General features: G+C 71.6%; 51 protein-coding genes and 1 pseudogene (1 of these 52 only partly in view). 25 read left to right on the forward strand and 27 right to left on the reverse strand.

Translation table 11 applies throughout. The features are described 5' to 3' along the window. Nucleotides 1-260 precede the first annotated feature (260 nt). Nucleotides 261-394: pseudogene (locus ACFY3L_RS50710) on the reverse strand (IS6 family transposase); the annotation flags it as partial. A gap of 395 nt (nt 395-789) precedes the next feature. Here ACFY3L_RS50710 and ACFY3L_RS50715 point away from each other — a divergent pair. From ACFY3L_RS50715 to ACFY3L_RS50730, 4 genes are all read left to right on the forward strand, one after another. Then, the gene (locus tag ACFY3L_RS50715) at nt 790-3171 is read left to right on the forward strand and encodes a PQQ-dependent sugar dehydrogenase (RefSeq protein WP_389341819.1); all 2382 of its coding nucleotides are present in this window, start codon (nt 790-792) and stop codon (nt 3169-3171) included. 35 nt (nt 3172-3206) lie between these two features. Further along, nucleotides 3207-4580 (forward strand): carbohydrate-binding protein, encoded by a 1374-nt coding sequence (locus ACFY3L_RS50720; RefSeq protein WP_389341822.1) that lies wholly within the window; start codon nt 3207-3209, stop codon nt 4578-4580. A gap of 12 nt (nt 4581-4592) precedes the next feature. Then, entirely contained in the window at nt 4593-6239 is a 1647-nt protein-coding gene (locus ACFY3L_RS50725) for a glycosyl hydrolase family 8 (protein ID WP_389341825.1), read from the forward strand. A 279-nt stretch (nt 6240-6518) separates the two neighbouring features. Then, nucleotides 6519-7901: a diaminopimelate decarboxylase family protein gene (locus tag ACFY3L_RS50730; RefSeq protein ID WP_389341828.1), complete on the forward strand. Its 1383-nt coding sequence runs from the start codon at nt 6519-6521 to the stop codon at nt 7899-7901. Nucleotides 7902-7914: 13 nt separating this feature from the next. Here the strand turns inward: ACFY3L_RS50730 and ACFY3L_RS50735 are convergent, their stop codons facing one another. Both ACFY3L_RS50735 and ACFY3L_RS50740 read right to left on the reverse strand, forming a co-directional pair. Next, a complete protein-coding gene (locus tag ACFY3L_RS50735; RefSeq protein WP_389341831.1) occupies nt 7915-9672 on the reverse strand; it encodes an alpha/beta fold hydrolase in 1758 nt (585 codons plus the stop codon). Between the two features lie 50 nt (nt 9673-9722). Then, nucleotides 9723-11063, reverse strand: a complete 1341-nt coding sequence (locus ACFY3L_RS50740) for a M20/M25/M40 family metallo-hydrolase (RefSeq protein WP_389341834.1) — start codon at nt 11061-11063, stop codon at nt 9723-9725. Here ACFY3L_RS50740 and ACFY3L_RS50745 point away from each other — a divergent pair. After that, nucleotides 11043-11822 (forward strand): TetR/AcrR family transcriptional regulator, encoded by a 780-nt coding sequence (locus tag ACFY3L_RS50745; protein ID WP_389341838.1) that lies wholly within the window; start codon nt 11043-11045, stop codon nt 11820-11822. The two genes, ACFY3L_RS50740 and ACFY3L_RS50745, sit on opposite strands and share 21 nt — an antisense overlap. A 133-nt stretch (nt 11823-11955) precedes the next feature. On the opposite strand, the gene ACFY3L_RS50750 is transcribed toward ACFY3L_RS50745, so the two are convergent. From ACFY3L_RS50750 to ACFY3L_RS50785, 8 genes are all read right to left on the reverse strand, one after another. Next, the gene (locus ACFY3L_RS50750) at nt 11956-13461 is read right to left on the reverse strand and encodes a M1 family metallopeptidase (RefSeq protein WP_389341841.1); all 1506 of its coding nucleotides are present in this window, start codon (nt 13459-13461) and stop codon (nt 11956-11958) included. An 88-nt stretch (nt 13462-13549) separates the two neighbouring features. Next, on the reverse strand, nt 13550-13816 hold the full coding sequence (locus ACFY3L_RS50755) for a hypothetical protein (RefSeq protein ID WP_389341843.1): 267 nt from the start codon (nt 13814-13816) through the stop codon (nt 13550-13552). Nucleotides 13817-13915: 99 nt separating this feature from the next. Continuing rightward, complete coding sequence (locus ACFY3L_RS50760) at nt 13916-14692, reverse strand: SDR family oxidoreductase (protein ID WP_389341846.1); 777 nt, start codon at nt 14690-14692, stop codon at nt 13916-13918. Further along, nucleotides 14689-15693 (reverse strand): pyridoxal-phosphate dependent enzyme, encoded by a 1005-nt coding sequence (locus ACFY3L_RS50765; RefSeq protein WP_389341848.1) that lies wholly within the window; start codon nt 15691-15693, stop codon nt 14689-14691. The genes ACFY3L_RS50760 and ACFY3L_RS50765 overlap by 4 nt, the downstream gene beginning before the upstream one ends. Next, nucleotides 15693-17138, reverse strand: coding sequence for a M81 family metallopeptidase (locus ACFY3L_RS50770; protein ID WP_389341851.1), 1446 nt, complete (start codon nt 17136-17138; stop codon nt 15693-15695). The genes ACFY3L_RS50765 and ACFY3L_RS50770 overlap by 1 nt, the downstream gene beginning before the upstream one ends. After that, entirely contained in the window at nt 17135-18439 is a 1305-nt protein-coding gene (locus tag ACFY3L_RS50775) for an aspartate aminotransferase family protein (protein WP_389341854.1), read from the reverse strand. The genes ACFY3L_RS50770 and ACFY3L_RS50775 overlap by 4 nt, the downstream gene beginning before the upstream one ends. Next, on the reverse strand, nt 18436-18819 hold the full coding sequence (locus tag ACFY3L_RS50780; RefSeq protein ID WP_354758036.1) for a RidA family protein: 384 nt from the start codon (nt 18817-18819) through the stop codon (nt 18436-18438). The genes ACFY3L_RS50775 and ACFY3L_RS50780 overlap by 4 nt, the downstream gene beginning before the upstream one ends. A 137-nt stretch (nt 18820-18956) precedes the next feature. Beyond that, the gene (locus tag ACFY3L_RS50785) at nt 18957-19748 is read right to left on the reverse strand and encodes an IclR family transcriptional regulator (RefSeq protein WP_389341857.1); all 792 of its coding nucleotides are present in this window, start codon (nt 19746-19748) and stop codon (nt 18957-18959) included. A gap of 203 nt (nt 19749-19951) precedes the next feature. Here ACFY3L_RS50785 and ACFY3L_RS50790 point away from each other — a divergent pair, with 203 nt between their 5' ends. From ACFY3L_RS50790 to ACFY3L_RS50860, 15 genes are all read left to right on the forward strand, one after another. Further along, on the forward strand, nt 19952-20848 hold the full coding sequence (locus ACFY3L_RS50790) for a dihydrodipicolinate synthase family protein (protein WP_389341860.1): 897 nt from the start codon (nt 19952-19954) through the stop codon (nt 20846-20848). Next, a complete protein-coding gene (locus ACFY3L_RS50795; RefSeq protein ID WP_389341863.1) occupies nt 20845-21603 on the forward strand; it encodes an MBL fold metallo-hydrolase in 759 nt (252 codons plus the stop codon). The genes ACFY3L_RS50790 and ACFY3L_RS50795 overlap by 4 nt, the downstream gene beginning before the upstream one ends. Continuing rightward, nucleotides 21600-22352, forward strand: coding sequence for an SDR family NAD(P)-dependent oxidoreductase (locus ACFY3L_RS50800; protein ID WP_389341866.1), 753 nt, complete (start codon nt 21600-21602; stop codon nt 22350-22352). The genes ACFY3L_RS50795 and ACFY3L_RS50800 overlap by 4 nt, the downstream gene beginning before the upstream one ends. A 13-nt stretch (nt 22353-22365) precedes the next feature. Next, nucleotides 22366-23355 (forward strand): Gfo/Idh/MocA family protein, encoded by a 990-nt coding sequence (locus ACFY3L_RS50805; protein WP_389341869.1) that lies wholly within the window; start codon nt 22366-22368, stop codon nt 23353-23355. 127 nt (nt 23356-23482) lie between these two features. After that, nucleotides 23483-24646, forward strand: a complete 1164-nt coding sequence (locus ACFY3L_RS50810; protein ID WP_389341872.1) for a sialidase family protein — start codon at nt 23483-23485, stop codon at nt 24644-24646. A gap of 115 nt (nt 24647-24761) precedes the next feature. After that, nucleotides 24762-26360, forward strand: a complete 1599-nt coding sequence (locus ACFY3L_RS50815; RefSeq protein WP_389341875.1) for an ABC transporter substrate-binding protein — start codon at nt 24762-24764, stop codon at nt 26358-26360. 82 nt (nt 26361-26442) lie between these two features. Then, on the forward strand, nt 26443-27399 hold the full coding sequence (locus ACFY3L_RS50820; protein WP_389341878.1) for an ABC transporter permease: 957 nt from the start codon (nt 26443-26445) through the stop codon (nt 27397-27399). 13 nt (nt 27400-27412) lie between these two features. Further along, nucleotides 27413-28318, forward strand: a complete 906-nt coding sequence (locus tag ACFY3L_RS50825) for an ABC transporter permease (protein WP_389341881.1) — start codon at nt 27413-27415, stop codon at nt 28316-28318. Further along, the gene (locus ACFY3L_RS50830) at nt 28315-29322 is read left to right on the forward strand and encodes an ABC transporter ATP-binding protein (protein WP_389341884.1); all 1008 of its coding nucleotides are present in this window, start codon (nt 28315-28317) and stop codon (nt 29320-29322) included. The genes ACFY3L_RS50825 and ACFY3L_RS50830 overlap by 4 nt, the downstream gene beginning before the upstream one ends. Then, complete coding sequence (locus tag ACFY3L_RS50835) at nt 29319-30317, forward strand: ABC transporter ATP-binding protein (RefSeq protein WP_389341887.1); 999 nt, start codon at nt 29319-29321, stop codon at nt 30315-30317. The genes ACFY3L_RS50830 and ACFY3L_RS50835 overlap by 4 nt, the downstream gene beginning before the upstream one ends. Then, nucleotides 30314-31294: a succinylglutamate desuccinylase/aspartoacylase family protein gene (locus tag ACFY3L_RS50840; protein ID WP_389341890.1), complete on the forward strand. Its 981-nt coding sequence runs from the start codon at nt 30314-30316 to the stop codon at nt 31292-31294. Before ACFY3L_RS50835 ends, ACFY3L_RS50840 begins: the two co-directional genes overlap by 4 nt. Next, on the forward strand, nt 31291-32283 hold the full coding sequence (locus ACFY3L_RS50845; RefSeq protein WP_389341893.1) for a Gfo/Idh/MocA family protein: 993 nt from the start codon (nt 31291-31293) through the stop codon (nt 32281-32283). Before ACFY3L_RS50840 ends, ACFY3L_RS50845 begins: the two co-directional genes overlap by 4 nt. Then, nucleotides 32276-32884 carry a hypothetical protein gene (locus ACFY3L_RS50850; RefSeq protein WP_389341896.1) on the forward strand — a complete coding sequence of 203 codons (609 nt, stop codon included), beginning with the start codon at nt 32276-32278 and terminating at the stop codon, nt 32882-32884. The genes ACFY3L_RS50845 and ACFY3L_RS50850 overlap by 8 nt, the downstream gene beginning before the upstream one ends. Next, nucleotides 32847-33923 carry an alpha-hydroxy acid oxidase gene (locus tag ACFY3L_RS50855; RefSeq protein WP_389341899.1) on the forward strand — a complete coding sequence of 359 codons (1077 nt, stop codon included), beginning with the start codon at nt 32847-32849 and terminating at the stop codon, nt 33921-33923. Before ACFY3L_RS50850 ends, ACFY3L_RS50855 begins: the two co-directional genes overlap by 38 nt. Next, entirely contained in the window at nt 33920-34963 is a 1044-nt protein-coding gene (locus ACFY3L_RS50860) for a Gfo/Idh/MocA family protein (RefSeq protein WP_389341902.1), read from the forward strand. The genes ACFY3L_RS50855 and ACFY3L_RS50860 overlap by 4 nt, the downstream gene beginning before the upstream one ends. Here the strand turns inward: ACFY3L_RS50860 and ACFY3L_RS50865 are convergent. From ACFY3L_RS50865 to ACFY3L_RS50910, 10 genes are all read right to left on the reverse strand, one after another. Next, complete coding sequence (locus ACFY3L_RS50865; RefSeq protein WP_389341905.1) at nt 34912-35889, reverse strand: acetylxylan esterase; 978 nt, start codon at nt 35887-35889, stop codon at nt 34912-34914. The two genes, ACFY3L_RS50860 and ACFY3L_RS50865, sit on opposite strands and share 52 nt — an antisense overlap. A 419-nt stretch (nt 35890-36308) precedes the next feature. Beyond that, entirely contained in the window at nt 36309-36902 is a 594-nt protein-coding gene (locus ACFY3L_RS50870; protein ID WP_389341908.1) for an ATP/GTP-binding protein, read from the reverse strand. Continuing rightward, nucleotides 36883-37260 carry a DUF742 domain-containing protein gene (locus tag ACFY3L_RS50875; protein WP_389341911.1) on the reverse strand — a complete coding sequence of 126 codons (378 nt, stop codon included), beginning with the start codon at nt 37258-37260 and terminating at the stop codon, nt 36883-36885. Before ACFY3L_RS50875 ends, ACFY3L_RS50870 begins: the two co-directional genes overlap by 20 nt. 9 nt (nt 37261-37269) lie before the next feature. Further along, nucleotides 37270-37692 carry a roadblock/LC7 domain-containing protein gene (locus tag ACFY3L_RS50880; RefSeq protein WP_389341914.1) on the reverse strand — a complete coding sequence of 141 codons (423 nt, stop codon included), beginning with the start codon at nt 37690-37692 and terminating at the stop codon, nt 37270-37272. Nucleotides 37693-37747: 55 nt separating this feature from the next. Further along, nucleotides 37748-40162, reverse strand: a complete 2415-nt coding sequence (locus ACFY3L_RS50885; protein WP_389342018.1) for a nitrate- and nitrite sensing domain-containing protein — start codon at nt 40160-40162, stop codon at nt 37748-37750. Between the two features lie 169 nt (nt 40163-40331). Further along, nucleotides 40332-41963, reverse strand: a complete 1632-nt coding sequence (locus ACFY3L_RS50890) for a prenyltransferase/squalene oxidase repeat-containing protein (protein ID WP_389341917.1) — start codon at nt 41961-41963, stop codon at nt 40332-40334. Next, a complete protein-coding gene (locus tag ACFY3L_RS50895; RefSeq protein ID WP_389341920.1) occupies nt 41960-42856 on the reverse strand; it encodes a terpene synthase family protein in 897 nt (298 codons plus the stop codon). The genes ACFY3L_RS50890 and ACFY3L_RS50895 overlap by 4 nt, the downstream gene beginning before the upstream one ends. 9 nt (nt 42857-42865) lie before the next feature. Further along, the gene (locus ACFY3L_RS50900) at nt 42866-44206 is read right to left on the reverse strand and encodes a cytochrome P450 (protein ID WP_389341923.1); all 1341 of its coding nucleotides are present in this window, start codon (nt 44204-44206) and stop codon (nt 42866-42868) included. Nucleotides 44207-44870: 664 nt separating this feature from the next. Beyond that, nucleotides 44871-46481: a methyl-accepting chemotaxis protein gene (locus ACFY3L_RS50905; protein WP_389341926.1), complete on the reverse strand. Its 1611-nt coding sequence runs from the start codon at nt 46479-46481 to the stop codon at nt 44871-44873. Between the two features lie 141 nt (nt 46482-46622). Beyond that, complete coding sequence (locus tag ACFY3L_RS50910; RefSeq protein WP_389341929.1) at nt 46623-46853, reverse strand: hypothetical protein; 231 nt, start codon at nt 46851-46853, stop codon at nt 46623-46625. A 70-nt stretch (nt 46854-46923) separates the two neighbouring features. On the opposite strand from ACFY3L_RS50910, the gene ACFY3L_RS50915 reads away from it, so the two are divergent. Both ACFY3L_RS50915 and ACFY3L_RS50920 read left to right on the forward strand, forming a co-directional pair. Then, complete coding sequence (locus ACFY3L_RS50915) at nt 46924-47223, forward strand: hypothetical protein (protein ID WP_389341932.1); 300 nt, start codon at nt 46924-46926, stop codon at nt 47221-47223. Between the two features lie 449 nt (nt 47224-47672). Then, the gene (locus tag ACFY3L_RS50920) at nt 47673-48275 is read left to right on the forward strand and encodes a hypothetical protein (protein WP_389341935.1); all 603 of its coding nucleotides are present in this window, start codon (nt 47673-47675) and stop codon (nt 48273-48275) included. Here ACFY3L_RS50920 and ACFY3L_RS50925 read toward each other — a convergent pair. Both ACFY3L_RS50925 and ACFY3L_RS50930 read right to left on the reverse strand, forming a co-directional pair. Beyond that, a complete protein-coding gene (locus ACFY3L_RS50925; RefSeq protein WP_389341938.1) occupies nt 48254-48496 on the reverse strand; it encodes a hypothetical protein in 243 nt (80 codons plus the stop codon). The two genes, ACFY3L_RS50920 and ACFY3L_RS50925, sit on opposite strands and share 22 nt — an antisense overlap. A gap of 37 nt (nt 48497-48533) precedes the next feature. Further along, nucleotides 48534-48941, reverse strand: a complete 408-nt coding sequence (locus ACFY3L_RS50930; RefSeq protein ID WP_389341941.1) for a pyridoxamine 5'-phosphate oxidase family protein — start codon at nt 48939-48941, stop codon at nt 48534-48536. Between the two features lie 156 nt (nt 48942-49097). On the opposite strand from ACFY3L_RS50930, the gene ACFY3L_RS50935 reads away from it, so the two are divergent. The 3 genes from ACFY3L_RS50935 (at nt 49098) to ACFY3L_RS50945 (ending at nt 50997) form a co-directional block, all read left to right on the forward strand. After that, nucleotides 49098-50330: an acetyl-CoA hydrolase/transferase family protein gene (locus ACFY3L_RS50935; RefSeq protein WP_389341944.1), complete on the forward strand. Its 1233-nt coding sequence runs from the start codon at nt 49098-49100 to the stop codon at nt 50328-50330. 134 nt (nt 50331-50464) lie between these two features. Further along, nucleotides 50465-50752 carry a hypothetical protein gene (locus ACFY3L_RS50940; protein ID WP_389341947.1) on the forward strand — a complete coding sequence of 96 codons (288 nt, stop codon included), beginning with the start codon at nt 50465-50467 and terminating at the stop codon, nt 50750-50752. A 65-nt stretch (nt 50753-50817) separates the two neighbouring features. Continuing rightward, on the forward strand, nt 50818-50997 hold the full coding sequence (locus ACFY3L_RS50945; protein ID WP_389341950.1) for a hypothetical protein: 180 nt from the start codon (nt 50818-50820) through the stop codon (nt 50995-50997). 223 nt (nt 50998-51220) lie between these two features. On the opposite strand, the gene cydC is transcribed toward ACFY3L_RS50945, so the two are convergent. The 4 genes from cydC to ACFY3L_RS50965 all read right to left on the reverse strand — a co-directional run. Continuing rightward, nucleotides 51221-52918 (reverse strand): thiol reductant ABC exporter subunit CydC, encoded by a 1698-nt coding sequence (cydC, locus tag ACFY3L_RS50950; protein ID WP_389341953.1) that lies wholly within the window; start codon nt 52916-52918, stop codon nt 51221-51223. 395 nt (nt 52919-53313) lie between these two features. Then, nucleotides 53314-54894, reverse strand: a complete 1581-nt coding sequence (cydD, locus tag ACFY3L_RS50955; protein WP_389342021.1) for a thiol reductant ABC exporter subunit CydD — start codon at nt 54892-54894, stop codon at nt 53314-53316. A gap of 53 nt (nt 54895-54947) precedes the next feature. Then, nucleotides 54948-55952: a cytochrome d ubiquinol oxidase subunit II gene (cydB, locus tag ACFY3L_RS50960; RefSeq protein WP_389341956.1), complete on the reverse strand. Its 1005-nt coding sequence runs from the start codon at nt 55950-55952 to the stop codon at nt 54948-54950. Between the two features lie 10 nt (nt 55953-55962). After that, on the reverse strand, nt 55963-57222 hold the 3' portion of the coding sequence (locus tag ACFY3L_RS50965) for a cytochrome ubiquinol oxidase subunit I (protein ID WP_389341959.1). The gene runs 144 nt beyond the window's last position; 1260 of the gene's 1404 nt are visible here — the last part of the coding sequence; the start codon falls outside the window, past its right edge — the gene reads right to left on this strand; its stop codon occupies nt 55963-55965.

Here is a 57222-nt window from a genome sequence, read left to right on the forward strand (position 1 = left end):
CGTGCCAACAGCCGAGCCCGGAAAACAGGACCGGCGGGCGCCGCAGTCCAAGCCCACAGCGTACCGAGAACCCCGCCCCCCGTTCGCGCTCGGCCAACGCGCCCAGCTCGGTGTTGCCTCCCACCAACACCGCATGCCGTAACCCACCCGAAGACCGAGTTCGGTACCAAGGCCTGGTCGACCAAGAGCTCGGCTTCGAGCCCGAGCTGGCCCGCGGGCTGTTCGCGCTCTCCCGCGCAGTGGGGAATATCGCTCACGCCTGGCAGAAACCGATGAGCGCCGGCCGGGCGCAGCCCGTGGCACCGGCCGACCTCAACGCCGCGCTCGGCCGGCAACTCCTCAACGTCCCGATAGGACTGACTGAAGCGTAGATACCAGCGCATCCGACCACCATCACCTCCGGCGGGATCCGGAACCCGGCGAAGGCCCACGCCTGAGGCAGCCACGGGCCAGAGCGGGTCGATGGCTTCACTGTTCTCGTCTGCCTCGATCTTGCCAACGCTCAATGCAACTGCCATCAGCGGTGCTCCGGTACGCGGTGTGTTCCCCGACAAAGACCATCTCTTGAGGAGAATTGGCGCCCAGCGGCGTCGCCTCAGCGCGCCGGCCGAGCGCGAGATTGATGCTCGTGAACACTTGACACCTCCGTCGATGCGGTGGTCCCATCGGTATCAACTGTCAGGCAACTTGCCTAACAATTCAGAGCTCCTCAAGCTTGGAGGCTCGATGAGTTCCAGAGGACGACGAAAGGCGAGACGATGGATCACTCCTCTGCTGGCGGCAGCAGTGGTGGCCGCGATCCTTTCGCTGGCGGAACCGGCTCAGGCCGCCGCGACCCGGTATGAGGCAGAGAGCGCCACCATCTCCGGCGGCGCCGTGGAGTCCAACCACACCGGCTTCACCGGAACAGGATTCGTCAACTACGACAACGTGACCGGCAGCTACGTCGAGTGGACGGTCAACGCCGCCACGGCGGGCACCGCGACGATCGGGCTGCGCTTCGCCAACGGCACCACAACCGACCGGCCGATGGACGTCAGCGTCAACGGCACGACGGTCGCCACCTCGCTGTCGTTCCCGGGCACCGGCAACTGGGACACGTGGCAGACCAAGACCATCACCGCTGCGGTGAACGCCGGCACCAACAGGATCCGTGCCGTCGCGACGACCGTCAACGGCGGCCCCAACGTCGACCGGATCGACGTCGACGTCGCGCCGCCGACATCGGACTACCAGGCGGAGAACGCGACCGTCTCACAGGGCGCGGTCGAGTCCAACCACACCGGGTTCACCGGCACCGGCTTCGTGAACTACGACAACATCGCCGGAAGCTACGTCGAGTGGTCGATCCCGGCCGCCACCGCGGGCAACGTGAGCGTCGCCATCCGATACGCGAACGGTGTCGCGAACGGCGCGAGCGTCGACCGGCCGATGGACGTGACGGTCAACGGCACCCTCGTGCGCAGTGCCCTGTCGTTCCCGAGCACCGGCAACTGGGACACCTGGCAGACGGTGACGTTGACCGTCGGCCTCTCCGCCGGCACCAACCGGATCCGGGCCATCGCCACGACCGCCAACGGCGGGCCCAACGTCGACCGGCTCAGCACCGGCGTCCCCGGCGACACCGCGCCGCCGACCGCACCCGGACAGCCCGTCTGCGGCACCATCACCGAGAACAGCATCAACCTGTCGTGGGGCGCCTCGACCGACAACGTCGGCGTCGTCGCGTACGACATCTACCACGACGGCAACAAGATCGGTGAAGCCGCCGGGAACGCCACCGCGAAGTCCCTGACCGGCCTGCAGCCCAACTTCGAATACCGCCTGTCGGTCTTCGGCCGCGACGCGGCAGGCAACGTATCCACGAGCAGCCCGCAGGCGATCTGCCGGACCCTCGCCAGCTCCGACACACAGGCGCCGACCTCGCCGACCGGCTTCGCCACCGCCAACATCGCCGGCAATTCCGTCGACACGTCGTGGACCGCGTCGACCGACAACGTCGGCGTGACGGGGTACGACGTGCTGGGCGCCGGCGGCTCGGTGCTCAAGTCGGTCGGCAACGTGACCTCCACGACGGTCACCGGGCTGGCGTGCAACACCACGTACACGCTGACCGCGGTCGCGAAGGACGCCGCCGGCAACACCTCTTCGCCGAGCAACGCGAGAACCATCACCACCACCGCGTGCAGCGGGGGCGTGCCCTCGAGCATCACCACCGTCTCGACCGGCTGGACGATCCCGTGGGGACTCGCCTGGCTGCCGGACGGCCAGACGGCGATCGCGACCGAACGCGACTCGTTCAAGGTCTTCAAGGTCACCCTGAGTGGCGCGCGGACCCAGGTCGGCACCGTGCCGAACACGGTCACCACCAACGGCGAAGGCGGCCTGCTCGGCGTCGCGGTCGACCCGAACTGGAACAGCAACCACTACGTGTACTTCATGCACACCGCCGCCGAAGGCAACCGCATCGCCCGGATGACCTACAACGGCACGACGCTCTCGGCGTACACGTCGCTGGTCACCGGCATCATGAAGAACCGCTACCACAACGGCGGTCGCTTGGCGTTCGGCCCCGACGGCTACCTCTACGCGACCACCGGCGAGGCGCAGACGCCCAATCTCGCCCAGGACAAGAACTCGCTCAACGGCAAGATCCTGCGGATGAAGACCGACGGCACCCCGGCGCCCGGTAACCCGTTCGGCACCCTCGTGTACAGCTACGGCCACCGCAACCCGCAGGGCATCGCCTGGGACTCCCAGGGCCGGCTGTGGGAGGCCGAGTTCGGCAACAGCCAGTTCGACGAGCTCAACCTCATCAAAGCGGGCCGCAACTACGGCTGGCCGACGTGTGAGGGCACCTGCAGCGTCTCCGGGATGGAGAACCCGAAGCGGCAGTGGTCGGTGAGCACCGCCTCGCCGAGCGCGATCGCGATCGTCCGGGACGTCGTGTACATGGCGGCGCTGCGCGGCCAGCGGCTGTGGCGGATCCCGTTGCTCGACGGCGAGAACACCGGCACACCGACGGCGTACTACGTCGGCACGTACGGGCGGCTGCGCACCGTGGTCAAGGTGCCGGGCGCCGATCAACTGTGGCTGTCGACCACCAACTGCGACAACAACGGCGGTGCGGCCGCCGGCTCCGACCAGATCTTCCGGATCGCGATCAGCTAGTCGATTCCGAACCCCCTGGAGGAACGATGCGACTCATGAGCAGGCGCGCGGGCCTGACCGCGCTCGCGGTCGGCGTCGTGGCGGCGCTGACGCCACTCGCACTGCAGATCCCGTCCGCCGAGGCCGCCACGACGGTCTACCAGGCGGAGAACGCCACCATCTCGCAGGGCGTGGCGGAGTCCAACCACGCCGGCTACACGGGCACCGGATTCGTGAACTACGACAACGTCAGCGGCTCGTACGTGCAGTGGTCGGTGACCGCCGCGGCCGCCGGCAGCGCGACGCTCACCATCAGATTCGCCAACGGAACGACCACCAACCGGCCGATGAACATCAGCGTCAACGGCACGACCGTCGCGTCCGGCGTGGCGTTCAACGGCACCGGCAACTGGGACACCTGGCAGGACGTCAACGTCACCGCGACGCTGAACGCCGGCGCCAACACGGTCCGGGCCACCGCCACCACGGCCGGCGGCGGACCCAACGTCGACAAGCTCACGGTCGTCGACGGCAGTACCGGCGGGCCCAGCATGGCCGTCGCGCCGTACGAGTACTTCGGCTGGGGCAACCCGCAGAGCCCGACCTCGGTGATGTCGGCGACCGGCATCAAGTTCTTCACGCTCGCCTTCATGCTCTCCGACGGCGGATGCAACCCGCTGTGGGACGGCACGCGTCCGCTCACCGGCGGCGACGACCAGGCGAAGATCAACGCCATCCGCGGCGCCGGCGGGGACATCATCGTCTCCTTCGGCGGCTGGAGCGGCAACAAGCTCGGCGAGAAGTGCTCGTCGGCATCCGCGCTCGCCGGCGCGTACCAGAAGGTCATCAACGCATACCAGCTCAAGGCGATCGACATCGACATCGAGGCGACCGAGTTCTCCAACGCCACCGTCCGGCAGCGGGTCATCACCGCGTTGAAGACGATCAAGACCAACAACCCCGGCATCAAGACGTTCGTCACGTTCGGCACAACCCCGACCGGGCCGGACTCCGACGGCATCGATCTCATCAACAAGGGCGCCGCGGCCGGCCTGAACAACGACGGCTGGACCATCATGCCGTTCGACTTCGGCGGGCACAGCGGCACGATGGGCGCCGCGTCGGTCAGTGCCGCCGACGGCCTGAAGAACGCCGTCAAGAACGCCTACGGCTACAGCGATGCCGTGGCCTACACGAAGATTGGCATCTCGTCGATGAACGGCAAGACCGACGAGACCGACGAGACCGTCACGCTCGCCGACTTCCAGACGATTCTGGCGTACGCGCAACAGCACCAACTGGCCCGCCTGACGTTCTGGTCGATCAACCGCGACCGGGCCTGCGGCAGCGGCTCCGACGCCGATTCGTGCAGCGGCGTCTCGCAAGCGGCATACGCATACACCAAGGTGCTCGTCCAGTACACCGGCTGAGAAGGGAATCCCATGAAGCTCAGACAGTTCGGTGTGGCGCTGTCCGCGGTCGGGCTGGTCATGGCGCTGCCGCCATTGACCTCACCGGCGGCAGCGGCGGCGCCGTCCGTGGACTACCAGGCCGAGAACGCGACGATCTCGCAGGGCGTGGTCGAGTCCAACCACACCGGCTACACCGGTACCGGATTCGTCAACTACGACAATGTCAGCGGCTCCTACGTCCAGTGGTCGGTGACCGCGTCGGCGGCCGGCACGGCCACGATCGTCCTGCGGTACGCGAACGGCACCACGACGAACCGGCCGATGGACATCGCCGTCAACGGCACGGTGGTCTCCGGCGCACTGTCCTTCCCCGGTACCGGCAACTGGGACACCTGGCAGACCAAGACGGTCACGGCAGCGGTGAACGCCGGCACGAACACGATCCGCGCCACCGCGACCACCGCCAACGGCGGGCCCAACGTCGACAAGCTCAGCGTCGCCGTGGACACCGGACCGCCGCCGGGCGGTCCGGCCGTGCCCTTCGGCAGTCACCTCTTCCCCTATGTGAGCGGCACGCTCCGGCCGAGCGGCACGCAGTCCACTGTGGACCAGGCAGTCGTCACCTACTACAACAAGTGGAAGGCCGCGTTCGTCAAGCAGAACTGCGGCAACGGCTGGTACGAGATCATCTCGCCGGACGCCGATCACCCCTATGTCGCCGAGGCGCAGGGCTACGGCATGGTGATCGTGGCCACCATGGCCGGCGCCGACCCGAACGCGAAGACCGTCTTCGACGGGCTGGTCAAGTACATGTTGGCCCATCCGTCCGTACACAATCCCGATCTGCTCGCGGCTGAGCAGGACACGGCCTGCAAGAGCGTCAACGGTTCGGACTCGGCGACCGACGGGGATCTCGACGTCGCGTACGGCCTGCTGCTGGCGGACAAGCAGTGGGGCAGCACCGGAACCTACAACTACAAGCAGTTGGCCATCAGGCACATCAATGCGATCAAGGCCAACGAGGTCAACCCCACGACCCATCTGCTGCTCCTCGGCGACTGGAGCACCCCGGGCGACAGCCTCTACTGGACCACCCGGCCGTCCGACTTCATGATCGACCACTTCCGCGCCTTCAAGACGGCCACCGGTGACACGGCGTGGGACACCATCCGCACCGCGCACCAGAACCTCATCACCGACCTGCAGAGCCGGTACGCGTCGAGCACCGGACTGCTGCCCGACTTCGTCGTCGACACCAACACCACGGCGCGCCCGGCGCCCGGCCAGGTGCTCGAGGACCCGAACGACGGCAAGTACTTCTGGAACTCCTGCCGCACCCCGTGGCGTATCGGCACGGATGCGGTGACCAGTGGAAACGCCGCCTCGCTCGCCTCGGCCCGCAAGCTCAACACCTGGGTGAAGGGCAAGACCGGCGGCAACCCGAACAGCATCGCCGTCGGCTACTCACTGGGCGGCACGGCGATCTCCTCCGGTAGCGAGCCGGCGTTCTTCGCACCGTTCGCGGTGGCGGCGCTCACTGACTCCGGCAGCCAGGCATGGCTCGACGCGCTGTGGACCAAGATGGTCAACACGTCGTTCACCAGCACCGACTACTACTCGACGAGCATCCAGCTCCAGGTGATGATCGTCGTCAGCGGCAACTTCTGGGCTCCCTGATCGCAACTGTCGGGTCCGGTGTCCCCGGTGGGCACCGGACCCGACCACGTGTGCATCGGCGGGGATGGGACGGCAGCGACGTCGGTCGCCCGGCGCGGCAGGTCAAGCTGTTCCGAGTGCCGTGGGTTCCGCGGCCGGCGCCGCCGCCAGCCAGTGTGATCCGGCGCCGGCCGCCGAGATGGGCGTCCTCGACACTGATGGTGATCTCGGCCTCGGCGTCGTCGCGGCGTACACAAATTTGAAGTCGACTCTAAAATTCTACCTGGCTATCATCATGGAATGCCTCTGCATGAGCACCTTTCGTTCCGCGATGGTGAGCTGTTCCTCGACGAGGTGAGCGCCGGACAGATCGCACGGGAGTTCGGCACTCCGGTCTTCGCGGTGTCCGAGACGCAGCTGCGCCGTGACACCCGGCGGTGGACGAAGGCGCTGGAGGATGCGTGGCCCGACGGTCCGGCCGCGCTGCTGCCGGCCTTCAAGGCCAACACCTGCCTGGCGCTGCGCCATGTACTCAACGGGGAGGGCGTCGGGTGTGACACCTTCGGCGAGCATGAGCTGCGGGCCGCGCTCTCGACCGGCGTCGATCCCGCCCGCGTGTCGCTCAACGGCACGAACAAGTCCGAGGGGGCGATCCGCCTGGCGATCGAGCATGGTGTGCGGATCACGCTCGACAGTCCCCGCGAGGTCGAAACGGTCCTGGCACTGACCAGCAGCGGGGGCCGGCCGGCCCTCGTGCGGTTGCGGCTTCGTCCGGGCGGCGAAACGCTTGCCGGGCCGAGCGACTTCTCCGACCGTGGTGACTCTATCGCCGAGCTCGCCGCGGCGTACCGCCCAGGTTTCGCCCTGGCGGACGCCGAACGGGCGGCGCGTTCGATCGTGGACTCGGGCAGCGCGCGTCTTGTCGGGACCCATGTGCACCTCGGCCGGCACACCACGAGCCTGTCGACCTGGTCCGGCGTGGTCAGCGATCATGTTCGCCAGATCGCGCGGATCTCAGCCGTCTGCGGCGGTTGGCGTCCAGCGGAGATCGACCTCGGCGGTGGATACGCGGAGCGCGGCAGTCCTGTCGGACAGGCGATCGTGGGTCGCGGAGCCGCGCCGGAGCCGCCGTCGCCGGAGCGGTACACACAGGTCGTCGCGCAGGCCCTGCGTGCCGGCATGCGGCAACACGGCTTCGACAGCAAGGGCGTTGCGCTCCAGCTGGAGCCCGGACGGGCCGTCTACGGGCCGGCAGGCGTCCACCTGACGCGGGTGGTCAGCGTCCGGCGTTCACCTGAGCGTCCCGATCGGCAGTGGGTGGAGCTGGACACGACGGAACAGTTCCTCGCCGATGTGGTGCTGGAGCACGCCCGCTACCCCTTCGTCCTCGCCAATCGTGTGTCGGCGGCCCCTGGTGTGCCGGTCGACCTGACCGGATCCAGCTGCGGGTTCGACATCATCGCGGCCGGCGTCACCGTGCCGGGGGACATCGCGCCCGGCGATCTCGTCGCGCTGCTCAACACCGGCGCCTACGTCGAGACGCAGACGACGAACTTCAACGCGTTTCCCCGGCCCGCGACGGTGCTGGTCAGCGGTGATCTCGTCGAGGTGATCCGCCGGGCCGAGACCCCGGCGGAGGTGTTCGCCCGCGACCGGATCCCCGCCCGGCTGACGGGCCGCTGACCCGGCGTCTCGCTCAGCCGCCGACGGCGATCCGGGCGAAGGCGATCGCTCGTTCGAGGTGCGCGAGGTGCCCGCCCTCGTCGCCGAACCCGTGGCCGCCTTCGAACCAGTGCAGCTCGCACGGGTGGTTGCGAGCGGCGAGCCGTTCGGCGTACGCGACGACCTGTTCCGGAGGCGTGCGGGTGTCGTTGCTGCCCTGCCACAACAGGATCGGTGCGCGGACCTCGTCGACGTACGTGAGCGGGGAACGCTCACGGTAGAGGTTGCCGTGGGTCTCGGGCGGCCCACCGAAGAGCATCTCGTCGAGGCGCCGTATCGCCAGCGGGCTGCTGTGGTGGTTCAGCTCCCAGTCGGCCAGCACGACCTCGCCGATGCCCGCGGCCCACAGCTCCGGTTGGCGTCCGAGCGCATAGAGCACGAGGAAGCCGCCGTAGGACTCGCCGTTGATGAGGATCTGACCGGCGGCCGAGATTCCCTCGTCGACGAGCCACCTGTGGGCGGCGGCGAGGTCTTCCAGTTCCCAGCGGCCGACATCTCCGTGGATCTGTTCCTCGAACGCGCGCCCCCGCCCTGACGAGCCGCGATAGTTCACCGTGAGATAGGCGAAGCCGTGGTCGACCCAGGCCCGGGCGGCGGGTGTGAACTCGTCGGCGACGGAGAGGTGAGGGCCACCGTGGCAGTGCACGACCGCCGGGAACGGTCCGGTGCCGGTCGGGCGGGCGAGCCATCCCTGGATGTGCGTACCGTCGCTCGACGGGAACACGACGTGCTCGAAACCGGCACGGTCCGGCGAACCGTCTCCACCGAGCACCACCCGGTGCCGGGACGGCGCGTGCCAGGCGATCAGCGTGAGCGGGGACATTGCGTGCTCGTGCGACGCGAGCACCGTGCCGTCCGTGCCGAACTGTGACATGCGCAGGTATAGCGAGCGGAAACTGCCGGCCGGGAGGTCGAGTCGCTCTCGTTCGCCGGTCAGGACGTCGACGCGCTCGAGCCACTGCGCGGCGAGCAGCTCGACGCAGAGCAGTACGTGGCGCCCGTCCGGTGACCAGTCGAGCGGGACCACCGTCGCCGTGGTCTCCTCGAGGAGCTCGACGGTGGTGTCGCCGACGGGGTCCCAGACGAGGACCCCCGATCGATCACCGGCTCGCTGAGTCGCGATGAGCACCCGCTGATCGCCCCGGTGCGGCGAGCAGCAGACGGCAGTCGCCGCGCCGGGCGACGGCAGCATGAGGCGTCCGACGACCGCGCCGGTCGTGGTGTCGTAGGCGGTGACGGCGAACCGCCGGGTGCCGGGCGCGTGGTCGGTGGTGTCGAGCGTGGCGACCGTACCGTCGGCCGAGATCCGGCAGTTCCACGCCTCGTGCACCGTGCGGACGAGGCGCCGGGGCGAGGTCGCGGGTGTGCCACGGGCGGGGAGACAGACCAGGTCGTAGCCCTCGTCGGTGACGAGGTCGAGCACAAGCGTCTCGCCGTCCGCGCTCACGTCCGCACCGCGGAGCGTGTAGTCGGGCAGGCCCGGCGTCATGTCCTCGATCACGCTCGTGTCGTCGAGCAGCACGCGATGGACGTGCCCGAGTTCGTTCCCTCCCTCGTCGGCGAGGAAGAACGCGGCGGTCGCGTCGGCGGCGACCCACGCCGAGTCGATGAACCCGTCGGTGGGCACGCCGATTCGGCGGACCTCCCCGGTGGTGAAGTCGCACGCCGCGAGCTCGAGCCGGTGCTCGTCCTGCAGCGCCGCGAGCCCCCGCGACCGCTCGGTCTTCGCCACCTGCACCCACCTGAGGCGAGGCGCGAGGAACCCCTGCCGCCAGTCGCCAGTCACCGGACCCCAACCCTCGACAGCTCGGACAGCAGCACCGCGGCGATCTTCGGCGCCGAGAGGTACCGATGCAGCTCGATGTTCTCATTGGGAGCGTGGTTGGCCTCGTCGGCGTTGGCGAAGGGCACGCCGATCGACGGCACGCCGAGGATCTTCGTGAACACGTAGTCGGGAAGGCTGCCACCCATGGCCGGCACGAGGTACGGATCCTCGCCGTGCACGAGTCGCAGTGCCCGTCGGATCGGTTCGACGAACGCTGAGTCGAGGTCCGTGCGGGACGGCTCCATCGCCGCGCGCAGCGTGCAGCGAACATCGGGGGCGTGGCGCCGCACGTGGTCGGCGATGCGCTCGTACGTGGTGTCGACCGTCATCGCATCGACCAGCCGAACGTCGCAAACGGCTCGGGCCATGGCCGGGATCACCGCGCGGTCCGCGCCCGCGGCGCCGGTCTCGAACCGGCTGATCGTGAGGGTCGGATGTGCCGCGAGCCGATCGTAGAACGGCCGCTCGGCGGGTTCGTCCCAGCGGCCGATGCCGAGGGCGGCAAGCTGTTCGTCGTCAACGGGGAGGGCTTCGAGCGCGCGTGCCTCGGCGTCGCTGAGCGGTGTCACCTCGTCGGTGAAGCCGTCGATGGTGACCAGCCCGCGATCGTTCTTCATCGACGCGAGCAGGTGCACCAACTCCCAGGCGGGATTCGGCCCGACCCCGCCCCAGTTCCCCGAGTGCAGGTCGATGGCCGCACCCTGTGCGATCAGCTCGAACTGAACAATTCCCCGCACCCCGAAGTTCATCGTCGCGCGTCCGCTCTCGTGCACCGGACCGTCGCTCCAGACGACGAGATCGCAGGCGAGGAGATCCGCGTTGCGGCGGACCAGATCGGCGAGGTTCGGGCTGCCGACCTCCTCCTCGCCGTCAAGCAGCAGGGCGACGTTGCAGGGCGGCGAGCCGTGAAGACGGATCCATGACTCGATGGCCAGGAGGTGGGCGAGATGCTGACCCTTGTTGTCGGCGGTGCCGCGACCGTAGACGCGACCGCCGTGCACCGTCGTCCTGAACGGTTCGAACAGCCAGTCGTCGGCACTGCCCGCGGGCTGCACGTCGTAGTGACCGTAGATCAGCACGCGGGGTGCGCCGTCGACCTGCGGCCCGCGCAGCAGCACGGCGGGCTGGCCGCCGGTCTCCAGCAACGTCGTCTCGAGGCCCCAGGCAGCCGCGCGACCGCGGATGTGATCGGCCGCTTCACGCACGCCCCGGTCCTCGGAGCTGACCGAGGGAATCGAGACGTACCGGTCGAGCTCGTCGAGGTGGGCGTCGCGACGTTGGTCGAGGTCGACGAGCACGCTCTGGAGATCAGTCACCGCAGTGCACCTCCACGGTCGAATCGTGGAGTGGACTCTAGATATCTCCTGTACTACAGTCAAGGTTCCGCTCCGACCGAAAAGATGCGCTCGGCCGCGAGTTCGTTCCGATTCGACAGGATGGGCATGGAAGAGGCTGGCCTGCGCGAGAGGCAGAAGCAGGTGCGCCGGCTCGCCGTGCTGGATGCGGCGCGTCAGCTGTTCGAGGAGCGCGGGGTCGACGCGACGACGATCGAGGAGATCGCCGGGCGCGCCATGGTCTCCCCCGCCACGATCTACAACTACTTCGTCTCCAAGAACGACCTTCTCCTCTCGCTGTTCGAGCATGAGTGGTCCGACGTCGAGGTCCGGCTCGCGAAGATCACGCTGCGGGCGGGGGACGACGCGGTCACCGCGATGACCCGGTTCGTCGAGGGGTACAACCGCATCGACGAGTCATTCGGACCGCCTCAGCTGTGGCGGCAGCTGATCGCGGCGTCGTTCACCGCGTCGGCCGAAGTGCGCACGTCATACCAGCAGATCAGTGACCGCTTCGAAACCGTCCTGGCCGAACGTCTGCGGCGCCTCGTCACAGCCGGCCTGCTGCGCCCCGAAACCGACATCGAGGCGCTCGCCCGGTCGCTCAGCGCGATCGCCGACGCCGACTTCCACCGCCGGGTCCGCGTCCGCGAACGCTGGACGAGAACGACCTCGGACCTTCTCCGGCGACAGATCCGCCAGATCCTGCAAACCTCGGCCTGAGGCACGAGGCAAGCGCCCTGCTCTGTTGCGGGGTACCGTCTGCCGCCTCCTGACGGGTGCGCGCAACGCCGTCAGGCCCGCCCCTCTGCGGGCCTGACGGCGCCGGAGCCAGGTATCCGGTACGGCGCGCCACTCAGCGCCGGGCGTGCGCCCGCCCGACCGCGTCGAGGAGATGGCCGGACGGCGCGGCGACGCCGGGTGGGAGCGGGTCGGGGTTCGGCGGCTTCGTCGCGCCGGTCAGCCACGCCGCGAAGAGCGCGGCGAGCGACCGGCCCGCGACGCGCTCTGCGAGGGCGACGAAGTCGGCGGTGTCGGCATTGCCGTAGCGGTACCGCGTGGCCCACGTCCGCATGATGCGGAAGAACGCGGCGTCGCCGACCAGCATCCGCAGCGCGTGCAGGGTCATCGGCCCGCGCGAGTACACCGACGTCACGAACGGATCGGCGCCCGGGGGGCCATAGGGCGGTGGGGTCCAGAGCCGGCTGTCGACCGGCTGGTTGTAGAGCAGGTTGAACATCTCGCGGACGGTCGTGAACCCGTCGTGCTCGTTCCACAGCCACGCCGCGTACTCGGCGAATCCCTCGTTGAGCCAGAGCTCCCGCCAGTGCCGCACGGACACGCTGTCGCCGAACCACTGGTGTGCCAGCTCGTGCGCGACCAACTTGTCGTCGTGCGGGCTTGGGCCGTCGGCGAAGAACGAGGCCGGGTAGACCGGACGGGTCTGCGTCTCCAGCGCGAACAGCAGCGGATCGTGTTTGTCGACGATCGCGCCGCCGGCCTCGAACGGGTACGGCCCGAACAGCGTCTCCAGGTAGTCGGTGATCTCGTCGGTGCGGCCGACGGAGTCGTCGGCGAGCGTCGGCGGCAGGCTCGCGTCGACCGCGATGATCGTCTGCCGACCGTGGTGCTGATGCTGGTCGATGCGCCAGCGCCCGATCGCGAGGGTGGTGAGGTAGCTGGCCACAGGGTTCGTCGTGGCCCAGCGGAACGTCGTCCAGCCGTCGTTCGTCGCCGAGCCGAGCAGGATGCCGTTGCTCAGCGCGCCCAGTCCTTCCGGCACGGTGACGCGCACGCTGTACGTCGCCTTGTCGAGCGGATGGTCGTTCACCGGATACCAGCTGGCCGCCACCTTCGGTTCCCCGGCGACGAGCGCTCCGTCGTCGGTGTGCATGAACTGCGCCTCGTACGGGATCTCCGGTATCCGGACGGTGTAGGGGACGCCGTGGTAGCGCACGTCGACGACGAACGGCAGCCCGACGGGCAGGCCGCGGGCCGGCGTGACGACGAGCTCGTCGCCGTCGCGGGTCCAGCCGGCCGGGCGGCCGTTGACCGTGAGCGCGTCGACGGTCAGGCCGGTGAAGTCGAGGTCGAAGCGGGACAGCGGCTGGGTGGCGGTTGCCGTGATTGTCGCGTGACCGTCGAGCTCGTCGGTGGCCGGCTGGTAGCGCACGTCGAGGTCGTAGTGGCGCACGTCGTAGCCGCCGTTGCCGTCGAGCGGGTACGCCGGGTCGCCGATACCGGCCGCGCCGGGCCGGAAGTTGGGCTGGAGGTCGGGCCGGGCCGCCGCATGGGCGGCGGTGGTGGGTGTCGCGGCGACGACGACGGCGAGGGCCGCGGCCAGTAGATGACGTCTGTGCATGGGGATCCCCCGATCAGCTCGGCAGTGTCCAGGGTGGACATTCGTCGCACCGGGTCTCGATGCGGGGCACGGCCACGCATCGATACGGTCACATGCCGGGTTTTCCCTCGTCCGCCCCTCGATCGGCGGGCGAGATGCAGCCGGGGCCGCCGCTCGTCGGTCTTCCTTGTGGGGCTTCCGGCGCGTCCGCGGTCCGGGTGGTTCGGGCGGTCAGGGCGCCGACGGCGAGCGCGATCCGCCGCGACGGCGGCGGATCCTCGGCGTCGCGGGCGAGGACGGTCAGTGGCAGAAGCGCCCGGGCGTCGCTGATGCGCGCCTTGCGTAGCACGCGCTGGCAGCGGGCGTCGGACCCCACAGTCGAGTCCGTTGCATTGAGCGTTGCCCTGGTCAGGCAGGCTTGAACGGTGAAGCTCTCGGACCGCCGACGCCCGTCCCTGCCGCGCGCCGTCCTTCGTCAGTGGGCAGTGAAGCCACCGTCGACGGGGAGGGTCACACCCGTGATGTAGGCGCCCGCGTCCGAGACCAGCAGCAGCAGGGCGCCCGTCACGTCGGCCTCGGTGGCCAGGCGGCCCAACGGTGTGCGGGCGCAGTAGCGCTCCACGAACGACGCCGGCTGGGTGCCATCGGCCAGGCCGCCCGGGGCCAGGCAGTTGACCCGGATGCCGTGCGGGCCCAGCTGGACGGCCATGTGGCGGGTCAGGCCGATCATGCCCGCCTTGTCGTACGCGTAGAACAGCGGCATCGTCATGGAGGTCCCGGTGTACAGGCCGAAGTCGGGGCCCGTGATGCCGTAGATCGAGCCGATGTTCAGGATCGCGCCGCCGGTGCCGCGCTCGATCATCGCCGCCGCGACCGTCTGGGTCACCAGGAACAGGCCGCGGGAGTTGGCCGCCGACGTCGCGTCCCAGTCAGCCGCCGATGTCGTGAACAGGTCGCCGCCCTGGCGGTGCACGGCGTTGTTGACCAGGATGTCGACGCTGGAGTCCAGGCGGGCGCACAGCCCCGCGATCGACGCCGGATCGGACAGATCCAGCGCAACGCCCGACGCCGCGAGGCCGGACGCGCGCAGCGCCGAAGCCGCGGCCTCGGCGCGGGAGGTGGAGCGGGACGTGATGACCACGTGGGCGCCCGCCTCGGCCAGGATACGGGCGATCGGCGTGCCGTACAGGCCGGTGCCGCCGGTGACGATCGCCGTCCGGCCGGTGAGCGAGAACGCGTCGAAGACGGTCATGCGAGCAGCTCCGCGAGGCCGGCGGTCCACCGTGGCGGCGGTCCGGGTTCGGTCAGGGCGTGCAGGGCGCCGGCGTCCTTCCACCCGGCGCCGGTGGCGATGAGCACGGCCCGCGACCCGGCCGGCAACCGGCCGGACGAGGCGTCGGCGAGCAGCCCGGCGAGGGCGGTGGCCCCGGCCGGCTCGACGAAGATGCCGGCCCGCACCATCCGGGCGTGCGCGGCAGCGACCTCCGCGTCGGTGACCTCGGTGAGGTGACCGCCGGACCCGGCGACGGCCGCGGGAACGTCGTCGTCGAACAGCGTGGCCACCTGCAGGCCGGAGATGCCGGTGGTGCTCGGCGAGGTCAGGACGCCCGGCCCGCCGGCGAGCGCGTCGCGGACGGTCGGACAGCCGCTGGGCTGGACGGCCACGAGCCGGGGCACGACGCCGCCGAGGTCGCGGTACCCGCGCCACAGCGAGGCATACAGCCCGCCCCCGCCGATGGGCGCATACACATGGGTGAGCGAGGCCTGCGAGGCCAGCTCGTACGCGATCGTCCGAGCCCCCATCATGATCTCCGGCGCGTACCGGCCCCCGGTCAGGAACGCCAGGTACCCCTGCCGCGCGGCGACGTCACGCACCTCGGACGCCAACGCGAGCGTGGTCCGCGGGTCGTGCCCGAGGCCGTCGACGAGATAGACCTCCGCCCCGGCCGCGCGGATCTGCACCAGCTTCTCCGGCGGCGTGGTGGCCAGGGCGAGCAGGATCACCCGGACCCCGGCCCGAGCCCCGTAGGCGGCGACGGCCGCCCCGCCGTTGCCCGAGGACGTGCCGACGATGCCGCGCAGCGACCGCTCCCGGACCAGCGAGACGGCCACCGCCGCCACCCGGTCCTTGAACGACCCGGTCGGGTTGAGATGCTCGCACTTGACGTGCACGGTGATGCCGGACAGGCCGGGGACATCGAGGACATCGGTGACGTCGAGCAGCGGCGTGTCACCCTCGCCCAGGCTCACCATCAGGCCACCACCCGCGACGGGGTGGTGGATCGCGGCAGCGACGCGACGTCGACCGGGCACACCCCGGGCGTGGCGACCTCGATGGCGAGGGCCACGTCGGGAAACGCCGACCGCCAGGCGACCGCGCCCTTGGCGACGATGACGGCGACCGAGGCGGGGTCGATGCCGACGGACGTCAGATGTTCCCGATGGAACGGCGGGGTCGCGCGCTCGGTGACGACGACCCGCACGCCCCGCTGCCGCAGCACCGCGGTCGTGCCCATGCTGAACGACTGCCCGGTCATCCACGACCCCGAGGTCGTGTAGCCGCCGTCGGTCACGGCGAGGATCTCGGCTTGCATTTGCACGGGTGTACCGTGCCGGGCGTCCGCCTTTGCCCCGACCGTGGCGAGGATGCTCGCTCCGGTACCGAGCGACGCCGCCTGCCGGGCGACCTCGGCGTCGGCGATCACGACGACGGCATCGGGGGCGTCAGCGGCGATCAGGGCCGCCAGCAGCGCGGTCCCGTCCCCGGGGCTGCCGCCCCCGATGTTGTCGGCGACGTCGGCGAGCACGACCGGCCGGACACCGGCGGCCAGGGCTTCCCGCACCGCGGCGTCCACGCCGGGCCGCTGCAGGGAGAATTCCTCCGCGTGTGCCTCGATGTCGCCGGCGATCTCGTTGGCGACCCGGCGGGCGGCATCGGCCTGATCCGCCCCGGCGACGACGAGCACACCGATGCCGGCCCGATCGACGTCGCTGTACGCGAAGCCGGGCGTGAGCGAGACCCGGGCCAGCCCGGCCTGGGCGGCCAGGGCCCGCGCCCGCTCGATCAGCCCCCGCATCGGCTCGGCGTCGGTGGACTGCGCGAGGGGACAGGTCAGCAGCGGCACCCTGGCCAGCACGGTGGTCAGCGGACGCCCGCCGATCACCTCCGCCAGCAGGGTGGCCGCCTCGTGCCCGCGCTCGAACATGTCGACGTGCGGGTACGTGTCGTAGGCGAGCACGATGTCGCAGGCGCCCACGAACGCCGGCGACGGGTTCGCGTGCAGGTCGAGCACCGCGGCGATCGGCACGCCGCCGACGATCGCGCGGAGCTGCCGCAGCAGTACGGCCTCGACGTCCGGTGTCCCGGCCGCGACCATCGCCCCGTGCAGGTTGAGCAGCACCCCGTCGAACGGGGCGGCGGCCGTCAGCGCCGTGGTGAGGCGGTCGAGCAGGGTGGCCAGGGTCTCGGCGGGAGCCGGACCGGACGGCCAGGCGCCGGCCGAGAAGACCGGCACCGCGTCGAGTCCGGGCGCGGCCAGGAACCCGCTGATGACCGACCGGTCGCCATCGTGGTGGCGGCGGACGTCGTCGCCGGCGACCAGCTCGAACGCCTCGAACGCGGCGAGGTCGGCCGGGTTGGGACCGTACGTGTTCGTCTCGTGCCACAGTCCCAGCACCGCGACCCGGGGCAGCGTCATGGCCGCGACTCCGCGACGTGCGCGGCGAGGGCGCGGTCGAAGCGGTCCAGGGTGTCGGTGAGCTCGGCCGGGCCGTGGGCGGCCGAGACGTACCAGATCCCCCGCCCGGCGACCCAGATGCCGTGCGCGGCGAGGGTGCGGCTGACCCGGGTGTACCGCGCGAGGTCCAGCGACTGCAGCGAGGCGTGGTCGACGATGTCGGTCGGCGGGGCGCCCTCCGCGCGGAACGAAACGTGGAACGCGGCCGGCAGGCCCTGGACGTGCAGCGGCACGCCGTAGCGCTCGCCGATGCCGCGCAGGCCGGTCATGAGCTCGGTGCCGTGCTCCTCGACGGAGAGGTACGGCTGGGTCTCCCGCAGCACGTCCATCGTCGCCGAGACCGCGGCGGCGGCCATGACCGAGGCGTTGAAGGTGCCGGAGTGGTTGACCTTCCCGGTGCCGAACAGCTCCAGCAGCTCGCGGCGCCCGGCGATGGCCGCGACGGGCCAGCCGCCGGCGACGGCCTTGCCGTAGATGGCGAGGTCGGGGGTGACGCCGAAGCGCTGGGCGGCGCCGCCGAAGGCGAGCCGGAAGCCGGTGACGACCTCGTCGAAGATGAGCACGGCGCCGTGGGCGGTGCACAGCTCGCGCAGGCGGGCCAGGAACCCGGGGCGCGGCGCGATCGCCCCGCTGTTGCACATCATCGGTTCGAGGATGACCGCGGCGATCTCGCCCGGGTGCTCCTCGAAGGACCGCTGGACGGCGTCGGCGTCGTTGAACGGGGCGACGACCCAGTCGGCGATGTACTGCGGCGGCTGTCCGGCGGAGCCGGGGCGGTGCCCGTCCGGGCCGTGGGCCATGAGGACGGTGTCGAGCCAGCCGTGGTACTGCCCGGCGAACCCGATCACCTTCCGCCGCCCGGTCGCGGCGCGGGCCAGGCGCAGTGCGGCGTGCACGGCCTCGGTGCCGGAGACGCCGAGGCGGGCCATGTCGGCCCAGCCGACCGCGGCGAGCAGCTTCTCGATCGCCTCGACCTCCAGGGCGTGCTGGGCGCCGAAGACCATCCCTCGCCCGACGGCGGTGGTGACCGCGCCGTTGACCTGTGGGTGGGCGTGGCCGAGGAACGCGGGGCCCTGGCCGAGCAGGTAGTCGATGTATTCGTTGCCGTCGACGTCCCACAGGCGCGGGCCGCTGCCCCGGGCGAAGAAGGTCCGGGCGGTGGCGAGCCGCACGTTGGAGCTCACGCCGCCGGGGAGCACCGCGGCGGCCCGAGCGGCGAGGGCGGCGGCGGCGCCGGAGCGGACGACCTGGTCGGCGGTCATCGGGTGGTGTCCTCGTCCGCGGGCGGGATCCACAGCACGGCGTCGACCTCGATGTCGAAGCCGGGCAGCGCGACCGGGACGGTGGTGCGGGCCGGGTGCGGCGCGCTGAGGCGCCGCTGGCAGGCCGCGTTCCACTCGGCGAAGTGGTCCAGCGTGCTCAGGTAGCAGCCGATCCGGACGGCGTGGGCCAGCGAGGTGCCCGCCTCGGCGGCGAGGGCGGCGATGTTGTCGAAGACGGTCTCGGCCTGGTCGCGGAAGGCGGGGCCGGCCTGGCTGCCGTCGGGGCGGAACGGGCCCTGCCCGGAGACGAACAGCAGGTCGCCCACGCGCACGGCGGGGCTGTAGGGGCCGGCCGCCGGACCGATGGCAGGACTTGTCACGGGGGTTGGATACCGCACGAAGACCACCGTTTCACTAGCTGCAATTGATGTTCCGTTTCGACACCCTAATCATCGCGGTGCGGGAGTCGTCAACCCCCGCGCGGCGATGAATGATCACAACGGAACCCGCGGGGCGGTCAGTGCGGCACGTCCTGGGCCGCGTCCACCAGCGGTCCCATGTGCTTCTTGAGCAGGTGCGCGACCCGCTGGGCGTCCTCCGAGGCGAACCGCGACGCCGGCGCGGACAGGCTCAGCGCCGCCGGGACCGCGAGGCCGTCGACGGGCACGGCCACGCACCGCCCGTCGGGCTGGTTCTCGCAGTCGTCGATGCCCCAGCCCCGCTCCACGGTGAGCTTGACCTCGCCCAGGAACCCGTCCACGGTGGTGATGGTGTCGGCGGTGAACTGGGGCATCCCGGCCTGCTCGAGGATGGTGCGCAGCCGGCTCTCGGGGATCTGGCCGGCCATGACCTTGCCGGTCGCGGTCGAGTGCAGGCACGCCCGCTCGCCGCGGCTGGCCGCCAGCCGCACCCGCCGCTCGCTCTCGACCACCTCGACGTGCACGACCTCGATGCCGTCGAGCACGGCGAAGTTCATCGTCTCCTCGAACCGGTCGCGCAGCTTGACCAGGTGCGGCAGCACCGCGTCGCGCAGGGCCGCGCGGTAGTCGAAGCGCTGCGGCCGGAACGCCAGGCCCAGCCGGTACGAGCCGTCCTCGGCGTCGCGCTCCACGTAGCTGCGGGCCTCCAGTGCCGAGAGGTACCGCAGTGCGGAGCTCTTCGGCAGCGACACCGTCTCGGCGATCGCGGCGAGCGACAGCCCGGTCGCGGGGTGTTGCTGCAGGGCATCCAGCACGTCGCACACCCGGTCCACGGCGCGGATGTTGTACCCCGCTGCGCCGCCCTGACCTGCGGCGTCGTCTTCTCGCATCGTTCCTGGCCTCCGTTCGACAGTCCGCTGTCGCCGCGCTGCCCAGTGTGTTCCAACCCTGTTACGAGGATTGACATGATCCACGCGGACGACTAGAAGGTATACCACGTGCTAAAACGAGAGTTTCATTTCTATCTCTGCGAGCATACCGACTCGCGGTCACCCGCGGGACGGCCCACTCAGCCGATACAAGGGAGCCCGATGTGACAGAGGTCGTCCCGCCGCTGATCACCCCCCTCACCGACCAGGGCACGGTCGACCGGCCGTCGCTGTCGCGCCTCGTCCGGCACGTCGTGACCGAAGGGGCCGACGGCGTGCTGGTGCTGGGCTCCACCGGCGAGGGCGGGCACCTGCTCCCCGACGAGCAGGAGGCCGTCGTGGCCACCGCCGCCGAGGCCACCGACCGCGAGGTCATGGCCGGCGTCGCGGCGCTCAACACCCGCCAGGCCGCCCAACTCGCCGCCCGCTTCGCCGCCGCCGGCGCGCGCAGCCTGCTCGTGCCACCGCCGTCGATGTTTCCACTCTCTCAGACGGAGCTCGCCCGGCACTTCGCGGCCGTCGCCGAGGCCGGTGGTCTGCCCACGATCGCCTACCACGTCCCGTCGCGCGTCCCGAGCCCGGTCGGCGCCGCCCTGCTCGCCGAGCTGGTCGCCAAGGGCGTGCTGGCCGGCGTCAAGGACAGCTCCGGCGACCTCGGCGGCCACCGCGCCGCCGTCCTGACCACCGGGCGATCGCCCGCGGTGCGCCTGCTGACGGGCTCCGAGACCTGCATCGACGCCGCCCTGCAGATCGGCTTCACCGGCGCCGTGCCCGGTTTGTCCAACGTCTTCACCTCACTGCACCGGGCCCTGGCCGACGCCGCGGACGCCGGCGACTGGCCCGCGGCCCGGGACGTGCAGGACCGGCTGACCCACCTGCACCGCATCTACGAGGGCCCGCACGGCGACGGCTCCTTCACCGCCGGCGCGATCGGCGCGCTCAAGGCGGCCCTGGTCGAGCTCGGCGTGATCGAGACCGCGACGATGAGCGAGCCGTTCACCTCGCCCGGCGAGGAGGCCCGCCGCCACGTCCGCAACGTCCTGCGCGAGGGCCGGCAGTGACAGGTCCCTGGCCGGCCCCGGTCCGGCTCACGCCGCGGGTCACCCTGGTCGGCAGCGGCACGCTCGGCTTCGGGCTCACCGACGCGCACGACTCGCACGTGTACCTCGTCGACGGCGGCACCGACGCCGTGCTCGTCGACGCCGGCTGCGGCCTGGCCGCGGACCGGATCGCCGCGAACGTGCGGGTCTGTCTCGGCGCCCGCCCGGTGTCACGGATCCTGCTCACCCACGCGCACGCCGACCACGCCGGCGGCGCCGCCGATCTCGCCCGGCTGCTCGGCGCCACCGTCATGGCGCTGCCGCCGGCCGCGGCGATCGTCGCGGCCGGCGACGAGGACGCCTCGGGACTGCGCACAGCGCGGCGGGCCGGGGTCTACCCGCCGGGGCTGCGCCCGGAGCCGGTGCCGGTGCATCCGCTCGAAGCGGACGAACTGGCCGTCGGCGCGCTCACGCTCGGGATCCACCCGACGCCCGGCCACGCCGCCGGCCACTGCTGCTTCAGCCTCCGCGACGCCGGGTCGCACGCCCTGTTCAGCGGCGATCTGGTGTTCGCCCGCGGCCGGGTCGCGGTCCTCGCCACGCCCGACACCGACCTGCCGGCGCTGGGCCAGAGCCTGCGGGCCGTTGCGGCGCTGCAGCCGGACGTCCTGCTGCCCGGGCACGGCGCGCCGGTACTGAGGGACGCCCACACGCACCTGCGGACCGCGGTCGAACACCTCGACCGGGGTGCGCTGCCCCCTGGGCTGCTGCCATGACCGCGCAGCGCCCCTTGGAGGACAAGGTCGCCGTGGTGACCGGCGGCGCGACCGGGATCGGGGCCGGGATCGTGCGGCGGCTCGCCGACGACGGCGCCGACGTCGTCCTCGGCGCGTTGAGTGCCGACGAGGGCGAGGCCGCCGCCGCCCGGCTGGCCGGCCCGGGGCGCACGATCGTCGCGGCCGGGGCGGACCTGGCCACCGCGGCCGGGTGCCGGGCGCTCGTCGACGCCGCCGTGCGCCACCGCGGCCGGATCGACATCCTCGTGAACAACGCCGGCGTCACCGGGCCGTCGGCCGCGGCCCCGTTCGGCGAGTACGACGACGCCCGCCTCGACGCCGTCGTCGACGTCAACCTCAAGGCGCCCTTCCGGCTGGCCCGCGACGCGCTGCCGTACATGCCGCCCGGCTCGGTCATCGTCAACGTCACCAGCGTCGCCGCCTACGCCGCGCAGGCCGACGCCTCCGCATACGTCGCGGCCAAGGCCGGGCTGGCCGGGCTGACCCGGGCCCTCGGCTTCGAACTGGCCGGGCACGGCATCCGGGCCGTCCACGTCGCGCCCGGCGACATCCAGGTCCGCCCCGACGGCCCCGCGCCCGGCACCGGCCCCTTCGACCGGGCCACCCCGCTGGGCCGGCGAGGCGTTCCGGCCGACATCGCCGCCGCCGTCGCCTGGCTGTGCACCCCTGAGGCGTCCTTCGTGACCGGGACAGGGCTGGTCGTCGACGGCGGATGGACGAGCTACTGATGAGGACAAGACGATGCTGGTCGGCGTGAGCGGGCTCGGGTCCATCGGGCTGCAGCACATCACCGCGTTCGCCAAGGTGCCGGAGGTCCGGCTGGTCGCGTTCGACCCCGACCCGGGGCGGCGGGCCGCGGCGGCCGCGCACCCGGCCGTCGGCCGGACGACCGGCGAGTTCGGCGAACTGCTGGAGGCGGGGCCGGACGCGCTTGTGATCGCCGGCCCGGACCATGTCCACCCGGCGCAGATGCGGGCCGCGGCCGACCGGCGCCTGCCGCTGCTGGTGGAGAAGCCGGTCGCGGCGACCCTGGACGAGGCGCGGACGGCGGCCGCCGGCATCGCCGCGACGGGGACGCCGGCGCTGGTGGGGTACGTGCTGCGGCACCGGCTCGTCGTGCAACGCACCCGGGCCGTGCTGGCCGGCGGCGAGATCGGCGAACCGGTGGCCGTGCACGTCATGCTCGGCGCCTACGGCACCATCGAGGCGGCCGTGTCCCGCTTCGCGTCGAAGGAACCGGACCGCCTGTACCGCGACTACTCCCACGAGTGGGACTACCTGCGCTGGTACTTCGGCCCGATCGCCCGGGCGTTCGCGGCGGCGCGGACCGTCACGTCCGTGCCGCACGTGGAGAGCCCCAACTGCGTCGACGGCCTGCTGGAGTTCGCCTCGGGCCTGCGCGCCACGTTCCATCTCGACTACCTGGAGCCGATAGGCACCCGCACCGTGCAGGTCCTCGGCACCGGCGGCACGCTGCTGGCGGACTTCGGCCGGGGCACGCTCGAGGTCCGCGCCCGCGCGCAGGGCCGCGACCGGGCGGTCCGGCACGAGCTGCCCGAGCCGCCGGCCGAGGCACTGGCCCGGCAGGCCGCGCACCTGGTCGCCGTCGCCCGCGGCGAGTCCGAGCCGCTGGTGACCCTCGACGACGGGGTCGCCGCGCTCGCCGTGTCCGAGGCGGTCCGCAGCGCGGCCGCGGCCGGGGCCTGGCAGGACCTGCCGTCACTGAAATGAAACGGCCATACCGCCAACGTTTCGGGGACATACACCAGGTCTCTGATTCTTGACCGGGGCAGTTCCACCGTCTACATTCCCGAGAAATAGAACGCGCGATTCACTAGATGAAACGCTGGAGGTTCGGGTGACGCAGTACCACACCAGCACGGACGCCGCCTTCGAGATCACCGAAGCGGGCGTGGTCGTCGACGCCGTCCCCGCGATGTTCCCCGGGCTCACCCGCGTGGGCGGCGAACTGGTGGCGTCGTTCTCCACCGTCCCGGACGGCTGGCCCGGCGGCACCGTCGGCGTGGTGCGCTCCGGCGACGAGGGCCGCACCTGGTCCGCGCCGCAGATCGTGGCGACCCCGGGCGAGGGGCAGGACGCGGTGCTCAACGCGGTCGCCCTCACCACGCTGCGCGACGGGACGCTGCTGCTGCCGTACAACGGCGTGAAGTGGACCCCGGGCCAGGGCGTCGGCGGCCGGGTCATCTCCGCCCACCTGCTGCGCTCGGCCGACGGCGGCCGCACGTGGACCGGCGGCGAGCGCCTCGACCTCGACTTCTACAGCCCCGCCGTCTACGGCGAGATCGTCGAGCTGGCCGACGGCCGCCTGTTGTGGCCGGTCTGGGGCCAGCGCGCGAGCGGAGAGCGGTGGCGCTCGGCGGTGCTGGTCTCCACCGACGGCGGGCTGACGTGGACGGTCGGCCCGACGATCGCGTTCGACCCGGACGCCCGGCTCGCCGGGCCGTACGCCTCCCCGGAGGTCAACGGCCTGAGCGCCGACGGCGACCCGGATCCCTCGGTCACCAGCGACCCGGCGTTCCGCCCGCACAGCCCGATCGACGGGTTCACCGAGACCACGGTGCTCGAGGTTCACGACGGGCACCTCCTGGCCGTCCTGCGACAGCAGGGCATCGGCGGCGACACGACGATGCGGCTCTTCCGCGCCGAGTCGGCCGACGCCGGGCAGACGTGGAGCCCATACGAGCCGATGGGCTTCACCGGCATGTCCCCACTGCTGCACCGGGCGGAGGACGGCAGCCTGCTGCTCGCGACCCGCCGGTGCGCGCCCGAAGGCGGCCCCGACGCCCCCGGCGTCGAGGTCCGCCGCAGCCACGACGGGGGCCGGTCGTTCTCCGGCCCGCTCCCGCTGGCCGACCCGCACGGGTACCGGTACACCGCCGAGTACCAGTGCGGCTACCCCGCCATGGCGAACCTGCAGGGCGGCGACGTCCTGGTCACCTTCTACAGCTTCGCACCGCAACACGGGCGCTTCGTCGCGTGGAACAAGCTGCGGCTGCTCTAGCCGATCCGGTTCGGAGCCGATCGGCTCTGAATCCGATCCAAGCCGCCCCGCGCCGCCGTGACCTGTGAATTTCCTGTTCTTGTGGCTGATACTGACCCCTGGAAGGCTCATGATCATGCGACGACACACCCGGGTCTTACTCGCCGGCCTGGCCGTGCTCGCCCTGGCCCTCGCCGGCTGCTCCGGCGGCGGCAGCGGCGGCAGCACCGGCGGCAGCCGCGACGCGACCGTCCAGCTCTACCAGGCCCCGCGCGGCTTCAACCCGCTGCTGGCCTCGATCGGGCCGGACCACCTGATGGAGCAACTGCACTGGGACTCGCTCGTCTCGGCCGCCGCGGACAACACCTACGGCCCGCGGCTGGCCGAGAAGTGGGAGGTGAGCGAGGACGGCAAGACCTGGACGTTCCACCTCGTCAAGGGCGCCAAGTGGAGCGACGGGACGCCGTTCACCGCCCGTGACGTCGTGTTCACGTACAACCTCTACGCCAACCCCAAGAGCGGCAGCGGCTACGCCGGCAAGTTCGCCCCGGTCAACGGCGCCGCGGCGCTCAAGTCCGGCGCCGCGACCAGCGTGGCCGGCTTCCAGGCGCCGGACGACAACACCTTCGTCATCAAGCTCGACCAGCCCAACGTCGCGTTCCTCGACGAGCTCGTGCAGCCGATCATGTTCATCCTGCCGGAGCACATCGTCAGCAAGTTCCCGCTCGAAGGGCTGACCGACAACCCGTTCTTCCGCAACCCGACGGTCGGCCTCGGCCCCTACGTCTTCTCCCGGTGGGTCACGGCGGACCAGGTCGAGTTCAAGGCCAATCCGCAGTACCGCAAGAAGCTCGGCCTGGACCGCGTCTTCGCGCAGTACCTCACCACCGACGCGGCGATGGCCCAGCTGCAGACCGGCAAGCTCGACTACGCCCAGGTCGCTGCCCCGGACGCGAAGCGGATCGAGGGTCTCAAGGGCGTCAAGGTACAGCGCGCCGAGGGCCCGGGCATCTTCGCCCTGCACACCGCGCACGACTCCGGCAAGCTCGCGAACCCGCTGGTCCGCCAGGCGATCATGTACGCGATCGACCGTGACTCACTGGTCAAGCAGGTCCTCAACGGCGAGGGCAAGGTGGTCGACACGCTCGTGCACGGACCGGCGTGGGCGGTGCCGAGCGGCCTGACCCACTACGGCTACGACCCGGCGAAGGCCAAGCAGTTGCTGGCCCAGGCCGGCTGGAACGCCGGGACCGAGGTGCGCATCGAGCTCACGCCCGGCCAGCGCGACCGCGACACGGCCGCCACCATCATCGCCGCGCAGCTCAAAGAGGTCGGGATCAACGCCAAGGTGCAGAACTACCAGGCGGCGGACCTGTCCAAGGCGATCGGCAAGCGCGACTTCGACCTGCTCATCTCGGCGTACGGGCTGTTCACCATCGACCCGGCGTCGATGAACGCCCGGCTGTCGTGCGCCGCGGTCGGCGGCACCAACATCTCCGCCTACTGCAACAAGCAGCTCGACGAACTGCTGGCGAAGGGCATCGCGACCCGGGACCAGAGCCAGCGGCAGCAGATCTACGCCGACGCCCAGAAGATCGTCAACGAGCAGGTGCCGATCCTCGCGATGTACGTGCCGAACACGATCGCGGCCACCAGCGACCGGCTCAAGGGTTTCAAGCTCAACCCCTCGGTGGTGGACGCGTTCTGGAACGCCGCGGACTGGTCGGTGAGCTGACCCGGTCCCCGATGCACACAGCGGTGCCGCCGCGCCGGAATCGCGCGGCGGCACCGGCCCCGTTCGCAAGGAGAGTGAGTAGTTGGTCGCCTTCGTCGTCCGGCGCCTGCTGGTGTCCACGGTGGTGCTGATCGGCATCAGCGTGCTGCTGTTCGTCCTGCTGCAGCTCATGCCGGGCGATCCGGCCGAAATGATGATCGATCCGATGTCGTTCTCCGGCGACCGGGACGCGGCGATCGCGCTGCGGCGCCATCAGCTCGGCCTGGACTCCTCGCCGCCGGTGCAGTACGCCCACTGGGTCGCCGAGCTGCTGCACGGCAACCTCGGCTTCTCCTTCAGCAGCGGCCAGCCGGTCACCGAGGTCATGGCGGAGCGGCTCGGCCCGACGGTCTCCCTCATGGGCACCGCGCTGCTGATCTCGCTGCTCGTCGGCATCCCGATGGGCGTCGTGGCGGCCCTGCGGCGCAACAGCGCCGTCGACTACGGCACCACCGTCGTGAGCCTGCTGGCCATCTCGGTGCCGAGCTTCTTCGCCGCGCTGCTGGGCATCTACATCTTCGGCCTCAAGCTGCAGTGGTTCCCCACCAGCGGGATGAACTCGATCGGCGGCGGCGGGTTCGTCGACTCCCTGCACCACCTGGTGCTGCCGGCGTCGATCCTCGGCTTCGCGCTCGCCGGGCCCTACGTGCGCTACGCCCGGGCCGGCATGCTGGAGGTCCTCGGCCAGGACTACCTGACCACGGCCCGGTCCAAGGGGCTGTCCCCGCGCCGGGTGATCGGCCGGCACGCGCTGCACAACGCGCTGATCCCGCTCGTCACGGTGGTGGCCATCCAGATCCCGACACTGTTCGCCGGCGCCGTGGTCGTGGAGCAGATCTTCGCCTGGCCGGGCATGGGCCGCATGGCCCTGGACGCCGTCCTCGCCCGCGACTACCCGGTGCTGCTCGGGTTCGTGATGGCGGTCGCGATCCTCGTGCTGCTGTGCAACCTGCTCGCCGACCTGGCGTACGCGCTCATCGACCCCCGGATTCGGCTGTAGGAGGCCCGTACCGATGGCTACCACCGACATCCCGCCGGCCCTCCCGGCCGCCGCGCCCGCGGCCGCCGGGACTGTCTCCCCGGGACGGCTCGCCGCCCGCCGGTTCTTCCGGCACCGCCTCGCCGTGGCCGGGCTGGTCATGCTCGTCCTGTTCGCCTTCGCCGCGATCGTCCTGCCCTGGTTCCTCGGCACCGACCCCAACCAGGTCGTGCCGACCGCGATCCGCCGGCCGCCCGGCGACGGCCACCCGCTCGGCACCGACTCCGCCGGCCGCGACGTGCTCGCCCGGCTGCTCGTCGGCGGCCGGATCTCGCTGCTCGTCGGGCTCAGCTCGGCGCTGGTCGCGACGATCATCGGGCTCACGCTCGGCGCGGTCGCCGGCTACTTCGGCCGCTGGGTCGACGGCATCCTCAGCCGCTTCGCCGACGTCGTGCTCGCCTTCCCCAGCCTCATCGTCATCATCGTGGTGGCCGCGTTCGTCGGCCCGAGCCTGCCGATGCTCGTCCTGTCCATCGGTCTGTTCGGCTGGCCGACGCCGTTCCGGATCGTGCGCGGTCTGACCCTGTCGCTGCGCGAGCAGGACTCCCTCGTCGCGGTGGCCGGGCTCGGCGCCGGCCCGGCCCGCATCCTGCGCCGGCACGTGGTGCCCGTGGTGATCGCGCCGCTCACCGTCGTGGCCACCCTCGCCGTGGCCCAGGCGATCCTGCTGGAGGCCACCGTGTCCTTCCTCGGTCTGGGCGTGCCGCCCCCGACCGCGAGCTGGGGCAACATGCTCAACGACGCCCAGTCGCTGACCATCCTCGAGACGATGCCGTGGCTGTGGCTGCCGCCGGGCATCGCGATCGCCCTGACCGTGCTCGCCGTCAACTTCGTCGGCGACGGGCTGCGCGACGCCGCCGACCCCAGGAGAGGCCGATGAGCGGGGAGCCGCTGCTGCGGGTGACCGACCTGGTCACCGAGTTCCGCGTCCACGGCGGGGTGGTGCGCGCCGTCAACGGGGTCAGCTTCGACATCCATCCCGGCGAGACGGTCGGCATCGTCGGCGAGTCGGGCTCGGGCAAGAGCGTCACGGTCATGTCCGCGCTCGGCCTGCTGCCCTCGGCCGGCCGGGTCGTCGCCGGGCACGCCCACTTCGCCGGCCGGGACCTCGTCGCGATGCGCGATCGGGAGCTGCAGAAGGTGCGCGGCAAGGAGATCGGCCTAGTCTTCCAGGACCCGATGACCGCGCTCAACCCGGTGATGACCGTCGGCACCCAGGTCAGCGAGGGGTTGCGCCAGCACAACCCGGGCATGGGGCGGCGGGCGGCGGCCGAGCGCGCGGTCGAACTGCTCGCCGAGGTCGGCATCCCCAACCCGAAGAACCGGGCGAAGCAGTACCCCCACGAGTTCTCCGGCGGGATGCGGCAGCGGGCGATGATCGCCATCGCGATGGCCAACCGGCCCCGGCTCATCATCGCCGACGAGCCGACCACCGCCCTGGACGTCACGATCCAGGCGCAGATCCTCGACCTGCTCCGGCGCGTGCAGCAGGAGACGGGAGCCGCCCTCATGATGATCACCCACGATCTCGGGGTCATCGCGGAGATGACGCAGCGGGTCATCGTGATGTACGCCGGCCGCGTCGTGGAGACCGCCGACGTCGACGCCGCCTTCCACGACAGCCGCCACCCGTACACCCGGGCGCTGCTGCAGAGCCTGCCGAAGCTGTACCACCGCGTCGAGGAGTTGCCGGCGATCGGCGGGCAGCCGCCGAACCCGCAGCGGCTGCCGGACGGGTGCGCCTTCCGGCCCCGCTGCACCCGCAGCCACGGCCGCGAGGCCTGCCTCACCCGTCCGCAGCTCGTCGAGACCGGCCCCGAGCACAGCCCCGGTCATCAGGTCGCGTGCCATTTCCACGACGAGGCCGTGGAGGTGGAGGCGTGAGCGCCCCCCTGCTGTCCGTGGACGGCCTGGTGAAGCACTTCCCGATCCGCGGCGGCGTGCTGCAGCGCCGGCGCGGCACCGTGCACGCGGTCAACGGTGTCTCGTTCGCCGTCGAGGCCGGGCAGACCCTGGCCCTGGTCGGCGAGTCCGGCTGCGGCAAGTCGACCGTCGGCCGCACGATCATGCGCTTCCACGCCCCGACCGCAGGGCGGGTCACGTTCGACGGGCGGGACCTGGGAGGGCTCGGGACCGGGGCGCTGCGGGCCGTGCGGCGCGACCTGCAGTACGTGTTCCAGGACCCGTACGCGTCGCTGCCGGCCCGGATGCCGGTGGGCGAGATCGTCGCGGAGCCGCTGGCCATCCACGGCATCGGCGACCGCAACCGCCGCCGGCACCGGGTACTGGAGCTCTTCGACCTCGTCGGGCTGCCGGCCGAGGCGATCACGCGGTACCCGCACGAGTTCTCCGGCGGCCAGCGCCAGCGCGTCGGCATCGCTCGCGCGCTCGCTCTGGAGCCGAAGCTGCTCATCCTCGACGAGCCGGTCTCCGCGCTCGACGTGTCCATCCAGGCCCAGGTCGTCAACCTGCTGGCCCGGCTGCAGCGCGAGCTCGGCGTCGCGTACCTGTTCATCGCCCACGACCTCGCGGTGGTGCGCCACCTCGCGCACCGCGTCGCGGTGATGTACCTCGGCCACATCGTCGAGTACGGCGACGCCGACACGGTCTTCACCCGCCCGTCCCACCCGTACACGCAGGCGCTGCTGTCCGCCGTGCCGGTCCCGGACCCGCGGCTGCGCGACCCCGGCCGGCGCCGGCTGCTCACCGGCGACGTGCCCAACCCGGCCGACCCGCCGAGCGGCTGCCCGTTCCGCACCCGCTGCTGGAAGGCCGAGGACCGCTGCGCGTCGCAGCGCCCGCTCCTGCAGATCCGTACCCCGTCCGGGGCGTCCTCGGCGTGCCACTTCGCCGAGGAGGAGGCGGTGGTGACCCCATGACCGCGCAATGGAGCAGCGAGCGACTGACGGCCGGTGATGGCGGTCCGGGTGTCACCGTCCACGAGCTGGACAGCGGCCGCGACGGGCCGTCGGTGCTGGTGCTCGGCGGCGTGCACGGCAACGAGGTCGGCGGGATCGTCGGCGCCGGACGGCTCACCACCGGCCCGCTGGACCTGCGGGCCGGGCGGCTGCGGGTGGTGCCGGTGACGCACGAGGCGGCCTTCGAGGCCGACAGCCGCACCGGGCCCGCGGACGGCGGCAACCTGGCCCGGTCGTTCCCCGGCGACCCGGCCGGCACCCCGACGCAGCGGCTCGCCGCGCTCGTCGGCGACCGGCTCATCCGCGGCAGCGACGTGCTCGTCGACCTGCACACCTCGACCCCGGCGACCGACATGCCGTTCTTCGCCGGCGGCCTCGACGACGGCGGACCGGCCGCGACGACGGGCGTCGAGCTCGCCGTCGCGTTCGGCGCGGGCATCGTGTGGACGCACGGCAGCCTCGGCCCCGGCCGGACCCTGACCCTGGCGCGGGAGCTCGGCATCCCGGCGATCTACGTCGAGTCGCCCAGCGGCGGCGTGCTGGACCGGGCCCGGCTGGACGGCTACACCGGCGGCGTACGCAACGTCCTCGCACACCTCGGCATGCTCGCCGCCGACGCCCCGCCCGTCCGGCCGGGCCTGTGGCTGCACGGTGACGGCGACACCGACAGCTTCACCGTCACACCGGTCGCGGGCCTGTTCCTGCCCGAGGTCGCGCTCCTCGACCGGGTCGAGCGCGGCCAGCGGGTCGGCAGCGTGCTCGACCCGCGCGGCCGCGAGCTCGCCGTCGTCGCCGCGCCCGAGGCGGGGCACGTGGCCACGCTGCAGCGCTCCGCGGTCGTCGCCGCGGGCACGCCGGTCGTCGGCGTCGCCCCGGCCCGCCCGCCGGTGCTCGGTCGGCCGTCCGATGCCGTCTACGCGCGGGCGGTGCTGGGATGATCGGGGTCGCCGTCCTCGGCTCCGGCGCGATCGCCGCCGACCACGTGTCCGCCTTTGCCCGGATCGGCGGCGTCGAGGTCACCCACGTCGTCGGCACCGACCTCGGCCGGGCCCGGCGGATCGCCGCCCTCGCGCCCGGCTGCCGGGCCGGCACCGACCTCGGCGACGCGCTCGCCGACCCGGCGGTCACCGGCGTCATCGTCTGCGGCCGCACCGGCGACCACCCCGCCCGGGCCCTGGCCGCCATCGCCGCCGGCAAGCACGTCGTCATCGAGAAGCCCCCGGCGCGCCGCCTCGCCGCCTTCGACGCCGTCATCGCCGCGGCCCGCACGGCCGGCGTGCGGGTGATGGTCGGCCAGACGACCCGGTTCCAGCCCGCCGTGCGCACCCTGGCCGCCGCGGCCGCCGCCGGCGAGGTCGGCACCCCGCGCCTGCTGCACCTGGCCTGGTACGTCGGCCACGTCTGGCCCGGCGGCTGGAACAGCTGGCAGCTGGACCCGGCTGCGTCCGGCGGGCACCTCGTCCACAACGGCATGCACCCGCTCGACCTCGCCATCGCTCTGCTCGGCGCCCGGCCGGAGCGGGTCTTCACCCGTGGCTGGTGCACCCACGCGCCCGGCATGCCGACGCCGGACAGCTTCCACGTCACGGTCCGCTTCGCGGGCGGCGCCGTGGCCCTCGCCGAGCTGTCGTACGGCCTGCGCCGCCCCGGCGAGATGCTGCGCCGTATGACGCTCACCGGCGAGACCGGCACCCTCACTCACCACACCGCCGCCGACGCGGCCCTCGGCGGCACGCCCTTCACTCCCCCGCCCGCCTCGGTCGCCGACGCGCTCTACCACCAGGCCGTCCACACCGCGGACGTCTTCGCCGGCCGCGCCGCGCCGCTCATCACCCTCGACCAGTCCCGGGCCGCGCTCGCCACCGCCCTGGCCGCCCAGCGCTCCCTGGAGGCCGGCGCCCCGATGGAGGTGACGCTGGATGCCTGACCCGATGCCGGATCGCGCCGAGGCGCTCGCCGCCGCGCTCGGACGCGTCCGCGCCGACGTGACGCCCGCCCTCGCCCCGCCCGTCCGCCGTGCCCGCGCGTGGGTCGACGCGGGCCACCTCGGCCTTCCGCGCAGCGTGAACGTCGAGTGCCTGAACGGCACCCTCGGCGACGCCGTCGACCTGGCCCGCGCCCTCACCGGCTGCGAGCCGATCGAGGTGTACGCCGAGGGCACCGCCACCGGCCTCGTCGCCTCGCTGCTGATGACCCACGGCGTCGTCGCCTCCCTCGTGGTGGCCGACGCGCCCGGCCTGTCCTCGATCACGGCGCGCCTGATCGGCTCCCACGCCCACACCGAGATCGACCTCGCCGCCCCGGCCGTGCGCCGCCACGGCCCGGACGGCATGCGCCTGCTGCCCATCGGGGCCGCGCCCGCCGAGACGGCCGCCGGCGGCTCCCCGGACTACACCCTGCACGACGCGGCGATCGCCGCCGACACGACCGCCGCGGCCCACCAGTCGATCGCGACCGGGCAGCCGGTCGCCGTGCCGCAGGAGGCACCCCATGACGAACACCGTCAACGACCTGGTCAACCTCGATGACTATGAGACCCGCGCCCGGGAGCTGCTGGACCCGGCCGCGTACGACTACATCGCCGGCGGCGCCGACGCCGAGGTGAGCCTGGGCCTGCCGCGCCGGGCGCTCGACGCGATCCGGCTCCGGCCGCGCGTCATGACCGATATCACGACCTGCGACCCGTCCACCACGGTGCTCGGCCACCCGGTGCCGGCCCCGATCCTCGTCGCACCCTCCGGCGACCACGGCATCGCGCACCCCGACGGGGAACTGGCCACCGCCCGCGGCGCCGCGGACACCGGCACCGTCATGGTGGTCAGCTCCGGCTCCACGTACCCCCTCGAGGAGATCGCCGCCGCGGCCCCAGGACCGCGCTGGATGCACCTGCCCCTGCTGCGCGACCGCGACCTCGCCGTGCAGCTGCTGCGGCGGGCGGAGACCTCGGGGTACAGCGCCATCTGCCTCACCGTCGATCACAAGGTGATGGCGAAGCGGGAGCGCAACATCCGCAACCGCTGGTCGACCCCGCCCTCGCCGAACTTCCCGGCCGCCGCCGTCCCGCGCGCCGAGTGGGACGTCACCGGCGCCGCGATGCGCAAACGCTTCGACGGCCTGCTGGACCGCTCCGCGACCTGGTCCTACGTGTCCTGGCTGGCGGAGCGCACGTCGCTGCCGGTGGTCGCCAAGGGCGTCCTCGCCGGCGCGGACGCGACCCTGGCGGTCGCCGCCGGCGCGGCCGCCGTCATCGTCTCCGACCACGGCGGCCGGCAGCTGGACACCGCCGTGCCGCCGATCGAGGCGCTGCCGGAGGTGGTCGCCGCCGTCGGCGACCGCGCCGAGGTCTACGTCGACGGCGGGTTCCGCCGCGGCACGGACGTGCTCAAGGCGCTGGCGCTGGGCGCACGGGCGGTGCTGATCGGCCGGCCCGTCCTGTGGGGCCTGGCCGTGGACGGTCCGGCGGGGGTCAGCGCGGTACTGCTGATGCTGCGCGACGAGTTGGAGACCGCGATGGCCATGTGCGGCGCGGCCGGCCTCGCCGGCGTCACGAAGGAGCTGGTGCGATGAGCATCGGGGTCGGGGTCGTCGGATCCGGGTTCATGGGGCGCACCTGGTCGGCGGTGGCCGCCACCTGCCTGCCGGGCGCGCGGCTGGCCGGGGTCGCGGGCGGGACGCGGGCGCCGGAGGTGGCGGTCGAGTTCGGGTGCCGGCTCTTTCCCGCGGTACCGCAGCTGCTGGCGGATCCCGCGGTCGACGTCGTCGTCGTGGCCAGCCCGCCGGCCGCGCACCGCGACCAGGTCGTCGCCGCCGCCCGAGCGGGCAAGCACGTGCTGGTCGAGAAGCCGATGGCGCAGGATCCGCGGGAGTGCGCCGAGATGGTGGCGGCCTGCGACGAGGCCGGCGTGCGGCTGGCGGTGGTGTCGCAGCAGCGGTTCCGGCACGTGCCCGCCACCGCCCGGCGGCTCGTCGAGGAGGGCGCGATCGGGCGCGTGACGATGCTGCGGGCACTCGGCCCCGAGGTCGGCTTCTGGGACACCGCCAAGACGCGCGACGCGTGGAAGCTCGACCCGGCGCAGCAGACCGCCTACGCCTCCTGGGGCGCGCACGCCTGCGACCTGCTGCGCTGGCTCAGCGGCGCCGAGGCGGAGGTGGTGTTCGCGCTGTTCGGGGAGTTCTCGTCCCAGCCGCCGCCGATGCGCAGCGCGATGGTGACCTACGGCCTGACCGGCGGCGCGATGGCCCAGGTGTGGATGAGCTACGACATCCCGCCGCCGGGACTGGGCGGCGGCCTGCAGTTCCTCGTCGTCGGCGAGACGGGGATGATCGAGTTCGACGCGTACGGCGCCCTGCGCCTGGCCCGCGACGGGTCGTGGAGCACGGTGACCCGCCAGCCGGACTTCGACGCGACGAACCCGCGCGATCCGGTCCGGCTCGGTGCGTACGCCGCGCAGCTCGGCGACCTGCTCGAGGCGGTCGAGCAGGGCCGTCCGCCGGCGGTGACGGGTTCGGACGGCCTGCTGACCACGCGAATGCTCTACGGCGCCGAGCGGTCCGCTCAGCGCGGCGCGAGCGTCTCGTTGAGGAACGTCAGCGTGTCGGACTCCTGAAAGACCTCGCCGCCCTCGTGCCCGTTGTACGGCCACACGCAGATGTCTTTCGGCCCCGCGTAGTGGTTGTACGCGGCGAACACGGTCGAGGGCGGGCAGACGTCGTCCATGAGCCCGACCCCGAACTGGCCGGGCGCCGTGGCCCGCGCGGCGAAGTTGACGCCGTCGAAGTAGCTCAGCGTCTCGAAGACCCGTTCGAGGTCGGTGCGGCGGGCCTTGAGGTACTGGGCGATCTCCGCGTACGGCGTCTTGTCGGTGATCTCGGTGGCCCGCCGATAGTGGCACAGGAACGGCACGTCGGCGACGATGGCGGCGACGTCGGGGACGAGTGCGCCGGCGGCCAGCGCGAGCCCGCCGCCCTGGCTGCGCCCGTAGACGGCGACCCGCTGCCGGTCGACGCCAGGGTGGGCGCGGACGGCCTCGACGGCGCGGGCGGCGTCGGTCATGATGCGCCGGTAGTAGTACCGCTCCGGGTCGTCGATGCCGCGGGTCATGAAGCCGGGGTACTGCCCGGTCTGCGGTGCCGGGTCGGGGTCGGGCGTGACGCCGGGCCGCCACGCCGAGCCCTGCCCGCGGCTGTCCATGACGAGGTGGGCGAAGCCGGCCGCGCTCATGAACAGCCGCTGGTGGGCGAGGCTGCGCCCGCTGCCGTAGCCGACGTACTCGACGACGGCCGGGACGGGTCCGTCGATGTGCCGGGGCATCAGCAGCCATGCCGCGACCCGCTCCCCGTTCCAGCCGGCGAAGCGCACGTCGAACACATCGACGGTCCGCAGCCCCGAGTCGGCGGCGGCGAACTCGGCGGCGATGTCGTGCCGCCGTGCCTCGGCGAGCGTCCGCGCCCAGAACTCGTCGAAGTCCGACGGCTCGACCCGGTCGGGCCGGTACTCGCGCAGCTCGCTCAGCGGCATGTCGAACATGACCATCGCCAGACCTCGTTCCACTAGCTGAAACGCTCTTTCCATTTCTGTCTGCGATCTTGCCGCCCGCGCTGATGGCGCGTCAAGGGGCGGCCCACTCGCCGCGAGTGTTGAGCGCGGCCCCGGCCTGCAGGGTTCCAAACCCCGTCACTGTGGTTGATCTGGACAGATGCAGCGCTCCGCCATGCCGTCGAGCTGGATCCACTGCCCGCCGAGCTGGCGGCGCAGCACGGTGAGTTGGTGCCGCCGCGCAGTCACCAACGGCGAGAGCAAGCAGGCCGCGGGAGACCCGACAACCAAGATCGCACTCGTCTGGTGGAATACCCGCCGACCAGCACGGACGCACTTGTCGGCAGGTGCAGGGTCAGCCCCTCGGCGAAGGTGGCGTGGGCGCTGGGTGGCTGGGCGTTCAGGCTGGTTGTGCGTCACGCGTTGGCGCGCACTGCCGCTCCTCTGGTCTGGGTGCTGCCGGCGTGCTGCAGCAGTGTGATCAGCACGTCTTTGCCTGATTGCCGCTGCCGGGCGTCGCAGAGGATGATCGGCACGTCGGTCTCGAGGTTCAGCGCCTGCTTGATCTCGTGCAGCTCGTAGGTAGGGGCGCCCTCGAAGCAGTTCACCGCGATGACGAAGGGTGTGCCGCGCTGCTCGAAGTAGTCCACCGACGGGAAGCAGTCGGCGAGCCGGCGGGTGTCGGCCAGCACGACCGCGCCCGTCGCGCCCAGCGCGAGCTCGTCCCAGATGAACCAGAACCGGTCCTGGCCCGGCGTGCCGAACACGTACAGCACGAGTTGCTCGTTGATGGTGATTCGACCGAAGTCCAGCGCCACCGTCGTGGTCGACTTCGCCTCCACGCCGCTGAGGCTGTCAACGCCGGTGCTCGCCTCGGTGAGGACCTCCTCGGTGCGGAGCGGGCCGGTCTCGCTCACCGCACCGACCATCGTGGTCTTGCCGACGCCGAACCCGCCCGCGATGAGGATCTTGATCGCAGTGGGTACCCCGTCAGAGTGCCCGTAGGCCATTGATCGCCGCCTCTATGATGTCGATGTCGGGACGAGTCCCGGCTGGCTCAGAAACCTGGACAAGGAATCGGTCGAGCAGGTCGCCGAGCATGACGCGGATGGTGCCGAGCGGCAGGTCGAGATAGGCGGCCAGCTCGGACACCGACGTCGGCTGCTGGCACAGCCTGATAATCGACAGGTGCTCGGGCTCCAGCCCGACCTCGGGCGCCGTCGTGGTTACCATGGCCGTGACCAGAGCGATGCGGTCAAACGTGCCCCGCACCGGTTGGGTCCGTCCACGGGTCATCGCATATGGGCGCACGACCGGGCCGGCGTAGTCGTCGACCCACGTCTCCACTGGTTCTTCGGGGGCGCTCATCGTGACGCGTCACCCCACCTTTCCGGCCGGATCGTCTGTTCGCGGTGGCGAGCCGAGGTACTTCCCGACGCGGGTGACGAGCATCGCCATCTCGTAGGCGATGACGCCCAGGTCGCCGTTCGCCGCCGCGAGGACCGCCAGGCACGAGCCGTCACCCGCCGCCGTGACCAGCAGTGAGGACTCCTGCATCTCGACGATCGTCTGCTGCAGGGGCCCGCCGTTGAACCGCTTGCCCGCGGCCCGGGCCAGGCTCTGGATGCCCGCCGCGATCGCGCACAGATGCTCCGCGTCGTCCTGGCCGAGCGCTTGCGATGATGCCTTGAGCAGGCCGTCCACCGACAGCACGATCGCGTGCTCCGCGTGGTCGATCCGCGTCACGAAGTCGTCTAATAGCCAGGTCAGGTCGGCGTTCGCCGCCGTCTTCAGAACCACAGGTTTCCCCTTGTGTCATGCCCGCGGTGGGCGAGTTCGGTCCGCGTCGGTCTGTTCACGTCGTCGGCTGTTCGTCGTTGCCGTCAGACGCAGCGCGGGTCGGAAGGGGTGTAGGTGGGTCGATGTCGCCGGCCGAGTGGCGGGGCGCGTCGGCGCGGCCCAGGCGGCTGCCCTGTTGGTAGGAGGAGATCCGGCTGAGCACCTGCTCGGGCGACCGCAGCGGCTCCTTCGCCGGCGCCGGCCCGTCTGCGATGGGGTCGCTGTCCCGCAGCCCTGCCGCGAGGTTTGCCTGGCGCATCCGAACAGGCAGGCCACCCTGGGTGAACGTGCCCCCCGGGTCGGCGGAGGCTCCCGGCTGGGCACCGTTCCTAGCGGCGGGCGGCTCCTGCGGTTCCGGCATCGGCATCACGCTCATCGCCGCGGCGAGGTCCAGACCGCGCACTGGGGGCGGCTCGGCAAGAGCGACCGACCTGCGTTCACTCGTTGGCGGTACGAAGGCAACATCAGATCCCTCCAGTTGGTGCGTACCACTGACCGCCGCCGATGCGCGCGGGCTCGACGCCGGGATGCCGCTGGCCTCGCCGTCGACGGTGCCCTCGCCCAGCAGGTGCTTCGGGATCAGCACGACGGCCGTCGTCCCGCCGTACGCCGACTCCTTGAGCTGGACCCGGATCCCGTGCCGCTCGGCGAGCCGGCTCACCACGAACAGCCCCAGCCGCGCGGCGCTGCTCAGGGTGAACTCGGGGTGGCTGGCGATGCGCTGGTTCAGCTCGGCGAGCTCGTCGGGCGCGATGCCCAGGCCCCGGTCCTCGACCTCCAGCACGTAGCCGGCGCCGACCAGCTGGCCCTTGATGTGGACCTCGGTGTGCGGCGGCGAGAACGACAGCGCGTTCTCGACCAGTTCGGCGAGCAGGTGGATCACGTCGCTGACCGCCCGGCCGGCCAGCTCGACCGGTCCGAACGGGTACACCGTGACCCGCGCGTAGTCCTCGACCTCCGCGATGGCGCCGCGGACGATGTCGACCATCGGGACTGTGCGCCGCCAGACGCGGCCCGGGCTCGACCCGGCCAGCACGATGAGGTTCTCCGCGTTGCGCCGCATACGGGTGGCGAGGTGGTCTACGCGGAACAGCTCGTCGAGCTTGACCGCGTCGCCCTCCCGCCGCTCCATGCCGTCGAGCAGGGTGAGCTGGCGGTGGACCAGCGACTGAGACCGGCGGGCGATACTCAGGAAGACGTCACGGACGCTGCGGCGCAGGTCGGCCTGCTCGACCGCGGCATGGATCGCGGTCTCCTGCACCGCGTTGAACGCATGACCCACTTGGCCGATCTCGTCGTCGCCGAACTCCAGCGGCGGCGCCTCGGCCTTGACGTCGACCACCTCGCCGCGGCTGAGACGGTCCACCACGCTCGGCAGACGCTCATCGGCGAGCCCCCGCGCCGCGTCGCGCAGACGCTCCAACTGCCGCACGATCCGGCGGGCGGTGGTGATTGAGACGATGATCGACGCGATGACCGTAGCGAGCCCGAGGCCGGCAGCGAGCACCAGACGGATGAGGACCCAGACCGCGACTGGCGTGGAGCGCGCCACGATGTCCTTACCGCCGGTCACCACGACGTCGTGCAGGTCAGCCAGGGCGGGGTCGACCACGGCGCGCCATTCGTCGTTGCTCGTCGGCGGCTTGACGCCCGCCCGTGTGTCGGCAATGACGCGGTCCTCCACGGCGCGGAACGCCGTGAAGTTCTTGCCGCTGACCATCTGGCTGTACCGGGCCTGGTCAGCGCTTGAGAGTCTGGCCGTGGTATCGCTGGCGAGGAACCGTTGCGCGCCGACGATTTTGACGAATTGCGCGTGATCGTCGGCCGTCATACGGCCGGCGGCGATGGAGCCGGTCAATAGGGCGTCTTCTTGGGAGATCAGCTCCCAGGTCCGGTTGAGCTGGATCAGTGCGGCTGCGTCGTCGGCGATGTCCTTGTCGTCCAAGCCGCCCAGCGAGTCGTAGACCTCGAAGAGGGAGTCGACCAGCTCGGTGAACGCGGTCGACGCCGCAGCACGGTCAATAGTGCGTGCGTCGATCGAGGCTCGCACAGTGGCCAGTCCGTCCAGGCCGGCGATGACCTTGTCGACTGCCCGTTGCAGCTCCGCATCCCCCGATGGGTTGGCCTGCCAGCTCTGCACCGAGGTCTTGAACGCTGCGCCGGCCTGCTCGGTCTGCTGCCGTCCGGCGGCCAGGGCCTGGCGCTGTTGGTCGCCGGGGGCGCCGAGATAGGCCGTGGAGAGCCGACGCTCGGACTGCAGGTCTCTCAGCAGGGGTTCGCTCGGCTGGTAGATGCCACTGTTGTGGGCCTGAACCCAGAACAGGTTCAAACCCTCTCGCAGGGTCACCCAGGCCGCGAACGCCCACAGGGCAGCCAGCGAAACCAGTAGCGCAGTAATTTTCGCACGCAAATTCGTACTGCGAGAACGCATTACACCATCCACCGCGGGCACGGAAAGCAAGAAAGTCATCGGCTAATTTACAAAAAGTTAATCATGTTGCAAACTTGCGACCTTGTAGACATCGGGCACCGTAACAGCGATAAACGGCTCCCTCAAGCTTGGCTGGTCAGCCGCTGTTTGTTGCTACCGGCGCAGGGCACTACCAAACGCCACCGAGATTGATCTTGCGCTGGGTCGAGTACAGCGCGGCGAGCACCGCGGCGCGGACGATCGCCGTGGGCAGATAGAGTTCCTTGCCGTACCACAGTGGGGGGTCGGCCTGCCGGTCGAAGGCCTCTGCGAGAAACGCGTAACCCTGCCCCACGGCCTCGCCGATCGCGCGGCGTGCGGGATTGCCCGTGGTCAGCAGCACCTGCATGGCGTACGCCGTTTCCTCCGCGGTGCCGGACCACCGGCCCCACGACCCGTCGGGCCGCTGCGTCGCCAGGACCCAGTCCACGGCCGCGGCGACCGCCTCGACCGCCGCTGGCCCGCGGCCGAACTGATCGAGCGCGACCGCGCAGCAGACCGTCGCGTAGTACGGCGAGGCGTGCCACCGGTCGCGCCACGATCCGTCCGCCTGCTGCTCACCCGGCAGTGTTGCCGACAGCTTGTCCAGCACCGCGAGATGGCGCGGTGACGCATCGGCCCAATTGATCATGTGCTGCCCGAAAGCATCCAGTACATGGGCATTGGTGGTGACTGAGAAGCCGTCCTCACCCGGCCAGGTGCAAAAGCCGGCCTCCGTCTCGAACGCCCACAGGCTGTCCGGAGCAACCAGCCGGCCGAGCTTGCCGAGCGCGTACAGCGTCACCGAGCTGGTGTCTGCGTCGGCGGGCAGTCCAGCGCCGGCAGCGATGCCGGACGGCTCCACGGTCGCGGAAAGCTCGTCGAGCAACGCCAGCGGCACGGTGAGCGGCACACCGGCGCGCGCCAGCGAACTGAGCACCCAGGCGCGCTCGAACACCGTGATCGGGACCGGGCACGGTACCGGCCCGTCGTGCCAGCCGGCGACGTCTTCCAGGAACTCCCTCGCCGGCCCTGCCGATTCCGCCGCTGCCGGACCTCCGAGCCACGCAGCGGTGGCCGCCGGCGAGGCGCCGACCGCGCCCGGCGATCCGGGGCGCATGCTGGGCGCGCCTTGCACCCCGGTCCCCAGTACCTCCAGGAAATGCCGCAGCTTTGCCGGCAGTTGGGCCCCGGCCGCCAGCTGCTGCCGGACCGCGGCGAGGCGTCTCGCGTTCATGCCCGGGGGCAGGCCAAGGCGGCGATCGCCCGAGCACGCGTCCAGTCCCCTGATCGGCGCGTCGCGGACCTCGTCAAGGTGCTCGTTGATGGAGGCGACAAGGGCCGGCACGATGACGTCGATCGCCGGGGTGTCCGGAACGGAGAGCGCGCCGTGCTGCAGCCAGCCGAACAGTGCCCGCAACCCTCGATCGGCCGCGCCAGCCAACTCCGCCTCGCTGGCACCGCTTGGTGCACCAGCGTCACGGCGGCGAAGCGTATGGAGCAGGGCCTCGGTCGCGCTCAATGTCGGGACGAGCGCGTACGCCTCCGGAGGCCCCCAGCCACCGTCCGGCCGCTGGTTGTCCAGCAGGTACCGCACCCGCCGGTCGTGCCCGGTCAGCCATGAAGCTGCGGTCACGAGTCGTGCGGTCTCATACACCGATGGGCCGACCTGTCCCCAGGGTTTGGCCGTCAGCTGGGCGATCAGGTCGTGCGCCGAGACAGCGATATCGATGTCCGTCATCGCGCGCGGCGTTACGCGCTGGTCGGCGTCCTCGATCGTCATGTGCCACCCCAGAAATCTGTGACCTGGTAGAAGCCGCTGGTGAACCCGATCTGTCGCGCCAGATAGACGGCTTGCTGGGGACAGGTCGGCTCCAATGGGCGCAGCAGGTCATGGCAGCGCTCAACGAGCATGGTGATCCGCCGGGACACGTCGGCGTGGTCGGTGAGCATGAGAGCGTTGAGGTCCCCCCAGACCGCATCGCGTTCGTGTGTGGCCAGGTCGTTGACGAGGCGCAGCACGCGCTGCGCCTCGCGGCCGGCCATGGTGAGCTCGCCGAGCTGTTCCAGGCAGGACCGGTCACCGGTGAACAGCCAGTGCGAGACGTTGACGAACGACAGTCCGGTGTTGTCGGCGTTGTCGAGGTACTCGTCGAATGTCGGCCCGGCCGTCCCGCCGGCGAGGGCGGACTTCCACTCCCATTCCTGGGCCATGGCCGCCAACATCCGTTCGACCTCCTCGCGCCAGCGCTGACGCCCGGTCCGGAACGAGGGTGCCGCCGCCAAGGCGTCCCGGATCTCGCCCAGGAACCGCCCGAGCGGGCTGGCGGCCGTAGGTACGGCGCCGTCCGCGACGGCGCGGCAATCGGCGACGATGGAGGCCACCTCGTCCCGCGATGTCGCCTGGGAGTCGATCAACCAGTCCGCCGCGAAGACCCACAGCGACGCCCGGTTGGCGACCCGCAGCTGCTCGACCGTGCACCACGGCGCGCCGAACGCGGTGGCATGAGCGACAGCGCTGAATAGGGTCGGGTCGAACGGCTTGGCCGCGAACAGTTCGTGGTGCGCGGCGGCGCGCTCCTGCAGATCACGCTGGCCGGCGGCCGCCAGTGCGCAGATCCTGCCGTGCTCCGAGCCCACCAGGATTTCGTCGTGGCTGGTGAGCGGTGTGCGCATCCGCACTCCTCAGCGCGCGCGGGAACGGTCGACTGGTACCAGCGTCAACTGTGCGCTCTGCTGTGGCCGGAGCGAGGCACCCATCCGCGGGGTGAGGTCGGCGGCGCCGCGCAACCGGATCCGGAACCGGCTCAGGAGGGTGGCAATGATCAGTGGCGCTTCCAGCAGGAACAGGTACTGGCCCAGACACTGGTGCGGGCCGCCGCCGAAGGGGAAGTACGAGTACCGGTGCTGACGCCGTGGCGCGGTGGGAGCGAACCGCTCCGGATCGAAGATCTCCGGATCCTCCCAGAACGCCGCCATCCGTTGGGTGACGTACGGGCTGACGAGGATCGTCGCGCCGCTCGGGATCCGCGTTCGGCCCAGGGTCTCGCTCGCCACGGCCGTGCGCGGGATCATCCAGCCGGCCGGGTACATGCGCAGGAGCTCGTCCAGAACCATCCGGGTGTACTGAAGCTCAGCTACGTGCGATCGCTGGATCTGGCCTGCGCCGACCACCCGGTCGATCTCGCCGTTGAGCCGGGTCGCCACGTCGGGATACCGCTCGAGCACCGGCCACAACCAGGACAGCACCGCGATGGTGGTCTCGGTCGACGTCGAGATCATCGCCACGACGTCATCGCGGATCTGCCGCTCAGAGATCTCCTGACCGTCGACGCTGCGCGGCCGGCACAAGGTGGAAATGATGTCCTGGCTGTCGCTCGGCTGGCGCATGGTCTCGCGGATGATCGGGAGCACCACGTCGTCGATGGTCTGGACAGCGTCGCGGAACGCGCGATCGCCCGGCATCGGAATCGCGTAGGGCATGAACGGCACAAGCAGCCGAGGCACCATCGCCGTCGCGATCGTGCCCAATGCGGCGACAACCCGCACCGCGTCCGGAACGGAGATCTTGTCGGCGAAGAGCACCCGCATCGTGGCTTGACAGACGATCCGGGACAGTGCGTCGTTGGCGTCGACCGCCTGTCCCGTCCTGGCCGGCTCGTCCAGCACGTCGACCGCCTCGCCGATCGCGGCGGCCATCCCGTCGACCAGCGTCTCAACCCGTTTCGCCGTGAACAGCGGTTGCAGGACCCCCCGGCTCGACTCCCACCGCGGCCCCTCCACGACGAGGATCGCCTCCCCGACCGCCCGGCGTACCGGCCGCCAGAGCAGGCCCTTGCCGTCACGCACGTAGTTGGCGGCGTTGTCCCGCAGCACGTGCTGCAGATGCTCGGGATGCGCCACCAGGTACGGACGGAACGTGCCGAAACTCAACCGCACGATCTCGCCGCCGGCCTCGTCAGCAAAGCCGACCAACGCGTCGAGAGGACTGCGGACAAGCCGTGGCAGCGCGCGGCGCAACGGCACGGAGTTGGCCGTGCCGACCCTGACGTCCTGAATGGCTGACAACAAACACCCCCAGCCGGGCTCGCGGAACCCGGGTGTTCAAGCAGTACGCACGTTCTGGTTCGCCGCAATGATCTCACCCCAGCCCGCTGCGGTACTAGGAGAAATGTCATATGTATACATATTCCTCTGCTTTATGAGTTCTCACACGACCGGTGGCGCAGCGTAATCAGCGGTGGTTACCGCGAGTTCGCAGTTCCAGGCGGCAGGCCCGACCCCCATGTGGCGGCGTGCGAACCTCGCGGGTCGCCTCAGGCAACCAGGCACGGACTCATCCGGGGAGCATCGATGGCGCGGCCGAGGCGGCGGTTTGTGAAGCCGCAGTGGAAGACGAGGCGGACCTCGGTGGCGGGGACCAGGTTGAGCAGCACGCCCTCGGCTGCCGCCGTTTGACGTCACCGAACCGCGCGGCTGGAACACTGCCGCCGCGACGGTCACCGACCCTTGGCGGAACCGGGCTGCGTCGTTCCCGGCACTGACGCGGACGCCGGCGAGCCCTCGCCAGCGCGCCGACCAGAGCCGCACAAGCGTGCCGCACCGGGTGTACCAAGGGCCGAACCGATCGGCGCGGAACGCTCGGCCGCCCATTCGCACGGCGGACGATGCGAACCGGCGGCTGCAGGTGTCACACGGCGCCGAGGTGCTCCTGCGCTGTCGTGTCGGCCTGGCGCGCGGCGGGCAGCCGGAACCCGCTGACCGCATCGCGTAGCCCGGTGGCCATCCCGGCCAGATCCGCCGCGGCTGCCTGCGTGTCGGCCGCCGCGGTGCTCGTCGCGTCAGACGCCTGCCGCACGCGGGCGATGCGGTTCCTGGCCTCGGCAGTGCCGTCGCTCGCCCGCCCGGCATCACCGCGGATCTGATCCCGGATACCAGCCTGCTCATCCACAGCCGCAGTGATGGCATGCTGCGACGCGGCGATGCGTTCGATCGTGCCCGCGACCAACGCGAGCGCGTCGGCCGCGCCGGCGCTGTCGCGCTGGATCGCGGCCAAGCGCTGGCCGATGACCTCGGTAGCCTGCGCGGTCTGGTTCGCCAACTCCTTGACCTCCCCGGCGACGACCGCGAAGCCTTTGCCCTGCTCCCCGGCCCGAGCCGCCTCAATGGTGGCGTTGAGCGCGAGAAGGTTCGTCTGCTCGGCAATCGCGGTGATAACCCGGGCTACCTCACCGATCCGCGCCGAGGACTCCCCGAGCTCGGTGATCGTGGCGGTCACCCGTTCCGCGTGCGTGACAGCCTCGCCGACGATTCCGGTGGCGTCCTGCGCGCTGCGGGTGATCTCCGCAATCGCCGACTGCAGCCGGTCGCTGCCCGCACCCACCGACCGCACCCCCTCGCTCACCTCATCCACGCGTTCCTGGGCGCTGCCGGCCTCAGCGGCGACGTGTGCGGCACGGTCGGTCAACGCGTCACTGACCGCCGTGAGCCGGCCCGAGGCGTGCTGCAGCCGCTCGGCCTCTCCGACCACGCGGTGCAGAACCGTGCCGACTCGATCGATCGTGCGGTTGACCGCCACGCCCATCTCGGCCAGATCGTCGCCGCCGCGCACCGGCAACACACCGGTGAAGTCACCGGCGGCGACCTGCTGCAGCATCCGCTTCGTGCGGGTCACCGACCCGCCGATCACCCGGGCCACGACCATCGTGGCCGCCGCCACCGTCACCACCGCCAGCACCGCGACCAGCAGGATACTGATCCGGGTCTGCCGCGACCGGTTCTGGGCAGCCGCGCTCTCCCGCCCAGCCGCCGCGTTGATCACCTCGCCCAGCCGATCACTGGCCTCGTCGAACGTCGCCCACTGCCCGTTGACCCGGTCCAGCATCGCCGCATCAACCACCCCACCGGCCTCAGCGATCGCGGACGCGGTGTCGAGCACCTGGTCGATCGCCGGCAAGAACGCCCTGCGCAGCTGCTCATCCGTCGCAGTGTCCACCCGCGCCGAGCGCAGCGCGTCGGCATGCTCACGCAGCTCACCCGCATGCTCGCGCAACTCGTCCAGCGCGGCCTGCCGCCCGGCCGCGTCGCCGCCACGGGCCAGAATGTTCGCATCCGCGTAGACCACAGCCACCGTGTGCTGCGCATCCAGCACCGCCGCCCGGGTCTCCGCCACCGACAACGCCGCCGCCGACTGCGTCGCCGCCCGCCCAGCCTGCACGAACCCGATTCCGCCGACCACCACCGTCGCCACGGCACCCAACGCCCCCAGCATCGCCAACCGACGACCGATGCTCCACCGCATGCTCGCTCCCCGCGCTCAGAGTCCACCCGCAGCATCGGCACCCGGCCGGGGAATCTGAACCTTCACCAGCGACAGATCTGCGGTGCTGACAGCAGACGGACCGACGGCGGGCATTGCGGCAAACGTCCTGATCAGTTTCGGCTACGAAGGCGTACCGCGTTGGTGCGCCTCGAGCGTGGCTCGCTTGATGAACATGCGATAGGAGCAACCGAAGCGATCCGCATTCCGCATCGGGTCGATGCGGAACTGATCGTCCGGGAGGTCCCACAGCAGCATGCCGAATTCATCGAACAAGCGCAGTGCGGCCACGTCCTTGACGTAGGAGAGCACGTCACCTTCGGCGAGCAGAAACCATTCGCCGAAGGTGACCATGCCGTCACCGCCCTGGTCCGATATCGTGCACACCGCGTTACTGCCGCCTGGACCTTCTCATGATATTGGCGTGGAGGGCGGAGGGTTGCTGGGCGCGGCGTTGGCTTCGACCGGCAAGCAGTTCGTCGTCCTCACCAACCACCGACTGATCTTCCTGTCGCAGACGTTCCTGGGTGGCCCCGGCAAGAACGTCCTCGGCGAGGTGCCCCGGGAACAGCTCGCGCTGGTCGAGGTCAAGATGGGAATCGTGAGCTTGCTGCGCCTGTCGTTCGGCACCCCGGGCGATGGTGTGGCGCTCAGCTTCCCGCGGGTGGACAAGAAGAACGCCGAGGCGCTCGCGGAAGCATTGCAACAGGCTCCGATCGCCTGACCATTGCATCCGTGCGTGCACCGCTGCTGCCGATCGCTTGCGCCGGTCGGCAGCAGCATTCGTGCCGCCCGGGCCCGGCGCCCGGCGGCATCTCGAGTGTCTTGTTCAGTTGTCGAGCGGAGGTGACCCCGCCGGCGACCGCGTTCCTCTCCGTCCAGGCAGGACAGTCCCGTTCGCCGCCCGGTACCGCGAGTACGCGGTCAACGAGTGCCGCCGCTACCTGCGCGGCTACTCCTGGGTCACGATCGTGCCGCGCGAGCTCAGTAGTCGTTGGCCGCCGATCATGCGCTCTGGTAGTGCACGGAGAAGCCGATGAGTGGCCTGTTCCGGGAGGCCGCTCAGTAACTATCTCTCGTCCCTCCGCTCTCGTCACCCGATCGCCCAGTAGCACGGTGTCCATGCCTACGGCCGTCTCGTGTGGTCCAGGCATGGCATGGGAACCTTGTGGGATGGAGGAGTCCGAGGGTGACAACGTCGACCGGGTCGGCGACGTCGATCCTGCAGTCCGCTCCCAGATCATGCTGGCTGAGTACGCAGCGCTCCAGGCCGAGATCGAACGGCGCGCGACCGCTCAATGGAGCGTCTTCGCCCTGCAGTTGGCGTCTGCGGGCGCGATTGCCAGCGTCGCGATCTCAGCGCCGTCGAATCTTGCGCTGTTGTTGCTCGTCCCGCTGTCGTCCTACCTTCTGGGCAGCCGGTACATCCTGCACGACTTCCATATCAAGCTGATTCGTCGATATCTTCGGGAATCACTGGCCGATCGGCTGGCGGGCCACATCCAGTGGGAGTCCTGGCGGACCACGGCGCTCGCCGCTCCCACCGCGCGCGGTTGGTTCAGCATTACCGGCTGGAACGTCGTGCATGCCACCCGGCTGGCGTTCGAGGGCGTCGGGTTCCTGGCACTCGTCGCCGCCGGGTTGTCCGCGGGCTATCACTGGTGGCGGACGCCGCCGCCGTGGCCGCTGACCGTCGGCTTCGTCGCGAGTTGGCTGCTCGGCGCGGCCGTTACCGTCCTGCTGCATCGGGCCTTTCAACGCGCATCGGACCTGTGACGACTCGACCAGGGCCGGCGCATCAACCCGGAACGCCGTTGCGCGCTGGGCAACGGCTGCAGCCGGCCGCGGCCGGTGGGCTGCTCGTACCGCACCGCGATGAGCTCGGTGCCGTACCGCGCGGCGAGCCCGTGTTCGCCCTCCTGCCGGCCCGCGCGATCCTGCTGCCGAAGCGCCGCCTGAGCCCGAAGCAGGTCGGCCTGATCGAGATCGCCGGCCACCGTCCTGCTCCTGGCCGCTCTGCTGGCCTGAAGCGGCTCAGGCGGCTCGGCACAGCTCGTAGCCGGTGACGAGGTCGCAGTCGATGGTGACGACGCAGTTCATCTCCTCGTCCACCCAGGGGTGCAGGAGCCGCTCGTAGCCGGCCTGGCGGGCCGGGTCGAGGACGAGCCTCGCGGTGCCGGTGACGACCACCGTCCAGCCGGTGTGGGTGTCCGGGTCGAGGACGTCCGCCTCGTACGCCACGACGACCCCGCCGCCCTGTGTCGCCGTGGAGGCCAGGGCACCGCCCAGGTTGCTGCGGATCACGACGGAGTCGCCGTCGACGAGGTGGTTGACCGGCCGGATCGCCGGGAGCGCGCGCATGCTGAAGACCACCCGGCCTACGGCCACCGACGCCAGCAGCTCCAGGCAGCGGTCACGGCTCAGGGCTCGCATCGACACCATCCCCGCACTGTCCCCCGTGCCGGCACTCCCCGGCCAGGGCCGTTGGACCTGTTCCCGGCGGGACCTTCTGCCCTGCGCGGCACCGCCCGCCGGCCCTGCCGCGCGCTTCCGCCCGCGCCTAGCGTGATCCACGGAAGCGATACGAAGGAGCGCGGCATGCGAACAGTGACCGAACCGGAGCTCGCGCGGATCCTCGGCGCGCTGCCGGGCACCCCGCGGATCGTCGCCAGCGGCAACTACGCCGCCCCGCGCCGCCTGCTGTCCGTCGCCGACGCGGCCGTCGCGGAGTTCCGGCTGTTCATGCTCAACGCCCAGCACGGCCTGCCGGACCGCGACGGCGTCGTCTACGAGTCCGCGTTCCTCGGGCCGGGGATGCGTGCCCACCCGCGGCTGCACTACTTCCCGTGCCGGCTGTCGCTGGTGCCGCACCTGCTCCGGCAGCGGCTCGCGCCAGACGTGGTGCTGCTGCACACGTCCCGGCCGCGCGGCGGTGCGGTCAGCCTCGGCGTGGAGGTCAACGTCCTGCCGGCCGCGATCGAGGCGGCCCGTGCCCGCGGTGGCATCGTCGTCGCGCAGGCGAACCCCGCGATGCCCTTCAGCCACGGCGACGCGCTCGTGCCGCTCGAAGCGGTGGACTACCTCCTCGAGGCCGACGAACCGCTCGCCACGCACGCGGTCGTGGCGCCCGACGCGGTGTCGGCGGCCATCGGGGAGCGGGTGGCCGCGCTCGTGCCGGCGGACGCGACGCTGCAGCTCGGCATCGGCGCCATCCCGGACGCGACGCTCGACGCCCTGCTCGACCGGCGCGGGCTGCGGATCTGGTCGGAGATGTTCAGCGACGGCGCCCTCGCCCTGGAGAAGGCGGGCTGCCTCGACCTGGACACGCCGATCACCGCCTCCTTCTGTTTCGGTTCGGCCGAGTTGTACGACTGGGTCGACGCCAACCCGCGGATCCGCATGCTGCGCACCGAGAAGACGAACGACCCGGGCACGATCGCCGCGCACCCCAACCTGATGAGCGTCAACAGCGCGCTGCAGGTCGACCTGTTCGCCCAGGCCAACGCCACCAGGGTCGGCAACCGTACACACTCCGGCTTCGGCGGCCAGACCGACTTCATCGTCGGCGCCATGCACTCCCCCGGCGGCCACGCCGTCATCGCGCTGCGCTCCTGGCATCCGAAGGCCGACGTGTCGTCGGTGGTGCCGCTGGTGTCCGGCCCGGTCACCTCGTTCCAGCACAGCTACATCGTCACCGAGCAGGGCACCGCCACGATCTGGGGGCGCGACTCGGCCGAGCAGGCGCAGGAGATCGTCGACCGCGCCGCGCACCCGTCCGTCCGCGACGAGCTCCGCACCGCCGGCCGGGCGTTCGGGCTGCCGCTGCGCTGACGACCGGGACCAACGGCCCGAATTCGCCGATCCACCTGCCTCTGCCAGGTCCGCGCGCACCGGTCGACGCTGATCTCATGGGCACATCGCCCACAGGCCGGCTGAGCCGACGCAAGATGGAAAGGATGAGTCCGGTGGTGGCAGTCATGCTCGTGGCCACGTCCATCGTCGCTGTCTACGTCGCGCTGATCGCCCTGCACGTCCATGCCATCCACGGCGACCCACAGGCCACCGGGCGGCACCGGCCGCGGATCGCGATCTGGCTCGCCACCCGCGAGGAACGCCGCCGCGGCCGCGCCGAGTGCGACGCGGCCCGCCGCCTGATGGCCGGCGCACTGGACCAGGCGTCCTACCGGGCCGCCATGGCCGCCATGGCGGCCCAGGACGCGGCCGAGCACCCGGTCGAGATACCGAACGCCTGAACGCCGGCGGACCGCCCGGCGTGCCGGGACCTCCGGGTCGGAGCCGCGCAGAAGGGGGCGCAACGATGACCACCGCAAGGACCACCACCCCGGTGGACGACATCTGGATCCGCGTCTGCCTCCTGGAGTCGCGCGTACGGGTGCTGGAACAGACCGTCCGCGACCTGGCTGCGGCCGTCGACCGCACCGACCCGAACGAAGCCGCGACCGTGATCCGTCAGGCGCTCAACCAGCTCCGCCACTGATCACCCCACCGGGCCGCGGTCCGCCGTACGGCGGCTGGTGGTGGGGCACAGGACCAGGACGACCGGGCTTCGCACGGCATCACGGTTCGACGCGGCCGGGGTGGGCGTCGAACGGGACGGCCGGCCCTTGTCCCGGTTGCCGTGGAGAACCAGGGACGGACCGCGGCGATCAGCTTCCCTGCTTGCCCTCAGGCGGCACGACGATGCAGGCGTCGGTCTCCCTTCATGCCAGGCGGCCGGACAACGCCGCGGCGCGGCCGGGCAGGTCGACGACCTCGTCGACGTCAGGCAGCAGGTCCGTGCGATGGGTGATGAGCAGGACCGCCCGGTCGCCCGCGGCGGTGAGCAGGTCGCGGGTCAGTGCGGCGGCGGTGGCCTCGTCAAGGTGTTCGGTGGGCTCGTCGAGGATCAGGACTGGGAAGTCGGCCAGCAGCGCGCGGGCGAGCGCGAGCCGGCGACGCTGGCCGCCGGACAGGGTGACGCCGTGCTCACCGACAGGGGTGTCGAGGCCGGCGGGCAGGGTCTTGACCCAGTCCAGCAGCCGCGCGGCCGCCAGGGCCGTCTCGAGCTCGGCTGGGGTCGCGTCGGGGCGGCCGATGCGCAGGTTCGCGTCGATGGTCGTGTCGAACAGGTACGCGTCGTCGCCCAGGTAGCCGACGACCCGGCGCAGGTCGTCGCCGCGCAGGTCGCGAACGTCGACGTCGTTGAGCGTCACCCGGCCGGCGACCGGGTCGAGCCACCGCAGCAGCAGCGCCGCGACCGTGCTCTTGCCGGCGCCGCTCGGCCCGACGAGCGCGACCCGGCGGCCCGGGCGCAGCGTGAGTGACACGTCGCGGAACGCCACCTGGCCCGGCGTCCAGCCGGCGGACACACCTTCGAGGCGGACCGTCGGCGGGCCGGCCGGCAACGGTGCGGGCTCGGCCGGATCCGGTGCCGGGTCGGTGGCGGCGGCGATCTCGGCGAGCCGGCCGAGAGCTGCGCGGGCCGCGGCCAGGCGCTGCGCGGCGGCCGGGATCGTGCCGACGGTCTCGAAGACGGCGAGCGGGGTGAGCACGACGACGGCCAGCAGCTCGCCCGGGAGAGTGCCGGACCGGACCGCGACGGCGCCTGCGGCCAGGCCGGCGAGGACGCTCAGGCCCGTGCACAGCGCGGTGACCGCGGCCGACAGGCCCGCGGCGGCGCTGGAGCGGCGGGCGGCGGTGAGCAGCTGCCGGTCGATGCGGTCCAGCGCGGCGAGCGCGTCACCGGCTGCGCCGTGCGCGATGAGCTCGGGCAGCCCTTCCATCAGGTCGACGGTGCCCGCGGCCAGCGCACCGCGCAGGGGCGCGAGCCGGGCGTCGGCGCGACGGACCGCCGCCGACTGCAGCACCGGCACCCCGACCGCGACGACGAGCAGCCCGACCGCGAGGACCGCACCAGCGACCGGCAACAGGCCGCCGACGAGCAGCACGGTGGCCGCACCGGTGACGGCGGCGACCGCGATGGGCAGCAGCACGCGCGCGATCACGTCGAGCACGGACTCGACGTCGTCGACGAGGCGCGCGACGAGGTCACCGCGGCGGAACGCGGCGATGCCGGCGGGTGCGAGGCGCTCCAGCCTCCGGTACGCGTGGACCCTCAGCCCACCCAGCACCCGGAACGCGGCGTCGTGGCCGGTGACCCGCTCGACATAGCGCAGCACGCCCCGCCCGATGCCGAACGCCCGCACGGCGACGATCGCCACCATCAGGTGCAGCACCGGCGGGTGCTGGGCAGCCCGCGAGATGAGCCACGCCGACGTCGCCATCAGCCCGACCCCTGCTCCGGCCGCACCGACCCCGGCGATCAGCGCCAGCGCGAGCTGACCCGCCGCCGGGCGGCACAACCGCAGCACGCCGCGGACAACGCCGCCACCGCCCCGCAACCCGGCCCCGCTGCCCACGCCCCACTCCCGGCCCGCCAGACCGGATACACGTGCAACGCCGCCCCGCGCGCGATCGAGCCGGTCCTGGCATTCGCCGGACTCGCTCGCCGCACCGCGCCCACGGCCATACGTCAATTCATCAACGCCCCGTTCCCGGTCCGCCGCACCAGTCGCGCCGTCCACGTCCCACTCCCTGAACGCTGCACCAGCCGCGCCGTCAACGACCCGCTCCCGAGCCGCCGCACCGGACACACGACCAAGGCCACCCCGCGCCCGACCGGTAGCGCGATCGAGCCGGTCCTGCCTTCCGCCGGACTCGCCAGCCGCACCGAGCCCGCGGCCCGGCGTCGATTCGCCGCTCTTCGCGGGAGAGGCGGCCGGCCCGCCGGGGCGGTCCGTGTGATCGATGGTGCTCATGCCGGGACCGCCGTGCGGCCGACCGGGATCGCGCGGTCGGCGAGGGCGATGAGTGCGGGCCGGTGGGCGGTCATGATGACCGTCCGGCCGGCGGCGTGGGCGCGGATCGCGTCGAGGATGCCCGCCTCCGTCCCGGCGTCGAGGTTGGCGGTCGGCTCGTCGAGCAGGACCAGCGGCGCGTCGCGCAGGAACACGCGGGCCAGCGCGATGCGCTGCCGCTGCCCGGCGGACAGGCCCGCGCCGTCGTCGCCGAGCCTGGTCGACATCCCGTCGGGCAGCGCGTCGATGAACTCCAGCGCGCCGGCCTGCTCCGCGGCGCGACGCAGCGAGTCGTCGGTGGCGCCGGGCGCGCCCAGGCGGATGTTGTCGGCGATGGTGCCCGCGCTGAGCCAGGGCCGCTGCGGCAGCCACGCGACCAGCCGCCGCCACGCGTCGGGGTCGACGGCCGTCAGGTCCTGGCCGTCGACGGTGACGGCGCCTCCCGCCGGCGCGGCGAAGCCGAGCAGCACGGCCAGGGCCGTGGACTTGCCACAGCCGCTGGGGCCGGTCAGGGCCACCAGCTCGCCGGGGCGGATCTCGGCGGTGAAGGGCGGCAGCGACGCCTCGGACCGGCCCTCGTGACGGACGACGACGTCCTCGAAGCGCACGACGCCGGCCGGTGCCGGCGCCGTGCCGTGCGGCGGCACCGGCCGGTCGAGGATCTCGAACACCGACGTGGCGGCGGCGAGCCCTTCGGCGCTGGCGTGGTAGTTGGCGCCGACCTGGCGCAGCGGCAGATAGGCCTCCGGGGCGAGGATCAGCACGAGCAGCGCGGTGGCGAGGCCGAGGCTGCCGTCGACGAGGCGCAGGCCGATGCCGACCGCGACGAGCGCCACCGACAGCGTCGCGAGCAGCTCCAGCACGAGCGAGGACAGGAACGCGACCCGCAGCGTGCGCATGGTGGTGGTGCGCTGCTCGGCGCTGATCCGGGCGATGACGCCGGCCTGCCGTTTCGCGCGGCCGAAGACCCGCAGGGTCGGCAGGCCGGCGACGACGTCGAGGAAGTGGTGCGACAGCCGGGCGAGGAGCCGGAACTGGCGCCGGTTCGCCGACTCGGTGTGCAGCCCGACAAGGGCCATGAACACCGGGATGAGCGGCAGGGTGAGGGCGATCGTGCCGGCGGCGACGAGGTCTGCGGGCGCGATGCGGGCGAGCACGATGACCGGCACGAGCGCGGCGAGGACCAGCTGCGGCAGGTACCGCGCGAAGTAGGCGTCCAAGGCGTCCAGCCCGCGGGTGGCGAGGACGGCGACCTTGCCGCTGTCGCCGGCGGCGCCCGGGCCGAGCGCCGCGACGTGGGCGAGCAGCCGCGACCGCAGCTGCCGCTTCACGGCCGCCGACGAGCGGGCCGCGGCGACCTCCTGCGCCCAGGCGACCGCCGCCCGCAGCACGACGACGGCGGCCAGCCAGCCGAGGGCCGGCGCGATCCGGGCCACGTCGGCGCCGTGCAGGTACACGGCGGTGATGCCGTCGGCGAGCAGCGTGGCCTGGGCCACGACGAGCGCGGCGAGGGCGACGCCGAGGGCCACGGACAGCATCAGGTAGCCGCGGGTCGCCCGGGCGTGGCGCAGCAGGCGCGGGTCCAGGGGCTTCACGGGTGGGCCGCCGGGATGTGCTCGACCCGCAGCCGCCGGCGGAACACCCAGTAGGTCCACGACTGGTAGCCCAGCACGATCGGGGTGAAGCAGACCGCGACCCAGGTCATGACCTTCAACGTGTACGGCGTGGACGACGCGTTGGTCACGGTGAGGCTGTCGCCGCCGGCGAGCGTGGTCGGCATGACGTCGGGGAAGAGCGTGACGAACAGGGCGGCGACCGCGAGGACCAGGGTCGCCCCGGTGGCGAGGAACGCCCAGCCTTCGCGGCGGGCCCGCACGGCCGGCACCGCACCGATCAGGGCGGCGGCGGCCGCGGCCGACAGGGCCCAGCCCCAGGCGTCGTCGTGGGTCAGCTGGGTCCACAGCAGGAACGACCCGGCGAGGGCCACGGCGGGCAGGCTGAGCCGGAACGCGAGGCGCCCCGCCCTGGCCCGGACGTCGCCGTCGGTCTTCAACGCCAGGAACACCGCGCCGTGCAGCGCGAACAGCGACAGCGTCGTGAGCCCGCCGAGCAGCGCGTAGGGGTTGAGGAGGGTGAGGAACGTGCCGGCGTACTCGTGCTCGGCGTTGATCGGCACGCCGCGGACGATGTTGCCGAACGCGACACCCCACAGCAGCGCCGGGACGAAGCTGCCGGCGATGATGCACAGGTCCCAGCGGTGCCTCCACTGTGGACTGTCGACCTTGCCGCGGTACTCGAAGGCGAGCCCACGCACGATGAGCGCCACGAGGATGACCAGCAGCGGCAGGTAGAAGCCGGAGAAGAGCGTGGCATACCACTCCGGGAAGGCGGCGAACGTCGCACCGCCGGCGACGAGGAGCCAGACCTCGTTGCCGTCCCAGACCGGGCCGATGGTGTTGATGAGCAGGCGCCGCTCGCGCTCGTCGCGGGCGAGGACCGGCAGCAGCATGCCGACGCCGAAGTCGAAGCCTTCCAGGAGGAAGTAGCCGGCCCAGAGTATGGCGATGAGCGCGAACCAGACGGTGGTGAGTTCCATGTCGTCTCCCTCAGTACGCGAACGCCAGCGGACGGTCTTCGTCGTCTTCGTCAGCTATGTCACTGGGTACGACGATTTCGGGTGCTCCGGCCCGGGCGTAGCGCAGCATCAGCATCAGTTCGACGACGGCGAGCGCGCCGTACAGGAGCGTGAAGACGACGAGTGAGGTCGCGACGGTGCTCGCGGCCACCGACGGCGAGACGCTCTGTGAGGTCTTGAAGATGCCGAAGACGGTCCACGGCTGGCGGCCGACCTCGGTGAAGATCCAGCCGAACGAGTTGGCCAGCAGCGGCATCGCGACGGTGGCCACGGCGGCCGTCCACAGCCAGCGCCCCGCGGGCAGCCGGCCCTTTCGGGTGCGCCACAGCGCCACCGCGGCGACGGCCATGGCGAGGACGCCGAAGCCGATCATGAGGCGGAACGACCAGTAGGTGACCGGCACGTAGGGCACGTAGTCGCCCTCGCCGTACCGCTGCGAATACAGCTGCTGGAGGTCGTTGATGCCCTCGACGGAGCCGCCGGGGCTGCCGGTCGCCATGAAGGACAGCAGCGACGGGATGCGCACGCTGGCGACCTCCTCGCGCCCGTCGAGCGAGCCGATGGTGAAGATGGAGAACGAGGCGGGTTCGGAGGTCTGGTACAGCGCCTCCGCGGCGGCCATCTTCATCGGCTGCTGCTCGGTCATCACCCGCGCCTGCAGGTCTCCGGTGAGGAGCACACCGACGCCGGCGACGAGCACGGCCCAGGCGCCGAGGCGCAGCGCCGGCCGGAACACGTCGACCTGGTTGCCGCGGCGCAGGTGCCACGCGCTCACGGCGAGCATGAACGCGCCGCCGGTGAGGAAGCACGCGGTGATGGTGTGCGGGAAGGTGACGAGGGTCGTCGAGTTCGTCAGGACCGCGACGATGTCGGTGAGCTCCGCCCGGCCGCGCTCGGCGTTCACGGTGTACCCGACGGGGTGCTGCATCCAGGAGTTGGCGGCGAGGATGAAGTACGCCGAAAGCATGGTGCCGATCGACGCGAGCCAGATCGCCGCCAGGTGGACGCGCTTCGGCAGCCGGTCCCAGCCGAAGATCCACAGCCCGAGGAACGTCGACTCGAGGAAGAACGCGAGGAGCCCCTCGATGGCCAGGGGCGCGCCGAAGATGTCACCGACGAACCGCGAGTACGCGCTCCAGTTCATGCCGAACTGGAACTCCTGCACGATGCCGGTGACGACCCCCATCGCGAAGTTGATCAGGAACAGCTTCCCCCAGAACTTCGTCGCTCG

This window comes from Dactylosporangium sp. NPDC000521, assembly GCF_042898305.1.
Classification (GTDB): domain Bacteria; phylum Actinomycetota; class Actinomycetes; order Mycobacteriales; family Micromonosporaceae; genus Dactylosporangium.

Excerpts from the sequence above, each read along its gene's own strand:
- ACFY3L_RS50720 (WP_389341822.1), top strand. The coding sequence starts at position 3,207 with ATGAGCAGGCGCGCGGGCCTGACCGCGCTCGCGGTCGGCGTCGTGGCG.
- ACFY3L_RS50725 (WP_389341825.1), top strand. The coding sequence starts at position 4,593 with ATGAAGCTCAGACAGTTCGGTGTGGCGCTGTCCGCGGTCGGGCTGGTC.
- ACFY3L_RS50730 (WP_389341828.1), top strand. The coding sequence starts at position 6,519 with ATGCCTCTGCATGAGCACCTTTCGTTCCGCGATGGTGAGCTGTTCCTC.
- ACFY3L_RS50750 (WP_389341841.1), bottom strand. The coding sequence starts at position 13,461 with ATGCACAGACGTCATCTACTGGCCGCGGCCCTCGCCGTCGTCGTCGCC.
- ACFY3L_RS50760 (WP_389341846.1), bottom strand. The coding sequence starts at position 14,692 with ATGACCGTCTTCGACGCGTTCTCGCTCACCGGCCGGACGGCGATCGTC.
- ACFY3L_RS50765 (WP_389341848.1), bottom strand. The coding sequence starts at position 15,693 with ATGGTGAGCCTGGGCGAGGGTGACACGCCGCTGCTCGACGTCACCGAT.
- ACFY3L_RS50770 (WP_389341851.1), bottom strand. The coding sequence starts at position 17,138 with ATGACGCTGCCCCGGGTCGCGGTGCTGGGACTGTGGCACGAGACGAAC.
- ACFY3L_RS50775 (WP_389341854.1), bottom strand. The coding sequence starts at position 18,439 with ATGACCGCCGACCAGGTCGTCCGCTCCGGCGCCGCCGCCGCCCTCGCC.
- ACFY3L_RS50785 (WP_389341857.1), bottom strand. The coding sequence starts at position 19,748 with ATGCGAGAAGACGACGCCGCAGGTCAGGGCGGCGCAGCGGGGTACAAC.
- ACFY3L_RS50800 (WP_389341866.1), top strand. The coding sequence starts at position 21,600 with ATGACCGCGCAGCGCCCCTTGGAGGACAAGGTCGCCGTGGTGACCGGC.
- ACFY3L_RS50805 (WP_389341869.1), top strand. The coding sequence starts at position 22,366 with ATGCTGGTCGGCGTGAGCGGGCTCGGGTCCATCGGGCTGCAGCACATC.
- ACFY3L_RS50815 (WP_389341875.1), top strand. The coding sequence starts at position 24,762 with ATGCGACGACACACCCGGGTCTTACTCGCCGGCCTGGCCGTGCTCGCC.
- ACFY3L_RS50825 (WP_389341881.1), top strand. The coding sequence starts at position 27,413 with ATGGCTACCACCGACATCCCGCCGGCCCTCCCGGCCGCCGCGCCCGCG.
- ACFY3L_RS50830 (WP_389341884.1), top strand. The coding sequence starts at position 28,315 with ATGAGCGGGGAGCCGCTGCTGCGGGTGACCGACCTGGTCACCGAGTTC.
- ACFY3L_RS50840 (WP_389341890.1), top strand. The coding sequence starts at position 30,314 with ATGACCGCGCAATGGAGCAGCGAGCGACTGACGGCCGGTGATGGCGGT.
- ACFY3L_RS50845 (WP_389341893.1), top strand. The coding sequence starts at position 31,291 with ATGATCGGGGTCGCCGTCCTCGGCTCCGGCGCGATCGCCGCCGACCAC.
- ACFY3L_RS50850 (WP_389341896.1), top strand. The coding sequence starts at position 32,276 with ATGCCTGACCCGATGCCGGATCGCGCCGAGGCGCTCGCCGCCGCGCTC.
- ACFY3L_RS50855 (WP_389341899.1), top strand. The coding sequence starts at position 32,847 with ATGACGAACACCGTCAACGACCTGGTCAACCTCGATGACTATGAGACC.
- ACFY3L_RS50860 (WP_389341902.1), top strand. The coding sequence starts at position 33,920 with ATGAGCATCGGGGTCGGGGTCGTCGGATCCGGGTTCATGGGGCGCACC.
- ACFY3L_RS50865 (WP_389341905.1), bottom strand. The coding sequence starts at position 35,889 with ATGGTCATGTTCGACATGCCGCTGAGCGAGCTGCGCGAGTACCGGCCC.
- ACFY3L_RS50870 (WP_389341908.1), bottom strand. The coding sequence starts at position 36,902 with ATGGCCTACGGGCACTCTGACGGGGTACCCACTGCGATCAAGATCCTC.
- ACFY3L_RS50875 (WP_389341911.1), bottom strand. The coding sequence starts at position 37,260 with ATGAGCGCCCCCGAAGAACCAGTGGAGACGTGGGTCGACGACTACGCC.
- ACFY3L_RS50885 (WP_389342018.1), bottom strand. The coding sequence starts at position 40,162 with ATGCGTTCTCGCAGTACGAATTTGCGTGCGAAAATTACTGCGCTACTG.
- ACFY3L_RS50890 (WP_389341917.1), bottom strand. The coding sequence starts at position 41,963 with ATGACGATCGAGGACGCCGACCAGCGCGTAACGCCGCGCGCGATGACG.
- ACFY3L_RS50895 (WP_389341920.1), bottom strand. The coding sequence starts at position 42,856 with ATGCGCACACCGCTCACCAGCCACGACGAAATCCTGGTGGGCTCGGAG.
- ACFY3L_RS50905 (WP_389341926.1), bottom strand. The coding sequence starts at position 46,481 with ATGCGGTGGAGCATCGGTCGTCGGTTGGCGATGCTGGGGGCGTTGGGT.
- ACFY3L_RS50910 (WP_389341929.1), bottom strand. The coding sequence starts at position 46,853 with ATGGTCACCTTCGGCGAATGGTTTCTGCTCGCCGAAGGTGACGTGCTC.
- ACFY3L_RS50920 (WP_389341935.1), top strand. The coding sequence starts at position 47,673 with ATGGAGGAGTCCGAGGGTGACAACGTCGACCGGGTCGGCGACGTCGAT.
- ACFY3L_RS50930 (WP_389341941.1), bottom strand. The coding sequence starts at position 48,941 with ATGGTGTCGATGCGAGCCCTGAGCCGTGACCGCTGCCTGGAGCTGCTG.
- ACFY3L_RS50935 (WP_389341944.1), top strand. The coding sequence starts at position 49,098 with ATGCGAACAGTGACCGAACCGGAGCTCGCGCGGATCCTCGGCGCGCTG.
- ACFY3L_RS50945 (WP_389341950.1), top strand. The coding sequence starts at position 50,818 with ATGACCACCGCAAGGACCACCACCCCGGTGGACGACATCTGGATCCGC.
- cydD (WP_389342021.1), bottom strand. The coding sequence starts at position 54,894 with ATGCTGTCCGTGGCCCTCGGCGTCGCCCTCGCCGCGCTCGTCGTGGCC.
- cydB (WP_389341956.1), bottom strand. The coding sequence starts at position 55,952 with ATGGAACTCACCACCGTCTGGTTCGCGCTCATCGCCATACTCTGGGCC.